Here is a 57,671-nt window from a genome sequence, read left to right on the forward strand (position 1 = left end):
GGCCCGACCCCGGGCCGAATGATGTTGAGCACGCCTGATCACGCCGGCTCGGTGCGCGCGCCAGCCCATTCGCCGCGGGGCGCGGCTCCCACGAGAGCGGCGTCCTGCGTCACCTCTGTGGGAGGCCCGACCTCGGGCCGAATGATGTTGAGCACGCCTGATCAGATCACCCCAGGCCTCGAATTCGCGCCAAATGAATTCGCCGCGGGGGCGCGGCTCCCACAAGAGCGACGTCCTGCGTCACCTCTGTGGGAGGCCCGACCTCGGGCCGAATGATGTTGAGCACGCCTGACCGGATCACGCCAGACCCCGTGTTCGCGCCGAACCCATTCGCCGCGGGGGCGCGGCTCCCACAAGAGCGACGTCCTGCGTCACCTCGGTGGGAGGCCCGACCTCGGGCCGAATGAGGGGGTCGACGACGTCGCGCTAGACGACGCGAGCCTCTACTTCCAGGCGTTCGATGGCGCTGTCGAGCTCATCCAGCGCCTGCGCAGCGCTCGGATGGTTCTGCTTCAGCAGGGTTTCACTGCGCTCGCAGGCCGCCCGCAACTGCGGAACGCCGCAATAACGGGTGGCGCCGTGCAAACGGTGCACCCGATCGATCATCGCCTGCCGATCATTAGAAAGACGCGCCTCGCGAATCACCTGCCGATCGTCCTCCAACGATGCCAGCAGCATGCTCAGCATATCTGCCGCCAGATCGGCCTTGCCCGCCGCCAGGCGCAGCCCCTCTTCCGCGTCCAGCACCTTCAGGTTGTTTTCCGGTAGTAGCACTTCCACCGGCACGGCCAGGAAGCTGCGCGACAGCGGCAAGCCGGTCCACTTCAACACCACCTGGGCCAGTTGCCGCTCGCTGATCGGCTTGGTCAGGTAATCGTCCAACCCACTCTGCAACAGCGAGCGCTTTTCATTGGATAGCGCATGCGCGGTGAGCGCGATGATCGGCATCGGCGGTTGACCGCTATCCCCCTCCCAACGGCGAATCGCCTCGGTGGTTTGGCGTCCGTCCATGCCGGGCATCTGTACATCCATGAACACCATATCGAAGGACTTGTGCTTGACCGCCTCCAGTGCCTCCGGCCCACTGCTCACCGCTTCGACTTCGCCACCCATATCAATCAGCAGGGTTTCCAGCAGCAACAGGTTGGCCGGGTTGTCATCGACGCACAGGACGCGAGGCGGACGCGTATCGGGCAGCGCCAGGCTCTCGGGCAGCGTCTGTGGCGGGCGCAGCAGATCGAGCAGCACCCGCTGCAGCTTGCGGGAGCACGCCGGCTTGCTCTGTAGCTGGGTATGTGTGTGCGACTCGGGCAGGGCTTCGTGATACTGCGCCTGCTCGCTGGTCGGGCAAAGCACGATGCACTTGCAGCCTAGCGCTCCGAATTCCCACAGCCGCTGACAGAGCTGCTGCGGTGCGATTTCACGATGCGCCACGCCGAGCACGGCAATTTCGATCGGCGTCTCACTCGCCTGCGCCGCGGCCACCGCCTCCTGCAATTGGTCAAGCGTATCGAACGGCAACACTTCCAAGCCGCAGCTTTCCAGCTGATGTTGCAAGGCCTGACGCGCCAGCGGATGTCCCTCCAGCAAGCCGACCGTGCGCCCCAACAGCGCCGCCCGAGGCAGATCCTCGATATCATCGCGGGCTTTGGGCAGGCTCAGGCTGAGCCAGAATTCAGAGCCCTCATCCGGAATGCTGTCGACCCCGATCTCGCCGCCCATCTGTTCGATCAGGCGCTTGGAAATCACCAGCCCGAGCCCGGTACCGCCGGGCTGGCGTGACAACGAGTTATCCGCCTGACTGAAGGCCTGGAACAAGGCGCGCAGGTCCCGGTCGGTCAGGCCGATACCGGTGTCCTGCACGCTGATACGCAGTTGCGCGCGATCCGAGCGCTCGTCCTCGACCATGGCGCGGACCACCACGGTGCCTTCGTTGGTGAACTTGATGGCGTTGCTGACCAGGTTGGTCAGCACCTGCTTGAGCCGCAGCGGGTCGCCGACGAGCGACAGCGGCGTGTCGCGATAGACCAGGCTGACCAACTCCAGATGCTTCGAGTGCGCCGCCGGACCGAGAATGGTCAGGGTGTCCTCGATGAGGTCGCGCAAGTTGAACGGGATGCTGTCGAGTACCAGCTTGCCGGCCTCTATCTTGGAGAAGTCGAGGATCTCGTTGATGATTCCCAGCAGGCTGTCGGCGGATTTCTCGATGGTCGATAGATAGTCCTGCTGACGCGGCGTGAGATCGCTCTTCTGCAGCAGATGGGTGAAGCCGAGGATGCCATTGAGCGGGGTGCGGATCTCGTGGCTCATGTTGGCGAGGAATTCGGATTTGATCCGACTGGCTTCCAGCGCCTCCTTGCGTGCCAGGTCCAGTTCGATGTTCTGAATCTCGATGGTTTCGAGGTTCTGCTGCACGTCCTCGGTGGCCTGATCGATGCTCTGTTGCAGCTCCTCACGCGCACTGAGCAACGCCTCGGCCATCCGATTGATGCCCGCCGCGACCTCATCCATTTCGTGGCTGCCGAGCGGTGGCAGCCGGGTTTCCAGATAGCCGTCCTTGAGCTGCGCCACCGCTACCTTGACCTTGTGCAGCGGTTTGCTGATCGCGGTACTCATGCGCAACGCCAGCAGCGCGGTGATGATCAGCCCGGCGCCGATCAATAGCAGGCTGGTGAACAGGCTGCGATAACCGCGCAGCAACGTGCCCTGGTGCGACAGTTCCAGTTCCAGCCAGCCGATCTGACGGAGGTCGTCGTTGGGATTGTCCGTGGCGAGGTTCAGATGCTTGCCGAGCACAGGCAGGAGGATGCGTGTGGTGTCGACGCTGCTGACCTGGGTCAGGGCCTCAGGATCGCTCGGCGGCGAGGGGGTGATCATGTTCGGCCCGGCGTGGGCCTGCAGGTTGCGGTCGAGATCCAGGACGGACACCGCCCGCACGTCGGGCTGATCCAGCACCTGTTGGAGGATCCGCTCCAGACGCTTGCCATAGCCCTGAGCCATGGCAGGCGCCGCCAGAGGCGCCAGTTGCTCGGCAATCAGCTCGCCGCGCTCGTCGAGCTGGTGACGCATCTCCGCCAACTGCATCCATGTGAAGTACACGCCAAGCGCCACGGCCAGCGCCGTGCTGGGCAGCAATATCAGCACCAGCACGCGACTCTTTATTCCTAGGTCTTTAAGCACGGATCCATTCCCCTGGTTGCCAGGCCGCTAGTGTAGCGGCTCGCAGAAAGGGAATCTGCCTAGCTGATCCTTCTAGCGACGGGGAGCGAGCAACCAATGGATCAGCGCCGGGCAGTTTGCCGCTGCTCAGTCCAAGCCGCGGATATCGCGCCCCTGGAAGCCGGGAAGCTGCCACTCAAAGGTCATCGCCAGCACTCGGAACAGAAAGCCGGCACAAAGCGTGGCGAGCGAGGCGATGGTGTTGTCGACGCCCAGCCACAACAGCGCGACGTAGAGCACACCGGTGAACAGCGCCACCGTGGCATACAGCTCGCGCCGCAGCACCATCGGCACCCTGTTGCAGAGGATGTCGCGCAGCAGCCCGCCAAACACGCCGGTGATCACGCCGGCCAGCACGACGATCGAAAGGTGCGCGCCCACCTCCATCGCCACACCGCAGCCGATTACCGTGAACGCCACCAGGCCCAATCCGTCAACCAGCAGAAACACCTGCCGCAGGTGATGCATGTGCCGAGCCACCATGGCGGTAACGATGGCCGCACCGACGGTGAAACCGAGGTACTCGGGATTGGCAATCCAACTGATTGGATAGTGTCCCAGCAGCACATCGCGCGCGGTCCCGCCACCCAGCGCGGTGACCGTTCCCAGCATGCAGATGCCGAACAGATCCATTCCGCGGCGCATGCCCATGATGGCGCCGGACATGGCTTCGGCGGTAATCGCGATGAGATAGATGATGTGCAACAAGGTCACGGCTCGACTCCAAAGGGTGCGGAACGCTGAAAGGCGCGCAATTATGGGGCACACTCCGGTTAGATCGGCGTAGCTAAGTAAATTTAGGCTATACGAATATTTTCTTAATCAGAGGGCCAGCGCGTGAATCTCGATCCCAAGCAGACCGAAGCCTTTCGCGCCGTCATCAAGACCGGCAGCTTCGAACAGGCAGCGCTGCGCCTGCACCTGACGCCGCCGGCGATTTCGCAACGTGTACGCGCCCTGGAAAGCGCGCTGGGTAACGCACTGGTGGTGCGCAGCCGGCCCTGCCGCCCTACCGAAATCGGTCAGAGGCTGATGCAGTACCTCAAGCGCGCCTCGCTGCTCGAAGCCGACCTGATGGCGGACCTGGCCGAACGCAGCGATGCCCCCTTGGTGGTGGTCGCCGCACTCAACGCCGATAGCCTTGGCACCTGGTTCTTCCCGGCGCTAGCCAAGGTACTGATTCGCGAGCGGGTGCTCTTGGACCTGACCATCGAAGACCAGGATCACACCTACAACCTGCTGGAAACCGGCCTGGCGATCGGCTGCATCAGCACCGAACCCAAACCGATGCGCGGCTGCACGGCAAGCCCGCTGGGCAGCATGCGCTATCGCCTGGTGGCGTCCGCTACATTCCGCCAGCAATACTTCGCCCATGGCCTGACCCGCCATGCCGCGCGCAAGGCGCCGGTGGTGGCGTACACGAGCAAGGACCGACTCACTTCCTCCTTCCTGCTGCGCCAGCTGGGGCTTCCCGAAGGCGCCTATCCCAGCCACTACGTACCCGGCGCCGAGCCACGCTTCCATGCGATCCGCTGCGGGCTGGGCTATGGCATGGTGCCGGAACTGCTGTTGCACGATGCACTGGCGCAAGGTGCGGTAGTCGACCTGGCTGCGGATACGCCGTTGGATATTTCGCTGTACTGGCACACCTGGAAGGTGCAATCGCCGCGGATGGAAAACCTCTCGCGGCAGATCATCGAGGCCGCGCCCAGGATCCTTGCGCGACCCACCGAATAGCCCGCCAAGCGCATCGGGCCTGCGTTCACAGCATCGGTTGAGGCACACTAGCGGCCATGAATCGACCTCCCCAACATCCCGCTTGCTGCTCGCCGTTGCAGGATCACTGGCCGCTGCCACGCGCCCTTCCCGGCGTGCGGTTGCTCAGTACCCGCTTCGATCCCGACCGGCTCGACCCCGAAGACTTCCAGCGCTGGGGCCTTCCCGCCATGCGCGCGGTGAGCAAGCGCCAGACCGAATTTCTCGCCGGTCGCATCTGTGCCCACGAGGCCTTGCGCAGAGTCACCGGCGTGGCGGCGATTCCCGAGATTGCACAGGACCGCTCGCCCATCTGGCCGACCGACGTGGTCGGTTCCATCACCCATGGCGCCGGCTGGGCCGCGGTGGTCGCGGCACGAAGCGATCAGTGGCGCGGCCTGGGCCTCGATGTGGAAAAATTGCTGCCAACAGCACGCGCTGACCGCCTGGCGGAAGAAATCCTCACCCCGCTGGAACTGGAAGCCTGCACCGGGCTCGACGATGCACAGCGAGCCTTGCGAGTGACCCTGACCTTCTCGATCAAGGAGAGCCTGTTCAAGGCGCTCTACCCACTGGTGAAGACGCGCTTCTACTTCCACGAAGCCGAACTGATCCATCAGGGCACCGATGGGCATGCTCGCTTGCGCCTGCTCAACGATCTGTCTGAAGAATGGAAGACCGGCACCGAGCTGGAGGGCCAGTTCGCGCAGTTCGAGAATTACCTGCTCAGTCTGGTCAGCATTCCGGTCTGACCGCTTTCGAGCAAGGCAATGATGGCGCTTGCGGCTCGATGAAATTGATCCACGTAGGATGGGTGCAATTCATCGCTGCAAACGCCAGATCTAAGCCTGGGTCTATGACCGCGCCGGGCGCCGTGAATCCGTCTGTTTCCGTGGCCACACCAGGCTGAAGCGCGCACCACCCAGCTCACTGTGGGCGATCTGCGAGCGGCCGCCGTGCCAGTAGGAAATCCGCCTTACGATGGACAACCCCAGGCCATGTCCGCCGGAGGCGCGCGTGCGGCTGTCGTCCAGGCGCAGGAACGGCGCGAACACCTTTTCCCACGCCTCTTCCGGCACGCCCGGTCCATCATCGTCGACCATCAGCTGCGCCCGCTCGGCATCGAGCACGAAACTCACCTGGACCCGTGTTTCGGCATGACGCATGGCGTTGGTGATCAGGTTGCTCAAGGCGCGGCGCAGGTAGTGCGGTTCGGCCTCGACGACGCTGCTGCCATCATCGGCCGGCACGCAGGGCCCACGCTCGACCCGAACATCCGCGCGCAACGGTGCCAGCTCACCGATCACTTGATCGACCAAGGCCTCGAGGTCGACCGCTTTGAAGGTGAGCTCCGGCGAACCGCGCTCCAGACGCGTATACACCAGCATTTCGTCCACCAGCCGGTCGAGGTCATCGATGTCGCCGTCCATGCCTTCCAGGTACTTGGTCCGCGCCTCTGGCGTCTGGGCCGAGCCGGCCATTTCCAGCCCGAAGCGCAGACGCGCGACCGGCGTGCGCAGCTCATGGGCCACTGCGCTGACCATCTCCCGCTGCACCGCCAGCAAGCGCTGCAGATGGCTGGCCATGCCGTTGAACGCCTTCGCCAGTCGTCCGACCGAATCGGTGCCGGCGTCCGGCACGCGGGCCTCCAGATGGCCACTGGCAATGCGCGTGGCGGCGCTTTCCACCTCGCGCAGACGCTGTTCCAGATGACGCACCAACAGATAGACCGTTAACCCGATCAATGACAGGCCAAGCACGCCGATCAATACCAGCAGCTCGGGCGGATAGGGATTCATCTGATGCAACGGCCCCAGCGCCATGATCCAGGACGTCCCGGCGATCGCTGCGAACACCTGGATGGCCTCGCCACCACCGACCAGCGCCATCACCGTGTCACCCTCATCGAGCCGGCGGCGCTGATCGTCATCGAGGCTGGCACTGTCGCGGGTGAGCAGTTCCAGATCATAACCAAAGCCGCGCGCCTGCTTGAGCTCGGCCAGACGCCGAGGTTGCTCGGCTTCGGGATAGCGAATCAGCTCGTCGATCAGCAGGTAGATGGTGGCGCGCGCCAACTGCTCGCTGAGCTGCTCCACCTCACCGGTCAGGGCCAGATGATCCTCGGCGCTGACCAGGGAAAAGATCGTCACGCTGTTCGGCCGCATCTGCTCGACCAGCACCTGCCCGTTCAGCAGCCGCGCTTCCAGGCGACTCTCCAGACGGATGTCTTCCAGCGTACGCACGCGCAGCGGAATTCCCAGCAAGCGCCCCCAGAGATTGGCCGCCTGGCGCCGCTCGATGGGCGTCATGTTGCTCATGTTGTGCGCCATCAGGCGAAAGGTGCCGCTGGCGAGCGCCTCGCGATGCTTATCGGCGCGCACCTCGTTGAGCAGATGCAGGCCGCCGGCGCCCAGCAGTCCGACCAGCACCAGGACGGCGAGCATGCCGCCGTAGATGCGCAGGAAGATGGAGTTCACTGCAGCGCTTCAGCCGCTTCGGAAACGAACAGGTAGCCCTTGCCGCGCACTGTCTTGATCAAGCGGGGATGATCGGGATCATCACCGATCTTGGGGCGGATTCGCGAAATGCGAACGTCGATCGAGCGATCCTGGCCGTCGTATTCGATGCCGCGCAGCTCGGCGAAGATCTGCTCGCGGGACATGATCCGCCCGGGGTTGGAACTGAGCAGCCACAACAGGTCGAACTCTGCCCCGGTCAGCTCGATCCCCTCGCCTCGCAGCCAGGCCTCGCGCAGCGCGCTGTCGACCACCAGCGGGCCGTACTGGATACGCTTGGTACCGCTGGCAGGCGTGGCATCGGTACCCTCGCGCCGGCGCAGCAATGCTCGGATACGCGCCAGCAACAGCCGCGGGCGCACCGGTTTGCAAACGTAATCATCAGCGCCGATCTCGAGTCCCAGCACCTGATCGAGGTCGTCGGCACGGGCCGTCAGCATCAGAATCGGGCCGTCGTAGCGATCACGCACCTTACGGCAGATCGACAGCCCGTCTTCACCTGGCAACATCAGGTCGAGCACCACCAGATCGGGCCGCTCGGCGATGATGCGTTCGGCCGCCAGAGCGCCGTTCGCTTCGATCGACACCTGCATGCCATTACTTTCCAGATACTCACGGGTCAGCTCTGCCAACCGCTGGTCATCTTCGACGATGAGAATTCGCCAAGCTTCCTGATCCATTCGCGCCTCCGCACAGCATCGCCACGCCCAACGAGGGGGCGCGCCATTGTACTCAAGCCCGGCCATCAGACGAGCCTCATGAAAGGGCTTGCAATAAACACAACATATAGTGTTAGCCGCTTTGTCGAGAGCAGCCCGCAAGGCCTTGAAAACTCTTGGTAGTTCGTCGGATGCGGCGCAAGCCTTTGCCCGTGCGGGCTGGCCGCGTGCCAGCGCTTTTCACCCACAAACCACCCACATGTTATCCACAGGTTGTTCCTCTTGAACGCCTTGCGTTGCCCCAAAACCGGCACTATCGTGTCGTCGTTGGACTCCAGAACCCTACATATGGGGTTAAAAGCGCCGCACAGACACAAACGCCGAAAAAAGCAAGCAAAATAATTCGCTCTGATTTTTGACCGGTTCGCGCCCGCGCCGAGCGCAATGGATCGATGCCGCAGGCCGCGCGCCTGCGGAGCCCAACGTTGATTTCGCTCAAGACCAGCAGTAGCGCACGCGCCAAGTGCATCACACTACATGTTGTGTTTTGAGGTTGTGAACTTCACAACGCCTGACTATGCTTCGGGACATTCGATTCGCCACCTCCAGTGCTGGATCGTTACCCCTTATCGAGACACCCATGCGCCGGTTCGCCGGGGCATGGTTCATGCAAGAAACAAGCAGTACCCGACAGGGCCGCCCATGAAGCCGGCCTGCCACCAAACGTGCACCGAGACAGAGAGAATCCGGAGACCCCATGCAGAACGAGTCCATTCGCGAGAACCCGCAGGCAGCCGACAGCACGCTGGACCTGGCCGCTACTGCGCCGGGCCAGCTGCGCGTGATCAAGCGCAACGGTACAGTCGTCCCCTACACCGATGACAAGATCACCGTCGCCATCACCAAGGCGTTTCTCGCAGTGGAAGGCAACAATGCCTCCGCCTCGTCGCGCATCCACGACACCGTCGCGCGCCTGACCGAACAGGTCACCGCCACCTTCAAGCGCCGCATGCCTTCGGGCGGCACCATCCACATCGAAGAAATCCAAGACCAGGTCGAACTGGCCCTGATGCGTTCCGGTGAGCAGAAAGTCGCGCGCGACTACGTCATCTACCGCGAGTCCCGCACCCAGGAGCGCAAGCGTGGCGCGGTCGACGCGCCGGTTGACGCCCACCCGAGCATCCGCATCAAGCGCGCCGACGGCAGCCTGTCGCCGTTGGACCTGGGCCGCCTGAACACCATCATCACCGAAGCCTGCGAAGGCCTCGCAGAAGTCGATGGCGCGCTGATCCAGAAAGAAACCCTGAAAAACCTGTACGACGGCGTCGAGCAGACCGACGTCAACACCGCCCTGGTGATGACCGCCCGCACCCTGGTCGAGCGTGAGCCGAACTACTCCTACGTCACTGCCCGCCTGTTGATGGACACCCTGCGCGCCGAAGCCCTGAGCTTCCTGGAAGTCGCCGAGGCCGCCACCCATCACGAAATGGCCGACCTCTACGCCAAGGCGCTGCCGGCTTACGTGGAAAAGGGTGTGGAATTCGAGCTGCTCGACCCGCGCCTGAAGGAATACGACCTGGCCAAGCTGGGCGCCGCGATCAACCACGAGCAGGACCAGCAGTTCACCTACCTCGGCCTGCAGACCCTCTACGACCGCTACTTCATCCATAAGGATGGCGTGCGTTTCGAGCTGCCGCAGATCTTCTTCATGCGCGTCGCCATGGGCCTGGCCATCGAGGAAGAACAGCGCGAAGCCCGCGCCATCGAGTTCTACAACTTGCTGTCGTCCTTCGACTACATGGCCTCCACGCCGACCCTGTTCAACGCCGGCACCCTGCGTCCGCAGCTGTCTTCGTGCTACCTGACCACCGTGCCGGACGACCTGGGCGGTATCTACGACGCCATCCGCGATAACGCCCTGCTCTCCAAGTTCGCAGGCGGCCTGGGCAACGACTGGACCCCGGTGCGTGCACTGGGCGCCTACATCAAGGGCACCAACGGCAAATCCCAGGGCGTCGTGCCCTTCCTCAAAGTGGTCAACGACACCGCCGTCGCGGTCAACCAGGGCGGCAAGCGCAAGGGCGCGGTCTGCGCCTACCTGGAAACCTGGCACCTCGACATCGAGGAATTCCTCGAGCTGCGCAAGAACACCGGTGACGACCGTCGCCGTACCCACGACATGAACACCGCCAACTGGATTCCGGACCTGTTCATGAAGCGCGTCTTCGACGACGGCAAGTGGACCCTGTTCTCGCCGAGCGAAGTGCCCGACCTGCACGACCTCACCGGCAAGGCCTTCGAGGAGCGCTACGAGTACTACGAAGCCCTGATCGAATACGGCAAGATCAAGAACTACAAGACCCTGCAGGCCAAAGACCTGTGGCGCAAGATGCTTTCCATGCTGTTCGAAACCGGCCACCCATGGCTGACCTTCAAGGACCCGTGCAACCTGCGCAGCCCGCAGCAGCACGTCGGCGTGGTGCACAGCTCCAACCTCTGCACCGAGATTACGCTCAACACCAACAAGGACGAAATCGCCGTCTGCAACCTGGGCTCGGTCAACCTGCCGAACCACATCGTCGACGGCAAGCTGGACACCGCCAAGCTGGAGCGCACCGTGCGCACCGCCGTGCGGATGCTCGATAACGTCATCGACATCAACTACTACTCGGTGCCGCAGGCGCGTAACTCCAACTTCAAGCACCGCCCGGTGGGCCTGGGCATCATGGGCTTCCAGGACGCGCTGTACCTGCAGCACATCCCCTACGGCTCCGATGCCGCCATCGACTTCGCCGACAAGTCCATGGAAGCGGTCAGCTACTACGCCATCCAGGCCTCCTGTGACCTGGCCGACGAGCGTGGCGCCTACGAAACCTTCCAGGGTTCGCTGTGGAGCCAGGGCATCCTGCCGCTGGACTCGCAGCAGATCCTCATCGAAGCGCGTGGCCAGAAGTACATCGACGTCGACCTGACCGAGTCCCTGGACTGGGCTCCGGTGCGTGCCCGCGTCAAGAACGGCATCCGTAACTCGAACATCATGGCCATCGCACCGACCGCGACCATCGCCAACATAACCGGCGTGTCGCAGTCCATCGAGCCGACCTACCAGAACCTCTACGTGAAATCGAACCTCTCGGGCGAATTCACCGTGATCAACCCCTACCTGGTTCGCGACCTCAAGGCGCGCGGTCTGTGGGACGCGGTCATGATCAACGACCTCAAGTACTACGACGGTTCCGTGCAACAGATCGAGCGCATCCCGCAGGAGTTGAAAGACCTCTACGCGACAGCCTTCGAAGTGGAAACCAAGTGGATCGTCGACGCCGCCAGCCGCCGCCAGAAGTGGATCGACCAGGCTCAGTCGCTGAACCTCTACATCGCCGGCGCCAGCGGCAAGAAGCTGGACGTGACCTACCGCATGGCCTGGTACCGTGGCCTGAAAACCACCTACTACCTCCGTGCCCTGGCCGCGACCAGCACCGAGAAGTCCACCGTCAACACCGGCAAGCTCAACGCCGTGTCCAGCGGTGGCAACGGCAGCGCCAGCACTGCTCCGGTGAAAGCTGCGCCAGCTCCAGAAATGGCCGCAGGCCCAGCACCGGTGCCGAAGGCCTGTGCCATTGATGAGCCAGACTGCGAAGCCTGCCAATAAGGAGCCTGGCTGACGCACGAATCTGAGCGGACCGCGCGTTGTTGTCCGCCAAGCCGGCCCTCATCACGTACAGCTGTAAGCTCAGGGGCTCCGACTTGGCAGACGCCTAGCGCTGCCTCGCTCAGCTTCGCGCTCACACAGAGCTGCGCTGATAAGCGCTACTCCGGGGCAACGTAACTCGTAGGGTGGATGCCGCCTTTTGCATCCACCGATGGGCACCACTCCGCTGCCCACAGACACAACACATTCCGCGCTTTTGCGTGCACAACCAAAAGCCACCCAATATTTTCGACCGGCCATGACCGGTCCCCAATCAGGAGAAACCGCCATGCTGAGCTGGGACGAATTCGACGAAGAAGAAACCACCACCGCCACCGCGCAGGCCGCCCCGCAAGCCGCTGCCGCAAAGACTGAATCTCCCGCCAAGCTCGACCAGGACGCTGCCGGCTCCGTCGAAGAAGCCCGTGCCGTCGCCTCTGACGACTCCGCTGCCGTCGCCCGCGCCAAGAAAGCCCTGGACGACCTCGACATCCAGGAAGGCCTCGACGAACTGGAAGGCGAATCCGCACGCGTTCACGTCGGCGACAAGCAGATGATCAACGCCCGCGCCGACCTCAACCAGCTCGTCCCCTTCAAGTACGACTGGGCCTGGCAGAAGTATCTGGATGGTTGCGCCAACCACTGGATGCCGCAGGAAGTGAACATGAACGCCGACATCGCCCTGTGGAAGAGCCCGGACGGCCTCTCCGAGGACGAGCGCCGCATCGTCAAGCGCAACCTCGGCTTCTTCTCCACCGCCGACAGCCTGGTCGCCAACAACCTCGTGCTGGCCGTGTACCGCCTGATCACCAACCCCGAGTGCCGCCAGTACATCCTGCGCCAGGCCTTCGAAGAGGCGATCCACACCCACGCCTATCAGTACTGCATCGAATCGCTGGGCATGGATGAAGGCGAGATCTTCAACATGTACCACGAGATCCCGAGCGTCGCGAAGAAAGCCTCCTGGGGTCTCAAGTACACCCGCTCCATCTCCGACCCGACCTTCCAGACCGGCACCGTCGAGACGGATAAAGAATTCCTGCGCAACCTCATCGCCTATTACTGCGTACTGGAAGGCATCTTCTTCTACTGCGGCTTCACCCAGATCCTCTCTATGGGCCGCCGCAACAAGATGACCGGCACCGCCGAGCAGTTCCAGTACATCCTGCGCGACGAGTCCATGCACCTGAACTTCGGCATCGATGTGATCAATCAGATCAAGATCGAAAACCCACACCTGTGGGACGCCGCCATGAAGGACGAAGCGACCCAGATGATCCTCCAGGGCACCCAACTGGAAATCGAATACGCACGCGACACCATGCCCCGCGGCGTCCTCGGCATGAACGCCTCGATGATGGAGGACTACCTCAAATTCATCGCCAACCGCCGCCTGACGCAGATTGGCCTGAAGGAAGAGTACCCAGGCACCACCAACCCGTTCCCGTGGATGAGCGAGATCATGGACTTGAAGAAGGAGAAGAACTTCTTCGAGACGCGGGTTATTGAGTATCAGACCGGTGGGGCTTTGAGCTGGGATTGATAGCTAGCCGCGCTCAAAATCATTAAACCGTGAAACTTTTTCATTTACGGCGAAATGAAAGCACCAAAACAGCGCAAAAAATTGAAAGCCCAAGCGAAAGCAAGGGCTTTTTATTTTGACCGGCGGTGGCTAACTCAATGAAGCCTCTGTGCTAGCTCACGACGACCGAGTCATTTTCCAGCGTCCACAACCGCATACTACAAGGCGGACCAGCGGTAGACCTTCGCACATATAGTTCCTTAACCAAAAAAAGACGCTACATGTAGTAATTTAGCTTTACCGCAATATACTGGCCAGGTGCCACTCGAATGACCATTCATCCTAAGGGAAATAGTATGCATATTGTTCGGTTTTTCCCCATCGGCAACGCCGATACTTGCTTGATCGAGCTTGCCAATGGCCGTCGAATCCTTTTCGACTTTGCCGACATGCACAACCCGGATGATCCTGACGACAAGCGCTGCAATTTGGAGAAAGAGCTGCGTGAAATCCTTGGGGACGACAAGGTCATCGATGTAGTGGCATTCACCCACCTAGATAAAGACCACTGTAATCGGGCGAAAGAGGTCTTTTATCTGGAGCACGCTGAAACGTACCAAGACGACGACCGCATCAAGATCAAAACATTATGGGTGCCCGCCCACGCAGTTCTTGAGAAAGGATTGACGGGCCAGGCACGTACCCTTCGTGCAGAGGCGCGCCATCGTTTCCTCAACGGGGAGGGAGTTCGCGTGTTCTCGCGACCGGAGGAACTGGACGATTTTTTGACTGAGCGTAATATCGAGCCGGCCAAGCGTCGCAACCTGATCAGCGATGCAGGCACCTTGTGCCCAGAGTTCAACCGTGAGCACGATGGCGTGGAGTTCTTCGTTCATTCTCCCTTCGGTAAGCGCGACGAAGAAGACATCGTACGGGTACGCAACAACGATGCCCTATTCATGCAAGCGACCTTTGAAATCGAGGGCCAGCAGACCAAGATGATCTTGTCAGCTGATGTCACGCACGGCGTCATTGACGATATCGTGGAAGTCACTCGATATCACGGTCGAGAATCTCGGCTGGAGTGGGACATCAACAACATCCCTCACCACTGTAGCTACACCGCTTTGTCTGACGAAAAGGGTGATGAAAAGACTGAACCGACTGACGCATCAAAGTGGCTGTATGAAGAGGCCGGACAGCCTAGCGGACTATTGGTATCCACCAGCAAGCCCATCCCCAGTGATGATGAGGATAAGCAACCGCCTCATCGTCAGGCTGCTGCATATTATAAAGGCGTGGCTCGCAAGCTCGGGGGGGAATGGGTAGTCTCGATGGAGCACCCCACGAAAACCAAGCCAGAACCCCTAGTCATCGAGATCAAGAGTACCGGCTATAAAATCCGGAAAAAAACTCCGAACATCATCATCTCGACCCCCGCACCGCGCGCAGGGGTTTGACCATGAGCCGGAGGTACGAAGCGCCTCGTTCCCGGCTTGCACGTTCGGTTGTGCAATACCTGAGTGAAACTCCAACTCACCCTTATGCGGTTCTGAATAGCGTCAGCCAGAACGGCACATACGATGTGCTGGACATCGAGCTTGAGCTTGAGCTGGATCAGCGCCGGCAAGTGCCTATCTGCTTCAAGGAGCCTATCCAGATTGTCTTCATGGCCAACGATGATTCGTGGGCGCCCCGAGTGCTTTCAACCCGTGAAGATTTTCCCGTAGGGATGGTACATACCAATCTGGATCGAGATGTGGACGGTGGTTTGTGCCTGTGTATTTGGGAAGAGGGATGGTCTGACCTCGCGCCGACTCTTACAGGCCAGACCCTCATTGAACGCATCAGAGCATGGTTCGCTTCGATGGCTGCGGGAACCATTCACGATGCGGATCAGTTCCTGGAGCCGCTGATACACACCGGCTCGAACACGCTCGTCATTCCGTCTGGAGAGATGCGGGGACCTTGGTATATCAACATGGCCTTCAAGCATGGAGGGTTTACGACGCTGAGCGTGTCCAGAGACAAGCCTGCTGAAACTGTTGAAGGTAACGATTTCGCAATTTTTACACCGTGCTTACCTGGACAGATTCACCGAGGACTTGCCAGGACTCCATACGATTTGGGCGCGTTGCAGCGCTTATGTCTAGATATGGGTTTCGACCTTGCTGATGCCCTTGCTAAGTGGCTCCTTGAGGGCGATCAGTTAGAAAAGGCAGCCAGCCGCCTCCCTATTATCATCCTTACCGTCCCGAAACGAAGGACCGTCGACGGTGCGGACGAGCAGTCGGAAGTCTGGTGCTATACCCTTGGCGAGACAGTCGCTGAGCTCGGTGAACATCTGGGAGTCACGATCACGGAAGCAGGCCTGACGACATCTAGGCTCTTTGGTGATATCAGCAAAGCCGACCTCTCGCCTATTAGGATGGATCCTTGGCGGGTCGTCCAACGGTTGGATCGGTCAACTGCCCGGCGCTTTTCCGGCACACCTCGTGCGCAGGACACACCGCTACTAGCAATCGGCGCAGGTGCTATCGGATCGAATGTTGCCATGATTGCAACACGCTCTGGACTCGGTCCTTGGGTTGTGGTGGACGGGGATCTGACACTGCCGCACAACACTGTCCGCCAGGTGCAGAGAAACTCCGCTGTAGGGTTGCCTAAGGCACCAGTTTTACAGCACGAACTGGACAGCGTTTTAGCGGAAGGCGGAAATGCTTCGATCTCGTTGAATGTTTTCACGCCTGGCGATTTTGCCCCTGCGCTGGATTCCGCGCTGCGCACCTCTGAAGTAGCCGTCGATTTCAGTGCATCTCCTGCGGTGTTGGGGTGGCTGTCAGATCAACCAGTAAATCGTGCTGTTAGCGCTTTTTTCGGCCCCGATGGCTCCGACCTGGTTGTTCTCTCAGAAGGCTCAACTAGAGAAACTAAAATCGATGAGATCGAAGCTCAGTATTTTTGGGCTGTAGCGACTGAAGAACGGCTGAAGAATCACCTGGCAGCGGCGCGCATGGATCGGATTCGTTATGCAAACGCCTGCCAAGACCTTTCGCGACCACTGCCTCCGTGGCAAATCCAGACGCTCTGCGGCCTAGCTTGTGGACGCTTGGCACAGTTAATTGACGAATCGGATGCAAGCTTCCGGGTCTGGAGACTGGAAAAAAACTCAGGCGCTGTCGACTCAATTTGCGTACCTGTGCACCCCGTCTGCCGATTCCAAACCGGCGAAATGCGTGTGACAACTTCCGGCGAGGTGGTGCAGACGATGCGGGAACATCGGCGCCAATCAGGCGGAAATGAAACTGGCGGGGTTCTTCTGGGTACTTATGATCTCGTGCGCAATGTGGTGCACATCGTAGCGGCGTTGCCTGCCCCACCTGACAGTAAGCAGGCACCAACATTCTTCATCCGTGGAATCAAAGATCTCAAACCACGCATTGAACGGTTGGCTGAAGCCTCAGCTGGACGGTTGCACTACATAGGTGAGTGGCACAGCCACCCTGGCGGCGTGCCGGCACGGCCGAGTGCTGATGACGAGCAGGTTTACGCTCATTTGAAAACTCATATGGAGCCCGCCGGATCACCATTTGTGATGGCCATCTGTGGGGAACGGGATACCTGGCTTCGAGCTGGATGGCAGGAGCGTGGGATATTGGAAGGAGTGATTGCCCATGGACATGAATGAGACTTTGCTGGTCACGACTAACGACAGCTGCGACAGCATTGCGCTGGCTCTGTCCGGTGGAGGGGCTAGGGCAATGGCGTTCCATTTGGGCTGTCTGCGAGCATTGCATGATTTGGAAATCCTTCAGCAAGTTTCCACGATCACCGCAGTGTCAGGTGGTAGCGTCCTAGCTGGGCTTTATTGCAGCCATCCTGGAAGTTTCGAGTCATTTGAAGCGAAGGTGCGAGATGTCTTGAGGCAAGGGTTTGTCATGCCTGCGCTGAAGAGGGCCGTGACATCCGCCGATGGCCTAAAGGCGGTGGGCTATGCCACAGCGCTTATAATCGAGAGAACGGTTGCGATATTTGCCCGTCTTGGTTTGAAGCTGCTACGAAGGGCCAAGCCGGGTGAGCAATGGCCAAACTCCGCGCCGTTCCTGCGTAAAGCCAGCCGAACCACAATCTTGAGAAATACCTTCAGCAAGATGCTTAATGGCTGCATGCTGAAAGACCTTCGGGAAGATCGTCCGGTTCTGATTGTCATCGCATGCGAGTTACGAGCAAAGGCGGCGTTTTACTTCACGAAGGAGCATCTCCACTGCTGGCGCTACGGCTCAGCGAGCGTAGATGGAGTAGAGCTGGCAGATGCTATTGTTGCCTCGGCGGCATATCCGGCAGCTTTGCCGGCCCTTGATCAGCGCTTGATCTTCAACAAAAACGGCATAGAAGCGGTTCACCGCATTACGCTGACCGATGGTGGCGTATACGATAACCTTGGACTAGCTCCGTTATGGCCTGACCGAGATTTTTCCGAAAGCATGCCCGTAGGTCGTCATGACTGGATCATTGCATGTAGGGCTGGATACGGGCTGGATGTGACCGAGCCAGCTTCCGTTTGGATGTCGAGAATGCAAGCTGCGTTTGAAAGCGTTTTTGCAAGGGCTCAGAATCTTGCTACGAAACGCCTTTTTGATCTCAAGGAGGCAGGTAAGCTGAAAGGTTTTCTGTTGCCGTATCTGGGGCAGAAAGACAGCAGTCTGAAATTCACCACCCCTGATATGGTAAGTGCCGAGATTACAGCTGGATACCCTACCGATTTCGGTGCTATGGATGAGGCGTGGATTGAGCGGCTAGTGAAGCGCGGCGAACAAATTGTCCATGCTCAGGTAAAAGAACACGGGCTGCCGAAGTTTCCGCAACAAAACCCAGAGACTGAAAAGACCTAGCCTCCGCTCTTGAGATTGCTTGGGGCGCCCCCCTGCCAACTCAATGGGGTGCCCTACCGTGTCACAGAAATAAATCTCCCAACCAATCTCAGCCGCATAGAACGCTTGGAATACGCTCATAACACCGCATGTACACCAAAGCCGCTAGTCGGGCATTCACTGACCTGATGCCACCCCTGCATACCCAAATAATCCATCACGTGCTTATAGACCCCGTAGTGCGGATGCCCATATTGGTTACGTCCGGCCGCCACGATGCATGCGCTCAAGTTCGAGAAGCCATGTAGCAACCACGGATGGAAACTCAATTCTGAACCGTGATGAGGCAACACCAGAACGCTCACACGCTCTCGCAAGTGATGGTAATAATCCAATAACGCGTCCAGCCTCCCATCAGATGCAAGGTCAGCGTCACCAGTCATAAGCCAGCCGATCTCTGCGCTCTGGAGTGGCAATGCACCCTTTCGCCAGTGACTGAACGGCAGCCGGATGCTAGTAATAACGGGCGATGCTTGCGGCCCAGCGTAAAGTGACATGGAAACCTTGTTGTGATCGCACCACAACGCTCGGTAGCACGCTTTCAGCTGGGCACGTCCTGACTCGTTACGGGCGTGACGCACGACGGCTAAACGAGTGAGTCCTTTTCCAAAACAGTGCTCCAGTGCCTTACGGAAAGCCTGCATTCTCTCCTTCGAAGGCTTATGCGCGTATGGCGCAAGCAACCAGTCCACCCTTTGACCATTTGTAGCGACACTCGCCGCTGCGCCCGCCGCGATATCTTGCACGGTCCCCTTTTTCACCGCTCTCATCTTTACCGCCGTCGCCGGCCATTGCATCTTGAGACGACGATTGTCGTCCGCGCGCGGAAACTCCCCATTTGGCTCTGGAATCAGCCACTCACCCAGCGGTTGGTCTTCGTCGACCGTCTGGACAAAACTCACGGTACTAACGCCACGGCCAATCAGCCATTTTGCAGGATCGGTTACGAATTCCAGAAAAGTGCCGGACAACGCACCGGTTGTGAGATCCAGAGCCACTGCTAGCGCAAACTCAGCCGTACTCAGATAAGGTAGAACTACCTCAGTAACCGTTGTTGCCGCGAGCAAGCGGTCAACGCCGTTGACATGATCACTGTCCAAGTGGGAGAGAAACAGTAGGTCAATCGAACCTTGAGCCGCGACAGAAATAATCTCCTCGCTGAGCCGATCCTGCTGATTGGAGCCGCAGTCATAGACCCAGCGCAAGGTCGCGTTTCCCGCATCAAGCTGACCGCTGAACATCCCGCCTTGTCCGACGGGATGCTGAATCATCGTGACATCCATGCTTAGCTCTTCCTTACCTTGAATAACCATAAAACTGTCGCTGCCTACTTGCAAATCGGGCCTAATGCAGGAGGCATCTACATATCTTGCTCTCGCAGTTCAGAACCTTCCTCTGCAAACAACCGTGAGTGCACAAGTTCAACACCTTGCATCGACTCTTGCGTAATCGCTAACCCTTCCCGAAGCATGAAGTCGACGAACTGAATTGACCGTTTTGCCTCAAGCCAGCGCCTAGCGTCATGTTGCCGGGCAAAACTGGATGGTTTATCTCGCTGGCACGCCTTCGCAGCTTGAGCAGCATTAACACTTGGATGAATGATCCCGACACACCGCTTGAGTGTCAGCGAATTGAGCAGCCCCTGAGGATCAAAATCAGGAAACGCTACGATCTCTGCAACACCTGAAAGCGCCTGTGTAACTGCGGCAGGGTTGTCCTGCGGCCCACCACGAAATAGCAGCACCGCCTCCGCCGAAATGATATCTGGCCATAGATACTCCTCTGGAATCAGCATTACGGCGAGATTCTCGACCAGAACCACACTTACGGCCTGGTGAATTTCACTGAAAGGCACCTGAATGCATCCACCTTTAGGATGCCTATAGTCACCACTAGCAAGCCGCACAGTTCCGGATCTAGACGAGATTGTGACAAGGTCTTCACGGACCTTTTTCTTCGCTAATTTCTCATTCCGAAAGGTCAGTGCAACGTTTGCTCGTCCTTGATTCAATAACGCTAAGTCGTCCTTCCAAGCATCGAACCCTGTCTGATCGATCAGAAACTGGTACAAATTACGTCTGTCTTGCTGACTGAACGTTAGTCGAGTACCCCTACGGATTCCGACTCGCCCAAACTCATGAATTCGCAACCAGGTTTTGTTGAGGTGAATACTGTCCTTCCCTTCCCGGATCACCTTGGCTGCCATTTCAATCATTTGGCTTGTGAACTCAAGCATGTGTTTTGCTCCTTTTTAGCCAAAGATCAGTCACCTGTCGGTTGGCGCTTATCCGATCAAAAGGAGCCTCCTCGGACACCAGCACATAGCTCAGTGAGCGGCCTTCTTCATTTTGAGCATATGCTTGCAGCGCTACGAAAAATCCGTCGAGTGCATAGAGCCATATGCCCGTTTCGACGCCCGGTTGCCCTTGATCCAGCCAATAGGCTTTTGCAGATTGCGGCCGGTTCGTGGCAACCAAGTCCCTGAGCATTGCTTTAAAGTGGTGAGCAGCGAACGGCTCCACGGCCTCCTCGGACGTTCCCTCAGCTCTGGTTACAGGCTGAGCGGCACGAGACTCTGCTTCCGCAGGGGCGGCAACCTTAGTTTTGGCTTTAGGCAGATTGGAAACGAGTTGTTCAATTGCCTCCAGCCCCTCTGAAGGTGAGTTACCGGTGAAAAGGTACCCCCCAATCGCTTGCTTACTGGCCGCAACCCAAGCCGCAGCATTGGGCTGGTCGAGGAGCGGCTCTAGATCAAAGGAGCCACCACTCTGTAGGTAAAGAGCAACCTTATGAAGCTTCTTGAGCCTTGTATCTTGCTTACGAATCTGAATTGTCAGAGTGTCCAAGCGCGCGAGCAGTGCGAGAAGCTCTGCACGGTTATTGCTGACTGCGCCAAGTAAGTCATTGATGAGGACACGATTAAGCGCACGATCCCCCTGCGTCAGCGTGTACAAAGAGTCGTAACTAAAGAGGCCAAGTTTTTCGTGAAGCCGCTGAACCCGACCAACGACCGATTCGATATCCCGAATTCTGTCCGCGATACGGATTGAGTATCCATACCCTGATTCAATAAAGTTTCGCAGCCCAAGGCTCTCTCGCCGAAGATGGACGACAATTTGTCGAGCTGAATGCCTGACACGAATATGCTGCTCAGCGGCAGCATCCATTCGCCCGTCCCGTTTGGCGTCAAGGTATCCCTCACAGCCCTCCCTAATCTGGATGTAGTTCTCCTCCATGTCAGGTGCAAAGCGCTCAGCACCAGGTTTGGTGAGCTGTATACCCAGATTGAGGAGTTCACCTGACAGGTGGAGAACGCCATCCTCTTCGGTGATGAGTTGTTGCCCTAGAATCCAGGTAAGCCATTTTTTAGGTTTTCCTGGGGCCGGAACGCCGGAGTCGGCGAGCATCAGATGCTCAAGCAACTCCGCGTTATCTATCAGAGCCTTCCCTAGGCACTCCCATAGCTCGGCTTTCACAGCACCATTCCTTGCTGCGCTTGCCCATCAACCAGGCTTTCTTGCTCATCTTGGCTACCCTCGATGTAGTAGTCAGCAATCCAGCCTATAACCTGATGTAGGTAAGCCATCTTTCCAGTTGCAATATAATTAGCCGACTCTCCATCGCGCTTAACCACGTAGCCAGCGTCAGCCATAGCCTTGAGAATGATCGACAATCTGTCTTTATTGTCCTTTGCACTTTTGGCGCGGTTGAACATGTCAAAACTGGCCAAATCCCGCAATCGATCTTTGTAGACCGACTGTTCTTCAATAGCCTCAAGCAAAGCTGAAAAGGAGATTTCATCACCCGGTTCCAAGTGCGAGTCCGAGCGCCCCGCATGAATGCTGAGCTGGATGAATTCGACACACGGCCTAACCTGGTCCCGGATGCTCACCAGCATTGCTCTAGCCGATTCCACATCAGCACTGCTATCCAGTTTGGTATAGCGAGCAAAGAAGACGTCCGGGGAGCTTTCATCGCCTAAGGCACCCAAGTTCCTGCCCAAAGGCTGAAGGGCGGCTTCAACTTCCGCCCTAAATACCGTCTCCCGAAGACAGCGAAACAACTCCCGCGAGCGGTGAACGCAGATGAACTCACCATTTAGTAAAGCCTCAAGGCAGGTTCTGAGCTGATTCATACAATCTCCATGTCCGCTTCCAGCGCAGCTTCAAGTGCCGCCAACTCTTTGTCTACGGAAGCGCTGAATGACTTGACCAAAATAGTTTCGCCCTTGCTTCCATAGCCTTTAGCTTTCTGAAACATGTAGCGATTCGGAAATTGCCGGAGCAGCTCAGGAGCGCCGCCTGGGAAGGCAGCCATCATATGAACCTTGCGGCTATTCAGATATTTGACAATGGCGATGTAGACCGGAGCATCGAACTTCAGAGCCTCGTCCATTGGCGCAATGATCTGCACATCCGCGTCCCCACGAAGCAGCTCAAACAGTGAGATGTAAATCATCGTGACAATGACGGTTGTGAGACCGTTGCTGCTGATGTCGGCCAACTCCTTGTCGGTCCGTGCCACCTTCTGATGCCCCTGATCGTTCACCGAAACCGCTACGTCAAAACACTCCTCAAGATTGGCCGCAAACACACCCTCAGCAATGTGTTTGGCGATTCGAGCTATGGCATTGATGAGGTCCTCGGTTGGGAGCGTGCCGGACTCCATCATGCTCCAAACTTTCGCCTGCTTATCGAAGTCGGTCAGGTCGTGCCAGAAGCCCAGCTTTTGAACCCGTGAAGTGACCAGAAACTCAAAGTTCTGAATCTGTGGAAATCCACTCAGCACCTGCTTGGCTTTCTGTGTGGCGTTGGTGCCTAATTTTTTGATTGCGGCATCGAGAGTGCTCAACCTGGCCCTGCCATCTGCTAACTCACTGGCAATGCCTTGAGCCTCCATTATGAGACGTCCCTTGCTCGCACTATGCCCCCGACCCAGGTAGTCCATGAACAGATCTGCGGCGAACAGCCAAGCCTCGTCGATGTCGTCTCCGGCCAGGGACGTAGCTTCCCGCCAGATCTCATCGATGAACACACTGTGGGTACCTTGACGTGCTCCCTCACCCACGAAAATGCGGCGAATCTCACGACACGTATCAGATCCAACTCGCTGAAGATCCGTACGACGGCGGAGCTGCTTCTGGATCTCGTCTTGGACATCACTCACTTTGAGGCCTGGTATAGATTGGCCGTCATCAATGGCCGAGAGCCGGGCAAGCAACTTGATAGCGCTCTCCATGGACTGCTTGGCATCTGAGTTCTCGCTCATTTCCCCGATGAGCCTCGACCGCAACTTGTTGATGTCGCCCTGTCTAGCTTTTAGCTGTGCATCTGCCTCTGACCATTCGCGCACTAAACTCTCGCGCTCGATTTCAAGACGTTGCAATCGCGCTTGCCATTCACCGAGCTTCGGCCACTCATAGCTCAGCCAAGCCTGGTACTCGCGAACGTAGCCCTCCACATCGTTAGCTTTTCGGATCTGGCGGCTCAATTCTCCGATCTCACGCTGAAGACGCTCAATTTCAGCGGTATTCAGGCCCTCTTTTTCATAAGCCCGGAGCCGATCCCGCTCGACCACCTCACGATTAACCTGCAACGCACCTTCTATCTCTTTAATGATCGCCTCAATTTGAGCAATTTCCTGCTGATGTAAATCCTTCAAATCAGCCAGTTCGTTGTCGGCAGAGGTATTCAAAGCGAACACATCTCGACCATGCGCCGCCTTTAGTTCGACTTCACTTTGGACAAGCCTTTGCACAGCCCCCAACGCTTCATCTACTGCTACTTTCAGAGTTTCTAAATGTGCACGGCAATCTGCGACGGCACGGTCACGAAGCCCCCCGAAAGCCGATACTCTGGCTTCAAGCTCCGATTTTGCTTCAGTGAGTTTCCTTGCAGCTTCACCATGTGAGAACACAGCAGACCGGTGCCTACTATCCAGCTCCCGTGCTTCGGCTGACAAAGCCTCCATTTCCAAAGCAATATCTTGAATGGCTTTCTCCGCCTCCATGATTGCTGCAAGAATCCGCTCTTCATCAGCAACCAGTGGGGGGTCGATTCCGTCCAGCTCTAGCCTTACTCCATATAAATCAGAGGCGGCCTGCACCATCACTGGAGCGAGATCGGTACGCATCAAAATATCGGCTGGAACCAACTTGGCGATATGGGTAGTCCATTCCGGCTGCTGCATTCTTAGAAAGGTAAGAAGGCTGTCAGGGTGCGCCTTGCTGAGGGAAACCAGCTCACGCTTGCGAGTCTCCATCTGATTTTTTTGATCTTGTTGTGCCTGGTAGCGTTTGGCAGCCACCTCGCGATCATGTGATCTTGCCTCAAGAAATATGCGGGCCTTATCCATTACTTCACTGGCCGCAGCACACGCTTCACGCTGTTCATCAACACGAGCCTGTGCCAAGTTCAGATCAGCCTGTGCCGCAGGGAGAACGCTTAAGCTTCTCAGCGATGCATAGATACCCTGCTGCTTACCCGCACGCTCCTTCGCATCATTGACTCGCTCAGCCAGAGCATCTCGCTCCAACGCTTGTTTTTTAGTCAGCTCTTGCTTGTCATTGCCTTGCCGATGCCGAAGCTCGCCGGTTCGCTGGTGATACAGCTCGTTAGCGGCATCCTTGCGCTTGTTCTGCTGAGTGGTAGCTTGGGTGGCATCTCGCTCAAGCTGAGCAATGCGATCCGAATAAATCCCGTCAATGCTTTTCACTTTGCTAGTGAGATTTTCGAGGTGCTGCGCTCGCTCGCTTACCTGAGCTTGCAGCATGGGAGCCTTGTTTACCAGGTCGCAGAGTTCACTCGCCCCACGCCTAGAGTGCTCGGCCTGCTGACGTTCAAGACGCTCGACGTCCTCATTTGCCTGGAGCAGCTGCCCTTCTACTTCCGCAGACACCATGGAGTGTTTTTGACGCGCAGCGCTGTAGGCTTGCTCGTGAGCACTCAAATCATCGTTGACCTGGACCATTTGGTCATCAAGCAACTTGTATTGCCCATTGAGTTCGTGAATCAGGCTGCTCGCCCGATGCTTCTGAATGCCCAGCTGGCGAGTAGCGGCCGCGTATCGATATCCCTGCTCTGCCAATAGCTCAAATTTTGGACGCAACTCTTCGACTTTGAGATAGCTCTTATAGCCCTCAATCAGGTCATCGAGAGTTCGTTTGGTCAGCGCTGTGAGCCCCTCGCTGCGCAGCTCGTTTTCTTGGGACAAGATGCCTGCCATGGTTCCGCGCATGGAGTTGAAGTCCCCCTTACTTTCCAACATGGCAAAGATGACGTGGTCGATCGCGTGGAGGTTGGTGTGCGGCTGGGCAAGTGAGAACGTTGGTCGCAGGCTACGTATCAGCTTCACGACCATGCTGTCGTGAACATCCTCAAGTCCCGCGTTAGTGTTGTTCTGAATAATTTTCTTGTAGTGCAGGCTCGAAAGCTCAGGCGTGCACTCAATCGAGCAGCGGCGCAGATGGTCCTGGATCCCAGCCCCTGGTACCACATCCCCTGATTCCGCGTTTCGGAGAATCAGCTCCTGATTCCAGGCCGCACGCACAAAACGGTAGGCGTAGCCGGTGGAGCTACGATGAAGAATGGCGCAGCGAAAATCGCTGGCCCCAACCTGATACTCGAAAATTACATAGCTTGAACGCCTGGGAAGATACCAATCGGCGAATGACACCCGGTTGCCACCTGCCCTCACCACCGAACCTGGCGATGCCCCGAAAAAGATCGGAATAAGCTTGAGGAATGAAGTTTTACCAATTGCGTTGGTGCCATTAAGACTTGTGTTGCCATCCATTCGCAACTCAGCAATCAGCCCATCGCAGAGCGAGTCAACAAGCACAATCTTTGTCAGCTGGCGCATATCTAATCCTTGAGTTTCGACTCACTTGATCATACTGGCGAGTTTCCGGCCTGCGTTCGAGGACTTATCGATCGTCTGGTCGACAGCGCTACAAACCGCTTCTCGCCCCCAGATGCTGGTTAGGTAAATAACTACCTGAGGACGGGCAGTCCGAGGAAATAAGCTGTTATCACCCATACAGGAGCGGATGATATGTAGCTTGAAACGACACATCCATGCTGATTGCACATACATGTAGCGTTTTCGCACAGAAGGAACGGATATCAATCTATCCAGTTCCTGGATCAGACATGCGCTCTCACGAGCTACAGTGGACGCGCAAACTAAGGGTTCCCACCGTTTCGCAGAAATGTCCGACGTATTTAGGCTCGTCCAAGTCCTGACCAGCTGCCGGCGCGAGCGCACCGGCAACCCGGACCGGCCTTGCCGGGCTTTGAGGCTCCAGCGCTCGCCGGCCCGCACGGCGCACGAAATCTCCTGCTTAGAGATCAGGCTAGTGGGCAATAGAGGTGTCAACCAGCTGGCCGACTTCCGGTCGACCAGCGACCGGGCTCGTGGTCACCAGTCCTGGTTGAGACCGACGCCAGACACGGCACAAATGAGGGAGGCAATTGACCATAACGTCAAATTACGCGCAGCCGTACACCGCTCGCGATTGGCAGGAATGCCAAGTCAGGTCTTCACGCGCACCTCTTGCTGAGAAAGAAATGCCCGCTCGGTGCTGGTCGTGAAACCGACAACAACGGGCTTTAGAAAAACCGCAAGCCGCCACTGAACACGCCATGCTCCCGCACATGGTCGTAGTAAGCATTTATCGAGTCGCGGCTCTGCGCCAACCATTCATCGCCCGATTTCCCCCTGTGCCCGCTCAAGGTCCGCTGCTCGTCGCGAACGCTACGCTTGGCAGCCCAATCAGGGACAGAGTTATTGTCGGCTGTCATGAAACCTCCATATGGGCGTAATTTTGCGCAGGCTGTCAGGGGTGAGTTTAACAACGTACCGCCCCTTTCACATCGAAACAGCAGTCGGCAACCATTGACGGCCGGCTGACCCGGACTACTAGCATTTGAGACGTTAATGGTTGTCCGGGATCAGTAGACCACTACACTTGGCGAGACATTGATCCTGCGGCGCGACAATCGCGTTGTGCAAATCCCTTCCAGGTTCGTTCGGGCAATAATCAAACCAGCTGAGTAACGCATGGGCTGGCAGCGTAGCCCGCAGCAACGCGTGGAAAAGGCTTCGCCGTTTTCCACCCTACCTGGCTAAGCCGGTGGGATAGCCGCATTGATAATGGCAGCCGCTAGGTTCTCTGTGCTTGCAAGAAGCGTGAACACAGACCAGCTCACTTTTTCGAAAGCATCACGTATGTAGAATTTGCCGCGCTAAAGAGGCGCCTTTGCTAATGAGGGACTGCCGCCGCGCCAACACTAGGAGCGTCATCAATATGGATATCAAACGTTTCGAAAAAACGCGTCTGTCATATGAAGCCGTACCCATTTACCGAAAGCGCTGGTTCGTCTTACTTACACTGCTGCTCTGCCTACCAGTCACGATTCTTATCGCGCTGACTGGAGATGTTTACGCCAAAAAGGACGGTACGGTTTATAAATTCAAAGACGGCGCCCTACTCCATCTGGCCTTTATGGCAATGATCTTTCTGATCGTTGGACTTTTTCTGGCGGCGAGGTAGCCGGAAACGACGGGGAACTTCCTAGGAAAAGGGAACAGCGAGGTAGCCTGGAAGAAACGCGTGGAAAAGGCTTCGCCGTTTTCCACGCTACGCTCGGGCAACGTCGATGCGTCGGCGGTGTGGGCGGGTGAGATGGCGTAGGGTGGATAACGCTTTGCTTATCCACCGATATGGACTTACCGCCAACACACGCTCAAGGATGAGCCGCATGTCTCGATACCGCCGCCCCTAGTGCCGGGCGCAACCTATTTCTTCACGGTCAATTTGCGCAACCGCCGAAGCGACTTCTTGTCCGTCACATTGACCTTCACCGCGAGACGGTACGAGCCACCAGAGGAACGCCACCCCCGGGGGCGTTCTTTTTTGCTTACTTTGCACGGCGAGCCGCCAACCTCCGCGGACCGCCTCATAAGCGAATCTCTTAAACCGAAAATTTCCGAACTGAACTTGAATAAAATTTTACCGTACGTTAAAGATTAACGTAATCACTCGTAACTAACTAAGACATCTAAGATAAGGCGCGAAATGAACAAATTAGTAACCATAGCAACGGTTAGCATTTCCGTTTTCGCACTTGCAGTTTCGGTATGGCAAGGTTATGCGTCACGGGAGCATAATCGTCTCTCCGTAAGACCATACGTTCAAAGCACGCCTTACCTTGAAGGACCTAACAAGCGAAATGGGATATATATTTCAAATTACGGACTTGGGCCTGCAATACTAAATAAAGCAACGATAAACATAGACGGCACTTCCCATCTACTATCCAAGGATATATGGGAACAGGCATTTAAACCTATAGGCATCGATGACTTGTGCTTTTCCAAGTCATGGATTCCGCGAGGCTCAGTCATACCCATAAACAAAGAAATCCATCTAATAAAACTAACATCAGCCGAATCATCACGCTGCCTATTAGAAGTAGCCAAATTTCTGAGCGAGCACGATCTGTCGCTTACGCTGGAATACACCTCAATGTACAACGAGAAGATTACTACAAAGAACAGCTTCAATATGAAAAGCTTTGGAAGAGATCTTTCTCGAGCGATACGCAGCACCGGAAATAATTAAATTTGGCCAGATTTATTTTCTAGCCCTTCGCTGGGTCGCCTCCACACTTTCGTCAGCCTTGACGACAGGCTTCGCCTTGCACGGTATGCGAAGTGGCCAGAAAGAAGCGACAGTGATGCCGGCCAGTAGTGACTCCGAACGGAAAACCACTGGCCGCACCAGACGCAACTTTCGTGAACAGGAGCTGGTTAGCAAAGGACTTCAAACAGATAGACTGCCCCCGATTCAACAGCACAGGGAAGATATCCATGGGGACGGACAACCTCAAAGACGCGGCCTACCCGTTCGATCAGGGCTGGGACCTGGACACCGGCTGGAAGGCAGACAGCACCGGCAACCGCGACTCCAGCTGGACGCCAGACCGCGGTTGGAGCCGTCAGGCGGAACTGCCAAAGACCAAGCCAGGTAACGGTGGCGCCTCCTTTGCTGCCTGGGAGCAGAAGGTCGAAACTACTCCAGAGCTTTCGGACTGGCCCCCGCCCGATATGCTCAAGCTTCCCGAGGCCTTGCCGCCGGGCTTTTACAGAGTGCCGCGCAGCATGTCTGGCGAGCAGGTGCTCGCCAGGCTGTTCGCCGATGCGCCCCACAAACATCTGGTCAATCGCATCAAGGCGCTAAATCCAACCTTCGCGAAGGGCTTCAAAGCCGGCGAAATGTTCGTTCTCGGCAACCTGATCAATCCAGCCGCTTGCTCACGCGAAGAAGCTGACCTGATGACTGCTGCCGCGAAGGTGCGCACAGCCCTGGAGCCATTGAGCGAGAGCGAAGCTAATTTCATGGCCGAGCATCAAGCTGAAATCGCTTTGATGGTGGGCGGCGCAAGCGGGTCGCTGGGGCTTGGCACCGACATGCTCGGGAACGGTTTGAAGCAAATCGAGAGCACGCTGCGCGATATCGAATACCTCCATCAGCGCGAGTTCGCAGCGCATGGTCATCTGCGCAGCCAGCAGTTCTTCACGTCCCGCCAACAGTTGTACCGCCAGCTCGACAACCAGCTGAAGGCAACCTTTCTTGGCAAGCAGCTGGGATTGGGTAACTACCCAACTCTGCGCCAAGACCTTGGCATTTCCACCCGTAGCTTGGTGCACCATTGGAGTAAAGGCGGCGCGCCAGGCCAAATCCCTGGCTACGCCACCCATATGGATGAAATTGCCAAGGCGGCAAAGTACCTAAGAAATGGAAGCCATATCGGAATCGCCTTGGGCGGTACGGCCTCTGCATTGAAGGTCCAAGAGGTTTGTCAGGCAGGCGAAACTCAGGCGTGTCAGAAGATTCGGTTTACCGAGACGGGTAACTTTGCTGGGGCGTTGGGTGGTGGATCCGTCGGCGCTTGGATCGGGGGCGGCACTGCACCGGCTATTTGCGCAGCCATCGGACTCGGCTCTGGCGGTATCGGCGGTGTTGCCTGTGCCTTGGTTGTGGTTGGCGGAGCTTCGGCTGCAGGAGGAGCAATTGGCGGCGGTTCTGGAGAGAAAGGTGGAGAACTACTTTACAAGTGGACGCGACCATGAGTTTTGATATCGATACATGGCATCCTGGACTAGCATTTCTGTTTTTGCTGGCCCCTTTCGTGATTGGACTGTCTGGTGTGGCCATTGGTATTTACATCGCCTGTTCACGGCATTTCGACACGATGCTCTCAGCGCTTCCAAACAGCGCCTGGGCCAGACAGCAGCAGATCGTGGGCACAACAAGTCTGGCTTCGAGATGCTACTTGGTCAGTTCGCTCAGCGGGGCCTTGCTCCTCTCAGAATTCAATGTCCGAAAAGGTGTGCTCGATGCCAACGATGTAAGCAACTTTCCCGGCTCGCTGCGCCGCCTTATGACCCTATCGACCAAGCTTGCATGTGTCGGCATGGCGTGGCTGTGTCTGGCGGTTGGCCTGCTAAAACTCACTGGAAGCTGATCGAAAAATAGGGGGCAGACCACATTTTTCAAGGTTGGATAGCGCGACAAAACTCCACTCTGCTCCAATGCACCCATAGCCCATCAGCACTCGATTGTAGATCTCAAGGGACAACCGCGCATGGACACTCGCTTTCTAACCCTCATGGAGTTCCAGAGCGTCTATTTCTACAAATTCATCACCCTTGCCATCCTCACGACGGTCGGCGTTCTGTTGCTGTTCGCATTGCCCGAAATGAAGCGCTCCGAGATATGGTTGGTTGTACCGGTACTTTTCATAATGTGGGGCCGCTTTGCCGTTGAATATGTCCGAGTCAAGAAATGTGGCCCAGCGTTTATCCATAACGATGAGCTGGTGATTACCCGCGACGCGGCTCACCGACAAATACCCTTAACCCGCATTCGCTCGGTCACCTCCAAACACAGCCTGTTCATGGTGCGCCGTTATCGCTCGTGGACGGATCACCTGGCATTTCTGGAGGTCACGCTGAACAACGGCGAGCGCGTTTACACCCTGGCTGAGAGCAAAGTGCTCGAATACCCGGCGGGCAAGAAAACGTTGAGCGCGATTCAGGCTGCTGTTCTTGCGGCCAAGACAAAGAGCCTCACATCACAGCCAAACCATGATGCGGGACGTTCGGTTTAGCGAGGTAGCCTGAGAGTAACGCGTGGAAAAGGCTTCGCCGTTTTCCACCCTACGTGCTCGGCGCCCCTGGAGCAACGACGGAACCCGCCGAAGCCGGCGGGACCCAGGGGCAAGATCTCTCCAACCATTCTCAGGGAAAGTCGGCCGGCTCAGCCTCGTAGGCCTTGTGCAGCAGCTTGATGAAAGGTCTTGCCTCGTCAAGGGTATGGGAGGCGATCGCGGTAACTGGAATCCCCGGCGTCCATGAGTTCATCACTGCCGCACCGGAGAGTTCGTTCAGGCATTCAAGCGTGATGAACTCGTGGCGCTGCGGCACATCCAGGCGTGCGAGTTGACGCTGAACCATGCCCATCATGGTGCCTTTCAGCATTTCGGCCCGGGGCCAGATCACCGTATCTCCATCCCAGAACACCAGGTTCCAGATGGTGGCCTCACTCAGATGCCCGCGAGCATCGAGAAACGCCGCATCGTCAAAGCCCTGCCGTATGGCCTGGTGCAGGTAGTAGGTCTTGCCTATTTCGCCGACATGCTTGATCGCGGCCAGAGGCCGCTGGTGCGCGATGGCACTCAAGCGTAACGGGCCTTTCGGTCCATCAGACGGAGCGGCGGTACGCACGAGCACGCCAGGCTCAACATCCATACTATCGGCGGTGAATTCGCCATGCGGAGAGAAGACGGTGACCGTCAGCGACTGGTCTCTCGCCCCCTCTTGAATCGCCATCCGAATGTATGAGCGCAGAAGCTCATCGGACGGCGCCCGGCCAAAAAACTCCAGGGAGGCATTGCGCAGACGATCGAGGTGAAGATCCAGAGCCTTGACCTTGGCGTTTCTCACCTGCATCGCCGTGAAGTGTGCAAACCCAGCAAAAGCCAGCGGGTTGAGTTGCAACGCGGTGACAGGTTGACCATTGATGAATGAAGGGTAAGGGTTCGGTTGGGTCGCCATGAGAACAGCTCCTGATGGTGCTCAGTTGATCGAGCCCCTATCATCGACTCTGACAGCGCTGTCAGAGTCAAGGCGAAAAAACGATGAAAATAGGCGAGCTATCCAAGCGTTCTGGCGTCAGTGTCAGAATGCTCCGTTACTACGAAGGCGAAGGACTGCTGAAACCCAAACGCACAGCCAGCGGGTATCGCGATTATGCTCCGGAAGAATTACGCACCGTCGAGCGCATAAGGTTACTGGGCGCGGCCGGCATGACCCTAGCGACCATATTGAAGTTCTTGCCATGCGTGAGAGGCGAAGGCCTGGCGTTCGAGCCCTGTGACGAGCTGCGTAACGTCCTGTATGAGCAAATCCGCGTTGCCGATCAGAAGGCCGCAGAGCTGGCTCAAAGCCGAAAGGTTCTGGAGAGTTTTCTGCACGAAGTTGAGCGAGGCTAAGAAACCCTGGGCCATCGTGTCGGATGAGCACCATACCTCTTTACTGACCTCAGGCAATCAGGTCGTTAACCGCAGTGCTCAGGACGTTTCTGAGCAGGTTCGAGGTGAGGACCGCAGCCATCATCGTTGCAATATGTGGATGCGCCGTCGTTCAAGGGCTCGCCCAGGCGAGGAACAAGAAACCGTCAGCGGTACCCCGAGGACTCACGATTGAAAGATTCAGCACGCGGTTTGTTGCTCGTGACGAGCGGTATCGTCTTACTCAGCTTCGATGGCCTATTGGTGCGGCTGGCGCAGGCAGACGGCTGGAACATCGTGTTCTGGCGCGGGCTGTTGATGTTCGTGGCCCTGGGCGTGTTCTCGCTGTCCGCCAAAAGCCGGGCAAGTATCAAGGCGCAACCGCTGATCAGCGCGGGCTCCGCACTGCTGCTGGCGTTTACTTCGATCTTTTTCGTGCTGGCTGTTATTCACACCACGGTTGCCAATGTGGTGGTCGTGCTCAGCACGGCACCGTTGTTCGCTGCGCTGTTCACACGCTTTTTCTTGCGCGAGCACGTGGGGTTGCACACCTGGCTGGCGATCGGCGTGGCTGCGCTGGGGATCATGATTGTATTCGCCGGTGCCTTTACTCCGACGGATCTGGCCGGTAACGGCTATGCGCTGTTGTCCTCGGCGGCGGTGGGCGCCAACCTCACGCTGCTACGCCGCCATCCGGCTATTGATCGGATGCCGCTGATCGCGCTCGGCGGGTTGGCGGCCGCGCTAATTGCCCTACCCAACGCCCAGCCGTTTAGCCTGGGCGCCACCAGCTACTGGGTATTGACTGTCATGGGTCTGGTCCAGATGCCGCTGGCCACGCTGCTGATCAATAACGCGACCCGCTATCTGCCCTCGGCCGAAGTGGCGCTCTTCTATCTATTGGAGAGCGTGCTGGGATCGCTGTGGGCCTGGTATTTCCTGCAGGAGATGCCCGCCAGTGCGACGCTCTACGGCGGAGCGCTGGTTATCGCAACGCTGGTGGTACACGCCGGTTTGACCTTGCGCCCACGCCCGGCGCTGCCGGCCTAAACGGACCGGCTAGTCGTCCGGATAATCGCCTCGATCGGTGCATGGCTAGCTCGGCTGCCTCGCGCGAGCCAGCCCGAAGAAAGCACCGGAAAGGCTTGCACCGACAGACCGCCCTCTTCACGCATCGATGGGCAGTCAGGAGCATATCCACGCCGCAACCGGCCAAACGCCGTGCGTTCGAACAAAGGCCGGTCAGTTCCCTGAACGCTCGAAATAAACGCCACTGCTGACGGTGACAAAGACGCCGCTGTCGCAAGGGGAGCGGTTTCGGCTATGAATCCTGTGTAAGGATGGCTGAACAAGCAGGCAGGAACCACTGGTGCCGGAACCGTGGTTATTCTTGTTGGCCTCACGGCCAGCAAACTCGTCAATACCGATACCAAGGGTGGAAAGCAAGCGCGGGGCAGTACGCGCGCACGGACAGGTTTCATTATCACTGGAGAGCAAGCAATGGCCGATACCAGCGAAATCCCGGCGCCAGGCGGGAATCTGATCGACACCGATTATCAGATCGGCCAGGACAATCTAGTCACGAACATCGGCCCCTTCGATGTCGACATCCACAACCCTGTGTTTGCTATCTCCGGTCTGATGACGATCGTATTTGTCATCTTCACGCTCGCGTTTCCGGACTTCGCCACCGGCATATTCAACGCTGCAATGAATTGGGTGACGGTCCGCTTCGACTGGCTTTTCATCCTTGCCTCCAACATCTTCCTGGTGTTCGCCATCGCGGTTGCTCTCTCGCCCTATGGCAAGGTCCGGCTCGGCGGAGTGAATGCGAAACCCGATTTCTCCCTCCTCGCATGGCTTTCCATGCTGTTCGCAGCGGGCATGGGTATCGGGCTCCTGTTCTGGAGCGTAGGTGAGCCGATGACGCACTTCGTGAGCTCCGTAGCGGAGGACGCCGGAAGCCCTGACAGTTGGGCTCCGCTGGGTGGATTGCCCGGAGACGTAGAAGGCTCTACTAGGCTCGGGCTTGCCGCCACGCTCTATCATTGGGGGCTTCAAGCGTGGGCCATCTATGCCGTCGTGGGGCTTGCTCTGGCGCTATTCGCCTTCAATAAAGGCCTTCCGCTGGCGATAAGATCCACCTTCTATCCGATCTTCAAAGAGCGGGTCTGGGGCTGGGTCGGCCATACCATCGACATTCTGGCCGTGCTTGCGACGCTATTCGGCCTTGCGACCTCGCTTGGGCTTGGCGCCGAACAGATCAACGCGGGCCTGTTCTTCCTTTATGGTGTTCCGGTTAGCGACACGACGAAAATCGTGCTGATTACGGTGATCACCGGTATCGCGACTTATTCCGTCCTGCGTGGACTCGAAGGCGGCGTCAAGCGTGCCTCGGAAATCAACATGATCCTTGCGTTCGTGCTGCTGGTCGCCGTGTTCGTGTTTGGTCCGACAGGCGCCATCGTGGAGCGGGTCGCGGACTCGGTCGTGAGCTATTTCGCCTATCTGCCGGCACTGTCGCAGCCCTTTGGTCGCGAGGACGCGAACTATGCACAGGGCTGGTCGTCGTTCTACTGGGCGTGGTGGGTTTCGTGGTCGCCGTTTGTTGGGATGTTCATCGCACGGGTGAGCCGCGGCCGCACGGTGCGCGAATTCATGATCTGCGTGCTTATCGTGCCTTCTGCCGTCTGCATCCTCTGGATGTCGATCTTTTCCGGCGTCGCCTTCGACCAATACATCAATGACGGTTACCGCGCGGTGGCGGATGCAGCGCTGGAGGTAAAACTCTTCGCAATGTTCGACCTCTTGCCGTTTACTCAAGCGATGTCCCTGTTGGGCATCGTGCTTGTCGCCGTTTTCTTCATCACCTCATCGGACAGCGGCTCGCTGGTCATCGACACCATTACCTCAGGCGGCAAAGACGACGGTCCAATTCCCCAGCGCGTATTCTGGTGCGTGTTCGAAGGCCTCGTTGCCATCGCTCTGCTCTTGGGTGGTGGCCTCAAAGCCTTGCAGTCCATGGTGGTAACGACTGGCTTCCCGTTCACCTTTGTCCTGCTGCTGATGTGCGTCAGCATCATCATCGGCCTGAAAAGCGAGCTCATCGCACCGCGCCGAACCTGATGCAAGGGCGGCGCGATTACACCGCGCCACGTCTTCCTCCGCCTCGTTGTGCATTTAGCGCGCTGGAGAGCTAGCAAGTAGCCTGGAAGATACGCGTGGAAAAGGCTTCGCCGTTTTCCCCCCTACGGCCGGACCTCGCGTAGCGCGGCCCGGCGTTGTCGGTATCATCCCGTCAACTCACACAACCCGCCCGGCACCGCCATCACCCAATCCCGCACTGCCTGAATCGTCGGATCGTCCCGACGGCTTTCCGGATACACGAGGTGAAACGGCTTGCCCGGCATCTCCGGCCCAAACGGCTGCACCAGCCGCCCTTCCTTCAGTTCATCTTCGATCAGTTGACGGCTCATCAAAGACACGCCTTGGGCGCCGATGGCGGCTGAGATGGCGTGGGTCTCGTCGGAGAAAACCAGCCCCGCGCTGACGTCCAATCCTGGCACGTTGGCTAGCTTCTGCCATGACGCCCAATGAATCGGGGCGGAGGCTGCGGCTTGAGCATGAAAGTGAATCAACGGGTGCTTGGGCAGCTCGGATACATCACGCAACCCGAGGTGTGGGCTGCAGACCGGGACGAAGGTATTGTCGAACAACTTCTCCGCGACCAGCCCTGGCCAGCGGCCATCGCCGTAACGGATGGCGACATCCGCCGTAACGCCATCCAGCGCGACCGGCTCGTGGGAGGTGTGAAAGCGCAGATCGATATCGGGATGGGAATCGCGCAGCATGCAGACCCAAGGCACCAACCAGCGGACCGCTATTGCGGGTGTGGTGCTCAGGGTGATCGCTTGCCGACAGGGCTTCGCACGGAGGCGTTCGACCGCCCCGCTGATGCTGTCGAACGCTGTTTCCAGCACCTGGTGCAGCTCTCGTCCCTGAGTGGTCAGCTCCAACTTTCTTGGCTTTCGCAGGAACAGCGAGACGCCGAGCGATTCTTCCAGCAAGCGAATCTGGTGGCTGATCGCCGTGGCGGTAACGTTCAGCTCCTCTGCGGCCTGCTTGGCACTCTCGTGGCGGGCCGCCGCTTCGAAAGCACGCAAAGCGGAAAGCGAAGGTAACCGGCGGTGTGCCATGGCTGAGTTTTCCTCATCTGTATTGGAAAGAAATGGTCGTTTGTCGCCCATCGAGCCTAACTCTAGGCTGGGTCTACCGCGAATGACAGATGAATTCATTCACAGAGGAGACTCACCATGACGCACCTTCTGCACCTTGATGTCAGCGCCCGCCCCGGCCTTGCCGGCAAGGACGAGCACGGCTCCCACAGCCGCAACCTCACCCATCGCTTTGTAAGCCAGTGGCGGGCCCAACGCGCCCAAGACAGCGTCATCTACCGAGACATCGGGCAATACCCGCCCTCTTTCATCAACCATGACTGGATCGCCTCCTCCTTCACGCCGGCGGAACGTCGTGAGCCGTGGATGAAGGAAACGCTGGCGGAAAGCGACAGGTTGGTCGATGAGCTGATTGCAGCTGATGTGCTGATCATCGGGACACCGCTTTACAACTTCGGCATGCCCGCCGCGCTCAAGGCGTGGATCGACCAGATCGTGCGCCCGGGCCGGACGGTCGAGGTCGACGAAACCAAACTGCCCGATCCTTACGTCCCCTTGCTGGCCGATCGGCCACGGCACGCAGTCATTCTCACCGCCCGGGGCGGCATCGGTTTTGGCCCCGGCGGCGAGATGGCGCATATGAATCACCTGGAGCCGAACCTGGTGACGGCGCTTAACTTCATCGGCATCACCCGCATTCATCAGATCGCCATCGAAGGGCAGGAAACAGGTGGCGACGTGTTGGCGGCCTCGGTGGCCGAGGCGCTGCGTCAGGTGGACGTGTTGGTGGCGGATCTTCAGATGGCGCTTGAGCCTAGTCCTTCCATCCAGGCCTCCCAATGGCAGGTCGAGGCAGTCTAGGACTGCGATTTTGGCGGGGCTTGATCGTTCCCGCGTTTGAGTGGGAACGCAGCCTCCAACGCCCCAGCATTCACCAGCCAGCCAGCTAGCCAGTTAGCCAGTTAGCCAGCTAGCGCCTGGGGCAAATGCCCCGTCGCATTCCCGCTCGGAAGAACCCCGGCTCGACGCCCCCTGCCGCGCATCCGAATCGGGGCGCCCGACTCAAGCCGTGACGGCTACCTGCCGATAACTTAGTTACCCGCTACCGCTTACCAACGCATCGACTGGATGCGCTGCCAAGGCGCGGGGCCGCTCATCGCATTGGATTAGCGTAAAGAGCTCTCTAAAAGACGAAAGCGCAGGCCGGCGTGTGCGTCTTAACAATCGGCTAGAGGCTTCTACTGCAATGAAAATAAAGCACAAGCTGCTGCTGAGCTTTCTGGTCGCGACGCTTGTTCCCGTCCTTGTCGTGGCGCTGTTCACCATCCGCAACGTAACCGAGGAGGCCAAGGTCCAGTTCGAGGAAAGCAGCAGCCTGGACGTCAAACTGGTGAACAACACCTTCGTGACCCTATTCGATTCGGTTGGCCACACCGTGTCGGCCATGGCCGACTACCCCGCCGTCCGTGACACCGAGGGTGGCGAGCTGACCACTTACTTCGGGCCGGCCCGTAAGCCCGGTGCGACCGCCACAGCTAACGGTGGCCGCGAAAAAGCTATCTTCGACTACTTCTCCGGTATCGGTAACAACAACCCGACCTTTGGCTACGTCTATATGAGCGATACCAAAGGCGGCTATGTGGAGTGGCCGGGCACTGGAGATTACGGCGATTGGGATCCGCGGCAGCGCCCCTGGTACGGCCTGGGTAAAGATGCCAACTTCCAGCTGGCACGCCGCGACGGCTACTACTGGGAACCGGACGACGCGGTTTATGTGTCGGTGCTCAAAGCCTTCAAGGATCAGTCCGGCAACTTCGCCGGGGTGGTCGCGGCGGATGTATCGCTCAAGGCCCTGACCGACATGGTCCAGAAAACCCGCTTCGGCGAAACCGGTTTCTTCATGCTGGTGGAGAGCAGCGGAACCTTGCTGGTCGACGGCCACCAGCCGACCAACAACTTCAAGAAGCTCAGCGAGCTGCCGGGCGACTACGTCACGGAAATCGCCAAAACAGAGAACGGCGTGATCGAGGTGAGCATCGATGGCGTTGAGTACCTGGCCAATGTGTTCACTTCGCCGACCCTGGGCTGGAAGTTCATCGGCTTCATGCAGACCGATGAAATCCTGGCCGGCGCACACAGGCTGGCCTGGCTGACGCTGATTGCCTGCGCCGTACTGGTCGTGCTGTTCGGTGTCGCCGGGGTCGTATTCGCCAATCGCATCGTCACCCCCATCAATCTCGTCAAGGAGGGACTGCGCACCATCGCCCAGGGTGAGGGTGACCTGACCCATCGGCTCCCGGTGCTGGCCCGCGACGAAACCGGCGAATTAGCCAAGTGGTTCAACCAGTTCATCGAATCCACACAGTCGATGATTACTGTCATCAAGGAAAACGCCATCAGCATGCACGGTGTTTCCACCCAGACCAACGATCGCACCACCGCCATGTCGGACAGCTTGCACCGGCAGTCGAGCGCGGTGGAGCAGATTGTCACCGCCGTGACCGAAATGTCTTCGGCCGCCAACGAGGTCGCCCATACCTGTGTGAGAACGGCTGAAATTTCCGAGCAAGGTCTGAGCGCGACGCACAACGGCAAACAAGTCATTGCCCGAAGTACCGCAGGCGTTAACGATCTGGGCGCGAGTATTCAGGCCTCGAGCAAGGTGATCCGCGATCTCGAACGCGAGACCGTGAGCATCAACAACATCCTGTCGACTATTCAGCAAATTGCCGAACAGACGAACCTTCTGGCGCTCAATGCTGCGATAGAAGCGGCGCGGGCGGGCGAACAGGGACGCGGGTTCGCAGTGGTGGCCGATGAGGTCCGCAACCTGGCCAAGCGCACCCAGGACTCCACTGGCGAGATCAACACCATCATCACCCTGCTGGTCAGCCGCATCACCGAAGTGACGGTGAGCATGGATCGCAGTCTGTCGGAATCGACCAAGGCCATCGAGCGGTCCGGTGAGGTCATGGGTGCTTTCGAGAACATCGAGAGTGCGGTGCAGATGATTCGCGACATGACCACGCAGATCGCCACCGCCACCGAAGAACAGCACCTGGTGACGGAAGAGATCAACCGAAACGTAGTCGCCATCAACGACGCGGTCGGACAGGTGACCGATCAGGCGACGGAAGTAGAGCGCTACTCACATGAGCAGCGCGAACTCAGCAGTGCACTCAAACAATTGGTGGGACGTTTCCGTACCGAGTAGCGGTTCAGGCGGCGCCTTGAGGGCGCCGCCGCGAGCCTTACGCTGAGAGCTTCTGGCTGAAATTATCGGCTGGCTTGCCAATATCGAGCCGATCCGCGTTCATCACCTTGTCCCAGGCTTTGACGAAGTCGTGGACGAACTTCTCGTTGCCGTCGGCCATGCCATACACCTCGGCCTGAGCGCGCAGCTCCGATTGCGCACCGAAGATCAGGTCCACGCGGGTGGCGGTCCAGGTGGGCTGGCGGGTTTTACGGTCGAGGCCCTGGAAGCGGTTCTTGTGCTCGGTGGCGACCCACTCGTTCTGCATGCTCAGCAGGTTGACGAAGAAGTCGTTGGACAGCGTGCCCACTCGGTTGGTGAAGACACCTTCAGGACCACTGTCCGCGTTGGTGCCCAACACGCGCATGCCACCGACCAGCACGGTCATTTCCGGCGCACTGAGGCGAAGCAGGTGCGCCTTGTCGACCAGCGCTTCCTCGGGTGCCATGAAGTGCGACTCGTGATAGTAGTTGCGGAAGCCATCGGCCACCGGGCGAAGCGCTTCGAAGGACTGTGCATCGGTCCACTCTTCCGAGGCATCCATGCGACCCGGTGTGAACGGCACGGTGACGATCACACCACCCTCCTGTGCCGCTTTCTCGATCGCGGCGCAGCCGGCCAGCACGATCAGGTCGGCCATCGAAACCTTCTTGCCGCCGGTGGCCGAGCCGTTGAACTCGGTCTGGATATCGGTGAGCTTGGCCAGCACGCGGGCCAGCAAGGCCGGGTTGTTGATCTCCCAATCCTTCTGCGGCGCAAAGCGGATTCGAGCGCCGTTGGCGCCACCACGCTTGTCCGAGCCGCGATAAGTCGATGCGGACGACCAGGCCACTGACACAAGCTCTGGCACGGTAAAGCCCATGTTCAACGTCTTCTGCTTCAACGAAGCGATGTCGGCTTCATCGATCAGCGGGTGGTCGCACTCTGGGATCGGGTCCTGCCAGATCAGTGTTTCCTGCGGCACCAGCGGGCCGAGGTAGCGTCCGATGGGCCCCATGTCGCGGTGGGTCAGTTTGAACCAGGCCTTGGCGAACGCGTCGGCGAACTCGTCCGGGTTTTCCAGAAAGTGCCGTGAGATCGGTTCGTAGATCGGATCGAAGCGCAGTGCCAGGTCGGAGGTGAGCATGGTCGGCTTGCGCTTCTTGTTCGGGTCGAACGGGTCGGGAATGATTTCCCCCACGTCCTTGGCTTGCCACTGGTGCGCGCCGGCCGGACTCTTGGTCAGCTCCCATTCGAAGTTGAACAGGTTTTCGAAGAAGTAGTTGGACCACTGGGTCGGCGTCTGGCTCCAGATGACTTCCAGGCCGGAGGTGATGGCGTCCGCGCCCGCCCCGGTCTGGAAGCGGCTGCGCCAGCCCAAACCTTGGTCTTCGATCACCGCGCCTTCCGGGTCCGGCCCCAGCAGCGAGGGATCGCCCGCACCGTGAGTCTTACCGAAGGTGTGACCGCCGGCGATCAGTGCGACGGTTTCGTAATCGTTCATCGCCATGCGGGCGAAGGTTTCACGAATGTCGATGGCGGAGGCTTTCGGGTCCGGGTTGCCGTTCGGGCCTTCCGGATTCACATAGATCAAGCCCATTTGTACGGCGCCTAGGCCCGGGTGCAGCTGGCGCTCGCCACTGTAGCGCTCGTCGCCCAACCATGTGCCCTCGGGGCCCCAGAAGAGCTCTTCAGGCTCCCAGGTGTCGGCACGGCCGCCGGCGAAGCCGAAGGTTTTGAAGCCCATGGATTCCAGCGCCACGTTGCCGGTAAGCACATAGAGGTCGGCCCACGAGAGGTTGCGCCCGTATTTTTGCTTGATCGGCCACAGCAGGCGGCGGGCCTTGTCCAGCGAAGCGTTGTCCGGCCAACTATTGAGCGGGGCGAAGCGCTGCTGACCGCCGCCCGCGCCGCCACGGCCATCGGTAATGCGGTAGGTGCCGGCGCTGTGCCAGGCAAGCCGGATGAACAGGCCACCGTAATGACCAAAGTCCGCCGGCCACCAGTCCTGAGAATCGGTCATCAGAGCGTGCAGATCGGCGATCACCGCGTCGAGATCGAGGGAATTGAACGCGGCGGCGTAGTCGAAATCGCCCCCGTATGGATTGGAGCGCGGTGAATGCTGGTTGAGCGATGTGAGGCTCAGTGCCTCAGGCCACCAGTCTCGATTAGTTGGGCGTTTGCGGGGCGCACCTGCGCCATGCCCGAACGGGCATCCACCACCAGTGTTTTCTCCAGACTCAGCGTTCATGTTTTGCTCCTTATGGCTGTCGTTGACGCACTCACGCGTCGCTGAATAGAAACTTAGCAAACGTGCCAAGCCCGACCGAGCCATATGGATAGCAGCTTGTTACCGCTAAAATCCTTAAACGGTTCTGAAAATAACGCGATCATGCGGCGTAAATCAGCACATGAATTTGAAAATGGCCTGAGCATCATATTTGCCTATGCTTACGATAGGCGATGCTTGTTACGAGCAACGCAGCCCCTGCCATAGCTCGCTAGGCACCAATCGCCCGGTACAATGCCGCGTTTACCTCACCATCCCGGAGCCGTTGTCGATGTTCACCCTCGCCCACTTGAACACCCCGCCGCCGGAATCGATCAAGAGCCAGGTGCTGCAGATGGTGGTGGACTATCTCGGCGATATCAGCCCTGTGTCCCTTACCCCCAACAACCCGCTGTATCAGCTGTATCAATACGTCGTGGGTTACGAAGTGCACCGCTACCTGGACAGCATGAATGGGGCGCAAGCAGGCAAGCCCGAACTGATCATGGCGCTGGATGCCAATGACCCGGCAAGCCTGCTCGGCTTCGCGCTGTATTTACCTTATGTGAATGATCCCGAAGCCTGTGCCCTGATCTACCTGGCGGTGCACGCCGAACATCGACGACAGGGCGTCGGCCGAGCCATGGTCGACGCGATGGTGGCGCGCTATCCCCATGCGGAAGTAGCCTGCGTGGCCAGCAAGGTGCCGTACTTTCAAGCGCTGGGCTTTCAGCCCTTGGCCGCTCGCGGCCCGCAAGTGGTGATGAACACCCGGAGCCAAGCGTCCAGCGGCATGGTGGCCGTGCAAGACCTGGAGCCGATTTTCCAGTCACAGGAAGTTCGCCAGATTCACACTTACCTGGTTCAGCAACACGGCACCAAAGCCATGAGCGACGCGGAAAAAAGCCGCGATCAGTTACTTGATGAGCTGGCGCAACAGGCCATTCATCTGACTCAGACGTCCTCGACGGCCAATCGTTTGCATTGACCGGGTGATGAAGCACATACACCGAACCGCCCATCCGACCCTTCCGCGTAAAGCGTGACCCACACCACCAAACCGCTCACCAAGCCTTGCCTGGCTGGACCTTGGCGCTAATGTGCGCATGCTGGCAAATTAATATCACCAGCTATCTGCCTACACTCAGGAACGAGTATCTATGTTTAAGCATTTTATGATGAGCGCCGCGGCGCTGAGCTTCGCCGTGTTGTCCGGTTGCGCGTCGGTACCAATGGAATCTCCAGAAAAGGATCAGGCGTTCAAGTCCTTCTCTGCCCCTCCGCAAGACCAGGCTGGCCTGTACATCTTCCGTGACTCAATGCTCGGAGCCGCACTTAAGAAGTCGGTGAAGATAGACGGCGAAGTTATCGGCGAGACCGCCGCGAACACCTACTTCTACCGTCTCATCACGCCGGGCCCACACACTCTGGCCACCGAGTCGGAGTTCAGCGATAACCTCCTGGAGCTGAACGCCCAGGGTGGCAAGAACCACTACGTACGTCAGTCCATCAAAATGGGTCTGTTCGTTGGCGGTGCCAAGCTGACCGAAGTTTCGGAAGCCGAGGGCCAGAAAGCCGTGGCAGAGACCAAACTCGCACGCTAGTGCAAAGTGACGTTCGAACGGAAAGGCCCAGCAGATTGCCGCTGATCCCGGCACGCTAGCGGCCAGGACCGAATCCGTCGCCACAGCATAGAAGCCCCGCAATTGCGGGGCTTCGTTCATTGTTCGGTCGCAAAACGTCCGGATGGCTCGTAGTCTCACATGAAACAAGCCCTGACGCGCCGGCGGTTCCGGCCTCAACATTCAAGCTGTCAAAGCTTCACACAGACAAATATCGCGTTCCCCGAAGTCCCATTCCAAGGGACAATCTTCTCGTAATCGTGCTCAAGCACATGAACTTCGAAGGTCGGCTGCAATAGTTCGATCAGCTCACCGAAGCTCACCGCCACCATGCGGTGTTCGTCATGCCATACCTGGCTTTCATCGGCGACCGTCTTTTCAATGCGGAGCTTCAACAGCTGCTGCTCGCCTGCGCCGGGGTAGTGCCAACCGGAGCTGAAGCTGAACAGGCCGTCGGCATGCTGGGCGCTATGCGAAACGAACGAGCGGTTGTCGATGCTGTGCTTGTCCACTGCGTTGAAGCAGAACAGCCCGCCCGCCTCCAAGCCGCAGTGCACGCTCGCGATACAGGCTTTCAGCCGTTCGACGCCGGCGCTGTAGTGGATGGAGTACAGAAAGCAGGTGATCAGATCGACCGACCCATCCAGAGCGAAACCACACATGTCCTGCACGGAGAAGCATGCTTCCGGGCAGCGCAGCGCCGCGCGGTCGAGCATCGGCTGGTTGATATCGAGCCCGCCGCTCGTGTATCCGGCATCGATGAAATGCCGCACATGCGGCCCGGTACCGCAGGCGAGATCCATATGCCGCCTGCCGCCGTTGCCGAACAGTTGCTGCAGCCGCTGAATACAGTGGCTCTGCGCGCGGTAATCGATATCGGCGCACATGAGATCGTAGTAGCCCGACAGGTCGGTATACAGAGCATTGCCGGGCATGATGGCCTGCTGGTCGAGCGGAGCATTGAGGGGCGCGCATCATAATCTCAACCCAACCACGGTGGAATGGCCACGTGGCTAAGGCGTCATCCACGAGGAAGCGGCAGATCATCTGCGCCATACAGGCGCCCCGAAGCTCCGCCGTCCTCGTCGCGCCAACCAATTACTCGTCCGGAATATCCGCCTCGACCAGCTTGGCCAGTAGCGTCAGCGATTCCTGCCAACCGAGGTAGCACGCCTCGGCTGGAATGACGTCGGGAACGCCTGCCTGGGTGATGTTCAGCTCGGTACCACAGGAAACCGGTGTGAACGTCACCGTCACTTCCATGGCGCCCGGCAGGCCCGGATCGTCGAACCTGTCTTCGTATCGGATCCGCTGGTTTTCCAGCAGCTCAAGATACTGGCCACCGAAGCTGTGGGTCGCCCCTGTGGAGAAGTTGGTGAAGGACATCCGATAACTGCCGCCAACACGGGCATCGAGCTCATGCACCTTGCCGGTGAAGCCATTCGGTGGCATCCATTTGGCCTTGGCGTCAGGGTCGAGAAACGCGCGGTAGAGTCGATCAGGTGAAGTTCGCAAGACGCGATGAAGGCGGATGGTGCTGGGCATGGCTGTCTCCTTTGATTGCGGGTTTGCCTTGATGGCCTTGATAGTCGAACGAAGGAGAAGGATTTCGACGCCAGGCTTGAATTTTTCAGCGCACTCGCACTCGCCGCGACCCAGCGTGAAGCCACGAACGATATGCCCGCATCGGCCTGAGCCGTCCGAACGTGCAATCCGACGTCGAGGCGATAGTGCGCACGATGGGCTGCGATGGCAGCACTTCGATGTTCTTCACCGCCACCAATATGGCCATCAGCGTAGTCCACGGAGCGACGTTGGTGATTGGCGGCTAGCGCCCCCTCAAAGCGTCACCTAGCCTCGCCGTCTCGACGTCCGCCTCGGCTGCAGCTGGTCCAGAGCAGCGGCGTTCTGCCTGGCCCAGTCGTAGATCATCTCGATCGGCTGCACCATGAGCTCGCCCAGCGGCGACAGCGCATAGCTCACCGCCGGCGGCACCGAATCAATCGTGTGGCGCTCGATCAGCCCGCTGTCCTCCAGCTCACGCAGCGTCTGGATCAGCATCTTCTTGGATATACCCGGCAGGCTTCGATGCAATGCACCGCTGCGCGCGGTGCCGTCGTGCCGCGCATGCAGCGTGTGCAAAATCATGCTGGTCCACTTGGTCGAGAAGATCTCGAGCACGCGTCTTGGGGCGCAGTCTTCGCGCCATTGTTCTTCGTCAGAGCCGGGTTGCATGAGGGATGGTTACCATTTGGTGCCGACTTGGATCGGCATTTTCGAGTGGGTAAGGTGCAGGCCTGTTTCGTTTTGTGGGGTCTGAAGATGACAAATCAAGCACTGGTGGTCGGCGCGAGTGGAATCGTGGGCAGCGCGGTATCTCGACTGCTGGCCAAAGAAGGTTGGGCAGTCGCTGGGCTGGCCCGTCGGCCGAACGCCGAAGCGGGTATCACGTCGATCAGCGCGGACCTGCTGGACCCATCTGCCCTGGTCGAAGCGTTGAAAAGCCTTTCGCCCACGCACCTCTTTCTGACCACCTGGGCTCGCCAGGACAGCGAAGCGGAAAATATCCGCGTCAACGCGCAGATGGTTCGCAATGTGCTCGAAGCGGTCCGGCCGTCTGGCTCGGTTCGCCACGTGGCACTGGTCACCGGCCTCAAGCATTACCTCGGTCCGTTCGAAGCCTATGGCAAGGGTTCGCTGCCGCAGACGCCGTTTCGTGAGGAACAGGGGCGGCTGGAGGTGGAGAACTTCTACTACGCCCAGGAAGACGAGGTGTTTGCGGCGGCAGACCGAGACGGCTTCAACTGGAGCGTGCACCGGCCTCACACCATCACCGGCGTCGCCGTGGGCAACGCGATGAACATGGCGACTACGCTGGCCGTGTACGCCTCGATCTGCCGGTCCACTGGCCGGCCATTCCGCTTTCCAGGCTCGGAAGTTCAATGGAACAGCTTGACCGACATGAGCGACGCCGACCAGTTAGCCAGGCATCTGCGCTGGGCCTCGACCACGCCAGCGGCGGCCAATCAGGCCTTCAATATCGTCAATGGTGATGTGTTCCGCTGGAAATGGATGTGGTCGCGCATTGCCGAGTGGTTCGGCATCGAGGCGGTGCCGTTCGATGGCCAGCCCGCCCCGCTGGAGCAGCAGATGGCAGGCGACGCGACGGCCTGGAGCGAGATGTCGAAGCAGTTCGGCCTGACCGAGCCGGACATCGCCAAACTCATCTCACCGTGGCACACCGATGCGGATCTGGGCCGGCCCATCGAGGTGGTGACAGACATGAGCAAGAGCCGAAAGCTCGGCTTCCTGGATTACCAGGCGAGTGACGAAGCATTCTTCGCAGTGTTCGACAAGCTGCGTGCCAACCGGCTCATTCCCTGAGCGACGCCAGACGGGCTTTAGCGACCGCACCCGCGCCCGCCCCGTATACTTGCGCGTTCCCGCGCGAGTACGCCTTTCTGTGAGCCGCACACCTTGAGCAACAAACGATATGCCTGCATCGGCCTGAGCAATCCCAAGTCGCCGTCCAATGTCGGCGCAATCATGCGTGCGGCAGGCTGCTATGGCGCCGCCTCGGTGTTCTACACCGGCACCCGCTACGACCGCGCCAAGGATTTCATCACCGACACCAAGAAGGTCCATCAGGATATTCCGTTGATCAATATCGACGACCTGCGCAAGATCCTGCCGCTCGGTTGCGTGCCCGTCGCCGTGGAGCTGGTCGAGGGTGCTCGCGCCCTTCCCGAGTACACGCATCCGGATCGTGCGCTGTACATCTTCGGCGCGGAGGATGGCTCGCTGAGCAAGGAAATCCGCGACTGGTGCGAAGACGTGGTCTACATCCCCACCAACGGCTGCATGAATCTCGCGGCGACAGTGAACGTGGTGCTCTACGACCGCCTGGCCAAAGGCAACAACACCCGTTCCGGCCCGCAATTTGGCGCCGCGGCGAAAGGCACCTGATTCGCCGCCGCCACGCCTCGGCCACCCTGGCCGTCGACGTCAGCGATCGACTGACGGGCCACGATTGGCGCACGATTTACATGAACGGCGTGACGATCAGGCTGTAGAGCCAGGATCGACGAATGGTTGATCTCAAGAACGCCCCATGAGCCGGCCGCCTCAAGGAAAAGGTCGCGAATCGTCGATTCAGCCTAGTCGTTGGTGAATGCCAATCCATATCAGCGCTTGGCCAAGCCGAACAGCGCGCCTGATTCGGTTGGCAGTGTGATGACGCGCGGATGACGACGACGCCTGGCCCCGCCTTTTCTCCGACGCATGACATCCAAGCCCTTGCAACGAGCCGGGACAAACCAGACGAAGCCGTACCGGTACGGGCCCTGCGCGGTCGCAGGCAACCGATCATGAGGCAGGCGCCGAGCGTCTATCGTTATGGGCGAAGAACCTGAACCAACCCTGCCGACCAAGCCGGTCAACCCGGCCTGACAACCTTAACGCCAGACGGCACGAGGCGATCAATATGACTCCGGAGATCAACATACGCCGGCTCACCGCGAACGATGTCTTGCACATGCGGAACATGCTCGCCATGTTCGGGCAGGCTTTCGAAGACATTCCCACCTATACCAAGGATCAGCCCTCGACGCCGTATCTCGCCGAGCTTCTGTCTGGCAACAGCTTCGTCGCGCTCGCTGCGTTCGAGGACGATCGCGTCATTGGCGGGCTGGCTGCCTACGTGCTGCCGAAATTCGAGCAGCCGAGGCGCGAAATCTACGTCTACGACCTGGCAGTCGCACAATCGCACAGACGCCTCGGCGTCGCCACGGCACTGATACGAACGCTACAACGCGTGGCCAAGGAGCTGGGCGCCTATGTCATCTTCATCCAGGCCGACTACGGCGACGAACCGGCAGTGGCGCTTTACACCAAGTTGGGCACTCGCGAAGAGGTTCTGCACTTCGATATCAACACCGAATCCCAGGATAACCCCGCCTGACGCGCTCATTCCTTGTGGGCACATCAGTGCGCGACCCGGTACGTTTTAGCTCCCACAGCCCCGCTTGCCGGTCTGCCACCAGTGCAATGGAGCCGGCAGGCAGACCGAATCACGCCGGTGAAGGCGTCGCCTGCGTCAGCGGCTGCCACGCCGCCAGTGCGCTACGAGCGATGCTTTCGAGCGCCTCGCGATCCGCACCGTCGCGCGCCTGGATCGACATGCCCTGTTGCACGGTGATGTAGTAGCGGGCCACGGCTTCGAGATCCACGGTGGGTGAGAGTTCTCCACGCTCGATGCCCTGGGCCAGATGTTCGGCGAGCAGGCGGGTGTTATGCGCGCGCCTGGCGGCTAGCTCGGCGCGGACGTTCGCACTGGCTTCCGTCGCGTGCAGTGCGGAAAGGATCACCAGGCAGCCACGCGGCTTGTCGCTGCGGCTGAACTCGCGCGCGGTGGTCATGAGCAATGCCTCGACCGTGCCATAGGCGGTCGACGCAGCCAGCGCCGACGCCCAGATCGGTGCGCCGTCCGTGGCGCTGTAAAGCGCTACTGCCTCGCGGAACAAGCCTTCCTTCGAGCCGAAGGCGGCGTACAGGCTCGGTGAGCCGATGCCCATCGTCGAGGTGAGTTCCGCCATCGAGGCGCCTTCGTAACCTTTTTCCCAGAACAGCTCCATCGCCTTCGCAAGCGCCTGTGTCCGGTCGAAACCCCTGGGTCTGCCGCGCTCTGCCATCGCTCTCACCAATTATGTATTGATCGACACAGAAAATGATTGACAACCTTTCCGAGGCCACCGCATTCTGTATCGGTCATTATATATTGAGGAACAGCTCATGTATCCACTCGAAGGAAAACGCGCTTTCATCACCGGTGCAAGCCGGGGCATTGGCGCAGCCATCGCACGTCGTCTGGCAGCAGACGGTGCTGACGTCGCCATCGGTTATGAACGTTCTGCAGGCCCAGCACAGGCGCTCGCCGACGAGATCGTCGCCCAGGGCCGACACGCCGTGGCGGTCCAGATGCAGGCCTCCTCGCCGGATTCGATCCGCGAAGCGGTGGACCAGGCGGCTGAGCAGTTGGGCGGATTGGACATTCTGGTCAACAACGCGGGCATCATTCGCGGCGGCCCGATCGAGACGATGAGCCTGCAGGACATAGACGACACGCTGTCCATCAACGTGCGTGCGGTAATCCTTGCGTCGCAGGCCGCGCTGACACACATGCCGGAAGGCGGCCGGATCATTTCCACCGGCAGCAACCTGGCCGAGCGCGTACCCGAGGACGGCCTGAGCCTCTATTCGGCAAGCAAGGCGGCGCTCGTCGGCTGGACCAAAGGGCTGGCACGTGATCTCGGCCCGCGAGGCATTACGGTGAACGTGGTGCATCCCGGTTCGACCGATACCGACATGAACCCGGCCGAAGGCCCCCGTGCCGAAGCCCAACGCAACCGCATGGCGATCAAGCGCTATGGCCAAGCTGCAGACGTAGCGGCCCTGGTCGCGTTTGTCGCCCGCGACGAAGCCCGCTCGATTAACGGCACCGGACTGACCATCGATGGCGGCGCCAATGCCTGAGCCGGGGCAAACCGGGCGCGATGCGGTCTTGCGGCACGCACTCTGGCTACTTGCACCGGCCATCACACTGGTGGTCGCCAGTGAGTTCGTGGTGGTGGGGCTGCTGCCGCTGGTGGCAGGCGAACTGGGCGTCTCGCTCGCCGAAGCGGGACGCCTGACCGGCCTGTTCGCGGTGTCCGCAGCGGTGGCCGGCCCGGGGCTGACCTTGCTGGCGAGCCGCTGTCCGCCTCGCCACGTCATGGCGGCGACGTTGCTGCTGTTCGCGCTGGGCAATGCGGTGATGGCCTGGGCATCGGATTTCAGCCTGTTGCTGATGGCGCGTATCGCACAAGGCGCGGTGCTCCCTGCGTTCATCAGCGTTGGTGCGGCAGTGGTGACAGCGCTGGCGCCACCAGAGCGCAGAGGCAGGGCGCTGGCCAACGCCAACCTCGGTTTCGTGCTGGGCGTGCTGTTGGCATTACCGGCGGGTGCAGCACTCGCCCAATGGGGCAGCTGGCGTTTGCCGTTCATGCTGCTGACGGTCGGGTCGTTGGTAGCGGCGGTGGCGATAGGGCGAAGCTTTCCCGTGGGGCGTCCCGCCGACGCTCCTTGTGTAGCCGAACAGCTCGCTCTATTGCGTCGGCCGACGTTCCTCGGCCATCTGCTGGTGACCATTCTGTTGTTCGCCTCGATGTTCGCCGCCTACACCTTCGTTGGCGCCTGGCTGGAGGCGTCGTTGGCCCTTTCCGGAAGCCAGCTCGCCATCGCCCTGCTGCTCTTCAGCGCGGTGGGCGTGCTCGGCAATGGTCTAGCCGCTCGTGTGGCCGATAGCGCGCCGGTCGCAGCAACGGTAACGGCCGTGCTAGCGCTGGTCGCCGCCATCAATCTGGCCCAGGCATTTGTCGGCGTACTACCGGCGGTGGTCGTGCTGCTTGGCATCTGGAGCGTCGCACACACGGCCGGCGTCACACTGAGCCAGGTGCGGGTGACGATGGCTGGCGATCACGCACCGGCGTTCGCCATGACCCTGAATATTTCGTGCGCCAACCTGGGCATCGCCGCTGGTGCGTTCGCCGGTGGCTGGGGCATCGATCGATGGGGCCTGGACGCTATCGGCTGGGTACCGATCACCTTTGCGGCGCTGGTCGTGGTGCTGAGCGCCCTGCTCGTCCTCCCGCCCTCACGTCGTCCCCGCCCCCTTGGGCAACGCTGCGAATCCGCCGGATAAGCGCGCGGTAGAGCAGGCCCTGGGTGGCGCTTAGGTACAGTGCGCCTGTCGATCACCTCTCCGGGCGACCGGCGCGCTTGGTCCGCCCGCGCTTAAGCGTTCCCGGCACCGCCGCTTTCAGCAATCGCTGGAACGTAGGGCATTCGGCATGGCTGGGCGCCGGGCAGACGGCGGCGTGGCGCAGACCTTTGCTCATGGCACGAAGACGCCTGATGGTCGCGTCCAGTTCATCGGCCTTGGCCGCCAGCATGGACCGGTCGATGTTGGGTGTGCCGTTGGGCGCGAACATCGCGCGAATTTCCTCGAGCGTGAAACCGGCCGACTGGCCGAGCGCGATCAACGCCAGTTGATCGAGGACCTGCGGCGCGAAACGACGCCGTTCGCCGGGGCGGCCGAGCGAGGTAATCAACCCCTTTTCTTCGTAGAAACGCAGCGCTGACGCCGGTACGCCAGAACGTCTGGCCACGTCTGAAATATCCATGAGCGAGCCTCTTGACCTCAAGTTCACTTGAACTTGTAGAGTCGCGCCGAAACACCATTCGGTCAATCAGCGGGAGGCTCCCATGACATCACTGACGCACTTATTCATTCTGGCCTGTGGCCTGGGTATCGGCGCAACCGCGGTCATGGACCTGTGGTTGATGGTTCTCAACCGCCTCGGGGTCGCAACACTCAACTTCGCCTTCATCGGACGCTGGGGCGGTCATCTGCTGCGCGGCCAGCTTAGGCACGAAGCGATCGCCAAGTCACAGCCGATCAAAGGCGAACTGGCCCTCGGCTGGCTGTTGCACTACGCAACCGGCATCGCCTTCGCCGCGCTGCTGCTCGCCCTTCAAGGCAGCGCATGGGCCTTCGAACCGACCCCTCTGCCGGCACTGACAATGGGGCTCGCCACCGTCGTCGTCCCCTTGTTCGTCATCCAGCCAGCCATGGGCTCCGGCTTCGCCGCGCGCCGGACGCCCACGCCCCTGAAGAACTGCCTGCGCAGCCTGGCCAATCACGGCGTGTTCGGACTCGGTCTGTACCTGTCCGCGGTAGCGCTCGCCAGCTGGCTGAAATGAACGCGCCACTTTCTTACCCACGAAACTCCGTTGGAGAGCACGCCATGACACACATCGCCATCATCTACCACAGCGCCAAGGGCCGCACCGCGCACATCGCCCGAATGATCGCCGAAGGGATCGGCCAGGTGTCCGGCACCGAAGCGCAGCTGCTCGAGGCCGGGGCGCTTGCCTCAGCGCCCGACACCATGCTGCCGTTCGACGGTTATATCCTCGGCTCGCCGACCTATCTGGGTGGCGTGTCGGCGCCGGTCAAGGCGTTCATGGACGCCACCGGGCCGCTGTGGCGCACGCAGCGATTGCGCGGCAAGCTGGCCGCCGGCTTCACCGTGTCGTCGTTACCGGCCGGCGACAAACAGTCCACGTTGCTGTCGATGTTCACCTTCTGCATGCAGCACGGGATGCTCTGGGTGGGCAACCCGATCCTGCCGGAGCAGCACCAGGGCGTGCCTTATGAGGAGGCTGCCAATCGCCTGGGTTCCTGGTCCGGGCTGATGGCTCAGGCGGACAAACAATCGGCTGCCGATGCCTTCGCGCCGGGCGATATCAGGACGGCGCGGATGTTCGGCCAGCACTTCGCCGAAACGCTGCTGCGCCTGCACGGCCAAGTGCCAGTCGCACCGACGCTGGAGGCCTGCTGATGATCGCCCGTCGATACGCCCCGCTGCTGTTCGCACTGCTGCTTTCCGGGTTCATGTCGCTGATGGTATCCGGCATCTCGACGCTGCGCGCGACAGGCCCCGTGCCCGGCTTTTTCGAGCTCTGGATCAGTGCCTGGCTCGCCGCCTGGCTGTTCGCCTTTCCCGCGGTGCTGCTGGTCACACCACTGGCTCGTCGCGTGGTCGAGCGACTGGTCAAGGCCGAGTGATTGGCAGGTCCGTCCCGACGTGGCGAGCTGTCCCGCCACATCGTCGCCGGATCTGCCGGCTCGCGGCCAGCGTTATCGCGATGGTATGGACTGGAAATGACGCGTGGAAAAGGCTTCGCCGTTTTCCACCCTACGCCCCCAATCAAATGCCGCGGCTCTGCTAGGCTCAGTCGTTCGCACTTCACTGAGAACCAGCAGTGACACCTGGAGGGCAACCATGACCGGCGCCGAGCTCACCGATTGCTACCGCGGCTATATTGCCTGCCTGAATAGCCAGAACTGGCCGGAGCTGGGCCGTTTCGTCGATGACGAGGTGCAGTACAACGGTGAACGAGTCGGGCTGGACGGTTATCGCAGAATGCTCGAGGACGATTTCCAGGCGATTCCGGATCTGCATTTCAACGTGGATCTGCTGGTAGCCGAGCCGCCTCGCGTGGCGTGCAGGCTGCTGTTCGACTGCACGCCAGCAGGCACGCTGTTCGGTTTTCCGGTCAATGGAAAGAGGGTCGCCTTCAGCGAGAACGTGTTCTACGAATTCCAGAATGGGAAGATTCGGCACGTTTGGTCAGTGATCGATAAAGCGGCGGTTGGCGCCCAGGTCTAGCACCCAAGGCACGCGATCACGGTTACAGGTCGATTGCATGCCAACGCGATGAAACGCCGCTGGGCAATCCACGCAGCCCGTTAGCCCGACTTTCGTTTGCGCTCGCCTCAGGAAATGTCGATCTGATAGCGAAAGCCATCGGCCGTCGCGCGGGACATGCGGTATTCCAGTGGGGATCGATCGTAGCCCAGAGCCGTTCGCTCGATAACAACTACCGGCGCGCCCTCGTCGATCGACAGGGTCTTCGCCATGGCGCTGTCGGCTGCGCCGACGGTGAGCGTTTCCTTGGCCGAGGCGATGCACTGGCCGCACTGCTGCTCGTAGAACGGATAGAGCAGTTCGCCAAAATCCTCGGAGTCGATCTCCAGTAGCGCCCCGAAACGTGTGGCGGGCAGCCAGATCTCTTCATGGAACAGGGTCCGGCCTTCGATCATGCGCAGCCGTTCCATGTGCACAACCTTCTCGCCGTGCTCCAGTTTCAGTGCCATTGCTACCTTCGGCGACGGCTTTTGCAGCGTCTTGGACAGGATTCGGCTGGTGGGAATTTCGCGCCCACCGCTGGCGTTCACCTGCCGGAAGAAGCGCGCCAGCGACGCATCGAAGTTGGGTCGGCGGACGAAGGTACCGCGACCCTGGCTACGCAGCAGCAAACCTTCATTGACCAGCGTATCCACGGCCTTGCGCACCGTGCCGATGGCCACGCCGTAAAACTTGGTCAGTTCCGCTTCGGTCGGAATGGGCGCACCGGGCGTCCATTCGCCGGCCGCAATCTTGGCCAGCATTTCTTCCCGCAAACGCTGATAGAGCGGCAAGCGTTGGTCGTATCCAAGTGTCGGGGCATTCATCTTTTATCGGTCCTGTTCCGCAGCGCAATCACTCTACCACTGACCCGTCGATTGACAGATATCCACTGCTGCATATATGGTCATCCATTCATATATATGACTAGATGTCAGCGTAATGATATGACCACACCTGTCGGCTTGCGTTTCGCGGCCTGACGTTAGCGGACGAAAGGACGTTCGTCACAACAATCGACCAGGGTTATTTCGCTTATGACCGGCCTTCAACCGCCCGCGCTCACCGGCGTGGACACCCACGCTCATATTTTCCGCCAGGATCTGTCGATGGCTCCGGACCGTCGTTACAGCCCCCATTACGATGCGCAGGTGGAGCAGTTCCTCAAGCATCTCGATCGCAACGGTTTATCGCATGGCGTGCTGATCCAGCCGAGCTTTCTGGGGACGGACAACCGGTTCATGCTCGATGCGCTCCGCCGTTACCCACAGCGGCTGCGTGCCGTGGCGGTGGTCGAGGTGGATATCAGCGAGACGCAGCTGGACGAGCTGGCGGCAGCCGGCGTGGTGGGTATCCGCCTGAACCTCATCGGCAAGACGTTGGCCGACTACTGCGGGCCCGCCTGGAGCGCCCTGTTCGAGCGCCTGGCCCGACGCGGCTGGCAGGTCGAGATCCAACGCGGCATCGATGACGTGGCGTTGATCATCCCGGCCATCGTGGCTTGCGGCGTCGACGTGGTGATCGATCACTTCGGCCTGCCCACCGGCGGCATCGACAGCGAGAAGCCCAGCCACAAGGCCTTTCTCGCGTTGCTCGGCGACCCGCGCGTATGGCTCAAGTTGTCGGCGCCTTATCGCAGCCAGTCGGACCTGGCTCGGGCACGGCAGATTCTGGCGCAGGTTCGCGAGGCCAGCGGTGGCCTTTCGCGCTTCCTCTGGGGCAGCGACTGGCCCAACACCCAGTTCGAAGACCAGACCGACTACGACCGACAGGTCGCATTCATCACAGCGCTGCTACCGGACGCGGACGAACGCGCCCAAGTGCTAACGAAAAACGCGGCGAAGCTGTTCGGCTTCGACGTTTCTCGCTAAACGATCCATAACAACAATAGGACTTCCTCTCATGATGAGCCTGCTCGTCGTCGCGGCAATCGTGGTTGCCGTCGCCCTTGGCTACAAGACCAAGATCAATATCGGTCTGTTCGCGATCGCCTTTGCCTACCTGATCGGCTGTTTCGGGATGGGACTCAGCCCCTCTGAAGTGATCAGCATGTGGCCGCTGAAGATCTTCTTCATCATCTTCGCGGTGTGCCTGTTCTACAGTTTCGCCACCGTCAACGGCACGTTGGAAAAGCTCGCCGAGCACCTGATCTACCGCTGCCGGACGATGCCACAGCTGCTGCCGTTCGCCGTCTTCTTCACCGCCACGGTGATCTCGGCGATGGGCGCTGGCTACTACACGGTGCTGGCCTTCATGGCGCCGATCACCCTGCTGCTCTGCGAGCGGACCGGCATGAGCCTGATAGCCGGCGGCATGGCAGTGAACTATGGCGCCCTGAGCGGGGCGAATTTCGTTTCCAGCCAGAGCGGTATCATCTTCCGTGGCCTGATGGTCAACGCCGGCATCCCGGAAAACGACGCCTTCATCAACGCGGCAGCGATTTTCACCAGCACCCTGGTGATCCCGCTACTGGTGATCTCCGTGCTGGTATTCCTGACCGGGCATGGCAAGGCCATGAAGACCTCGGCCTACGTGGCGGCGGAACCGACGCCGCTGAACCGCGAACAGAAGATCACGCTATGGCTGACCCTGACGATGATGGCCATCGTGCTGGTGGCGCCCATCATGCGGATCGCTTTTCCGGATAACGCCACGGTCGGCTTCATCAACTCGAAAATGGACATCGGCCTGATCGCCAGCCTGTTTTCCGTGATCGCCCTGCTGCTCAAGCTGGGCGACGAGCGCAAGGCCATGGCCTCGGTGCCCTGGGCGACGCTGATCATGATCTGCGGCGTGGGTATGCTCATCTCGGTCGCGATCAAGGCCGGCACCATCGACCTGCTCGCCTCGTGGATGGGCAGCAGCATCCCGCCGATCATGGTGCCGATCGTCTTTGGCATCGTCGCGGCGTTCATGTCGCTGTTCTCCAGCACCCTGGGCGTGGTCACGCCGGCGCTGTTTCCGATGGTGCCGCCGATTGCCGCAGCGCTCGGGATCGACCCGATGATCCTGTTCGTTGCCATCGTGGTCGGCGCGCAAGCCACCTCGATCTCGCCGTTCTCCTCCGGTGGCAGCCTGATCCTCGGCTCCTGCCCGACGGAGCAAAGCCGCTCATCGCTGTTCCCGCAGTTGCTGTTCCGCGCTGCGCCCCTGGGCTTCGTCGCGGCACTGATCTTCAACGCGCTGCTGACCTTCGTCTACTGAAACCACGCAGC

General features: G+C 59.4%; 48 protein-coding genes and 1 pseudogene. 30 read left to right on the forward strand and 19 right to left on the reverse strand.

Features of this window, described 5'->3' with window-relative positions; all coding sequences use genetic code 11:
* Window positions 1–426: 426 nt before the first annotated feature.
* Together UF78_RS14685 and UF78_RS14690 are read right to left on the reverse strand one after the other, a co-directional pair.
* A complete protein-coding gene (locus UF78_RS14685) occupies window positions 427–3,180 on the reverse strand; it encodes a response regulator (RefSeq protein ID WP_196298679.1) in 2,754 nt (917 codons plus the stop codon).
* 126 nt (window positions 3,181–3,306) lie between these two features.
* Window positions 3,307–3,933 carry a trimeric intracellular cation channel family protein gene (locus UF78_RS14690; RefSeq protein WP_045162963.1) on the reverse strand — a complete coding sequence of 209 codons (627 nt, stop codon included), beginning with the start codon at window positions 3,931–3,933 and terminating at the stop codon, window positions 3,307–3,309.
* A 123-nt stretch (window positions 3,934–4,056) separates the two neighbouring features.
* Here UF78_RS14690 and UF78_RS14695 point away from each other — a divergent pair, with 123 nt between their 5' ends.
* Window positions 4,057–4,956, forward strand: coding sequence for an HTH-type transcriptional regulator ArgP (locus tag UF78_RS14695; protein ID WP_045162964.1), 900 nt, complete (start codon window positions 4,057–4,059; stop codon window positions 4,954–4,956).
* A gap of 56 nt (window positions 4,957–5,012) precedes the next feature.
* On the forward strand, window positions 5,013–5,726 hold the full coding sequence (locus UF78_RS14700; RefSeq protein ID WP_045162965.1) for a 4'-phosphopantetheinyl transferase family protein: 714 nt from the start codon (window positions 5,013–5,015) through the stop codon (window positions 5,724–5,726).
* 102 nt (window positions 5,727–5,828) lie between these two features.
* Here UF78_RS14700 and UF78_RS14705 read toward each other — a convergent pair whose 3' ends face one another.
* Window positions 5,829–7,451, reverse strand: a complete 1,623-nt coding sequence (locus UF78_RS14705) for an ATP-binding protein (RefSeq protein WP_045162966.1) — start codon at window positions 7,449–7,451, stop codon at window positions 5,829–5,831.
* Window positions 7,448–8,170: a winged helix-turn-helix domain-containing protein gene (locus UF78_RS14710; RefSeq protein ID WP_045162967.1), complete on the reverse strand. Its 723-nt coding sequence runs from the start codon at window positions 8,168–8,170 to the stop codon at window positions 7,448–7,450. The genes UF78_RS14705 and UF78_RS14710 overlap by 4 nt, the downstream gene beginning before the upstream one ends.
* A 736-nt stretch (window positions 8,171–8,906) precedes the next feature.
* Between UF78_RS14710 and UF78_RS14715 the strand changes: the two genes are divergently transcribed.
* The 5 genes from UF78_RS14715 (at window position 8,907) to UF78_RS14735 (ending at window position 18,254) form a co-directional block, all read left to right on the forward strand.
* Complete coding sequence (locus UF78_RS14715) at window positions 8,907–11,801, forward strand: ribonucleoside-diphosphate reductase subunit alpha (protein ID WP_045162968.1); 2,895 nt, start codon at window positions 8,907–8,909, stop codon at window positions 11,799–11,801.
* A gap of 328 nt (window positions 11,802–12,129) precedes the next feature.
* On the forward strand, window positions 12,130–13,383 hold the full coding sequence (locus tag UF78_RS14720; RefSeq protein WP_045162969.1) for a ribonucleotide-diphosphate reductase subunit beta: 1,254 nt from the start codon (window positions 12,130–12,132) through the stop codon (window positions 13,381–13,383).
* Window positions 13,384–13,691: 308 nt separating this feature from the next.
* Window positions 13,692–14,822 carry a hypothetical protein gene (locus UF78_RS14725; RefSeq protein ID WP_230623657.1) on the forward strand — a complete coding sequence of 377 codons (1,131 nt, stop codon included), beginning with the start codon at window positions 13,692–13,694 and terminating at the stop codon, window positions 14,820–14,822.
* 2 nt (window positions 14,823–14,824) lie between these two features.
* Window positions 14,825–17,050: a Mov34/MPN/PAD-1 family protein gene (locus UF78_RS14730; RefSeq protein ID WP_045162971.1), complete on the forward strand. Its 2,226-nt coding sequence runs from the start codon at window positions 14,825–14,827 to the stop codon at window positions 17,048–17,050.
* Window positions 17,037–18,254 carry a patatin-like phospholipase family protein gene (locus UF78_RS14735; RefSeq protein ID WP_052679330.1) on the forward strand — a complete coding sequence of 406 codons (1,218 nt, stop codon included), beginning with the start codon at window positions 17,037–17,039 and terminating at the stop codon, window positions 18,252–18,254. The genes UF78_RS14730 and UF78_RS14735 overlap by 14 nt, the downstream gene beginning before the upstream one ends.
* Before the next feature lie 116 nt (window positions 18,255–18,370).
* Here the strand turns inward: UF78_RS14735 and UF78_RS14740 are convergent, their stop codons facing one another.
* The 6 genes from UF78_RS14740 to UF78_RS14765 form a co-directional block, all read right to left on the reverse strand.
* Entirely contained in the window at window positions 18,371–19,576 is a 1,206-nt protein-coding gene (locus UF78_RS14740) for a hypothetical protein (protein ID WP_045162972.1), read from the reverse strand.
* Between the two features lie 77 nt (window positions 19,577–19,653).
* Window positions 19,654–20,529, reverse strand: a complete 876-nt coding sequence (locus UF78_RS14745; RefSeq protein WP_045162973.1) for a DUF7281 domain-containing protein — start codon at window positions 20,527–20,529, stop codon at window positions 19,654–19,656.
* A complete protein-coding gene (locus tag UF78_RS14750) occupies window positions 20,522–21,769 on the reverse strand; it encodes a hypothetical protein (RefSeq protein ID WP_045162974.1) in 1,248 nt (415 codons plus the stop codon). The genes UF78_RS14745 and UF78_RS14750 overlap by 8 nt, the downstream gene beginning before the upstream one ends.
* Complete coding sequence (locus UF78_RS14755) at window positions 21,766–22,428, reverse strand: hypothetical protein (protein WP_052679331.1); 663 nt, start codon at window positions 22,426–22,428, stop codon at window positions 21,766–21,768. Before UF78_RS14755 ends, UF78_RS14750 begins: the two co-directional genes overlap by 4 nt.
* Window positions 22,425–26,153, reverse strand: coding sequence for an ATP-binding protein (locus tag UF78_RS14760; RefSeq protein ID WP_045162975.1), 3,729 nt, complete (start codon window positions 26,151–26,153; stop codon window positions 22,425–22,427). Before UF78_RS14760 ends, UF78_RS14755 begins: the two co-directional genes overlap by 4 nt.
* 749 nt (window positions 26,154–26,902) lie before the next feature.
* The gene (locus UF78_RS14765; protein ID WP_045162976.1) at window positions 26,903–27,094 is read right to left on the reverse strand and encodes a hypothetical protein; all 192 of its coding nucleotides are present in this window, start codon (window positions 27,092–27,094) and stop codon (window positions 26,903–26,905) included.
* A gap of 506 nt (window positions 27,095–27,600) precedes the next feature.
* On the opposite strand from UF78_RS14765, the gene UF78_RS14770 reads away from it, so the two are divergent.
* The 5 genes and pseudogenes from UF78_RS14770 (at window position 27,601) to UF78_RS14785 (ending at window position 31,468) form a co-directional block, all read left to right on the forward strand.
* Window positions 27,601–27,846 carry a hypothetical protein gene (locus tag UF78_RS14770; protein WP_155397656.1) on the forward strand — a complete coding sequence of 82 codons (246 nt, stop codon included), beginning with the start codon at window positions 27,601–27,603 and terminating at the stop codon, window positions 27,844–27,846.
* 208 nt (window positions 27,847–28,054) lie between these two features.
* A pseudogene (locus UF78_RS23240) lies at window positions 28,055–28,193 on the forward strand (REP-associated tyrosine transposase); the annotation flags it as partial.
* Between the two features lie 897 nt (window positions 28,194–29,090).
* On the forward strand, window positions 29,091–30,428 hold the full coding sequence (locus tag UF78_RS14775) for a hypothetical protein (RefSeq protein ID WP_230623658.1): 1,338 nt from the start codon (window positions 29,091–29,093) through the stop codon (window positions 30,426–30,428).
* Complete coding sequence (locus UF78_RS14780) at window positions 30,425–30,823, forward strand: hypothetical protein (protein WP_045163270.1); 399 nt, start codon at window positions 30,425–30,427, stop codon at window positions 30,821–30,823. The genes UF78_RS14775 and UF78_RS14780 overlap by 4 nt, the downstream gene beginning before the upstream one ends.
* Window positions 30,824–30,943: 120 nt before the next feature.
* Window positions 30,944–31,468 (forward strand): hypothetical protein, encoded by a 525-nt coding sequence (locus tag UF78_RS14785; RefSeq protein ID WP_045162978.1) that lies wholly within the window; start codon window positions 30,944–30,946, stop codon window positions 31,466–31,468.
* Between the two features lie 130 nt (window positions 31,469–31,598).
* Here UF78_RS14785 and UF78_RS14790 read toward each other — a convergent pair whose 3' ends face one another.
* Complete coding sequence (locus tag UF78_RS14790; RefSeq protein WP_045162979.1) at window positions 31,599–32,414, reverse strand: aminotransferase class IV family protein; 816 nt, start codon at window positions 32,412–32,414, stop codon at window positions 31,599–31,601.
* A gap of 83 nt (window positions 32,415–32,497) precedes the next feature.
* On the opposite strand from UF78_RS14790, the gene UF78_RS14795 reads away from it, so the two are divergent.
* From UF78_RS14795 to UF78_RS14805, 3 genes are all read left to right on the forward strand, one after another.
* Window positions 32,498–32,851 (forward strand): MerR family transcriptional regulator, encoded by a 354-nt coding sequence (locus UF78_RS14795; RefSeq protein ID WP_045162980.1) that lies wholly within the window; start codon window positions 32,498–32,500, stop codon window positions 32,849–32,851.
* A gap of 210 nt (window positions 32,852–33,061) precedes the next feature.
* Window positions 33,062–33,919 (forward strand): DMT family transporter, encoded by an 858-nt coding sequence (locus tag UF78_RS14800; protein WP_045162982.1) that lies wholly within the window; start codon window positions 33,062–33,064, stop codon window positions 33,917–33,919.
* Between the two features lie 450 nt (window positions 33,920–34,369).
* Window positions 34,370–35,995 carry a BCCT family transporter gene (locus UF78_RS14805; RefSeq protein ID WP_045162983.1) on the forward strand — a complete coding sequence of 542 codons (1,626 nt, stop codon included), beginning with the start codon at window positions 34,370–34,372 and terminating at the stop codon, window positions 35,993–35,995.
* A 164-nt stretch (window positions 35,996–36,159) separates the two neighbouring features.
* Here UF78_RS14805 and gcvA read toward each other — a convergent pair whose 3' ends face one another.
* Window positions 36,160–37,065, reverse strand: a complete 906-nt coding sequence (gcvA, locus tag UF78_RS14810) for a transcriptional regulator GcvA (protein ID WP_045162984.1) — start codon at window positions 37,063–37,065, stop codon at window positions 36,160–36,162.
* A gap of 117 nt (window positions 37,066–37,182) precedes the next feature.
* On the opposite strand from gcvA, the gene UF78_RS14815 reads away from it, so the two are divergent.
* Together UF78_RS14815 and UF78_RS14820 are read left to right on the forward strand one after the other, a co-directional pair.
* A complete protein-coding gene (locus UF78_RS14815) occupies window positions 37,183–37,905 on the forward strand; it encodes an FMN-dependent NADH-azoreductase (RefSeq protein ID WP_045162985.1) in 723 nt (240 codons plus the stop codon).
* Between the two features lie 385 nt (window positions 37,906–38,290).
* A complete protein-coding gene (locus UF78_RS14820; RefSeq protein ID WP_045162986.1) occupies window positions 38,291–40,258 on the forward strand; it encodes a methyl-accepting chemotaxis protein in 1,968 nt (655 codons plus the stop codon).
* A 37-nt stretch (window positions 40,259–40,295) separates the two neighbouring features.
* Here the strand turns inward: UF78_RS14820 and katG are convergent, their stop codons facing one another.
* On the reverse strand, window positions 40,296–42,527 hold the full coding sequence (gene katG / locus UF78_RS14825) for a catalase/peroxidase HPI (protein ID WP_045162987.1): 2,232 nt from the start codon (window positions 42,525–42,527) through the stop codon (window positions 40,296–40,298).
* 310 nt (window positions 42,528–42,837) lie between these two features.
* Here katG and UF78_RS14830 point away from each other — a divergent pair, with 310 nt between their 5' ends.
* Together UF78_RS14830 and UF78_RS14835 are read left to right on the forward strand one after the other, a co-directional pair.
* Window positions 42,838–43,533, forward strand: coding sequence for a GNAT family N-acetyltransferase (locus UF78_RS14830; RefSeq protein ID WP_045162988.1), 696 nt, complete (start codon window positions 42,838–42,840; stop codon window positions 43,531–43,533).
* 172 nt (window positions 43,534–43,705) lie between these two features.
* A complete protein-coding gene (locus UF78_RS14835; RefSeq protein ID WP_045162989.1) occupies window positions 43,706–44,149 on the forward strand; it encodes a DUF2846 domain-containing protein in 444 nt (147 codons plus the stop codon).
* Window positions 44,150–44,358: 209 nt separating this feature from the next.
* On the opposite strand, the gene UF78_RS14840 is transcribed toward UF78_RS14835, so the two are convergent.
* The 3 genes from UF78_RS14840 to UF78_RS14850 form a co-directional block, all read right to left on the reverse strand.
* Complete coding sequence (locus UF78_RS14840; RefSeq protein WP_045162990.1) at window positions 44,359–45,102, reverse strand: class I SAM-dependent DNA methyltransferase; 744 nt, start codon at window positions 45,100–45,102, stop codon at window positions 44,359–44,361.
* A gap of 163 nt (window positions 45,103–45,265) precedes the next feature.
* Window positions 45,266–45,712 (reverse strand): SRPBCC family protein, encoded by a 447-nt coding sequence (locus UF78_RS14845; protein ID WP_045162991.1) that lies wholly within the window; start codon window positions 45,710–45,712, stop codon window positions 45,266–45,268.
* A 306-nt stretch (window positions 45,713–46,018) separates the two neighbouring features.
* Window positions 46,019–46,348, reverse strand: a complete 330-nt coding sequence (locus UF78_RS14850) for a winged helix-turn-helix transcriptional regulator (RefSeq protein ID WP_230623659.1) — start codon at window positions 46,346–46,348, stop codon at window positions 46,019–46,021.
* 141 nt (window positions 46,349–46,489) lie between these two features.
* Between UF78_RS14850 and UF78_RS14855 the strand changes: the two genes are divergently transcribed.
* The 3 genes from UF78_RS14855 (at window position 46,490) to UF78_RS14865 (ending at window position 49,127) form a co-directional block, all read left to right on the forward strand.
* Entirely contained in the window at window positions 46,490–47,551 is a 1,062-nt protein-coding gene (locus UF78_RS14855) for an SDR family oxidoreductase (RefSeq protein WP_045163271.1), read from the forward strand.
* A 93-nt stretch (window positions 47,552–47,644) separates the two neighbouring features.
* Window positions 47,645–48,133, forward strand: a complete 489-nt coding sequence (locus UF78_RS14860; RefSeq protein WP_045162993.1) for an RNA methyltransferase — start codon at window positions 47,645–47,647, stop codon at window positions 48,131–48,133.
* Window positions 48,134–48,650: 517 nt separating this feature from the next.
* Complete coding sequence (locus tag UF78_RS14865; protein ID WP_052679334.1) at window positions 48,651–49,127, forward strand: AAC(3)-I family aminoglycoside N-acetyltransferase; 477 nt, start codon at window positions 48,651–48,653, stop codon at window positions 49,125–49,127.
* 109 nt (window positions 49,128–49,236) lie between these two features.
* Here UF78_RS14865 and UF78_RS14870 read toward each other — a convergent pair whose 3' ends face one another.
* Window positions 49,237–49,857 carry a TetR/AcrR family transcriptional regulator gene (locus UF78_RS14870; protein WP_045162995.1) on the reverse strand — a complete coding sequence of 207 codons (621 nt, stop codon included), beginning with the start codon at window positions 49,855–49,857 and terminating at the stop codon, window positions 49,237–49,239.
* A 100-nt stretch (window positions 49,858–49,957) separates the two neighbouring features.
* On the opposite strand from UF78_RS14870, the gene UF78_RS14875 reads away from it, so the two are divergent.
* Together UF78_RS14875 and UF78_RS14880 are read left to right on the forward strand one after the other, a co-directional pair.
* Entirely contained in the window at window positions 49,958–50,698 is a 741-nt protein-coding gene (locus tag UF78_RS14875; RefSeq protein ID WP_045162996.1) for an SDR family NAD(P)-dependent oxidoreductase, read from the forward strand.
* Window positions 50,691–51,905, forward strand: coding sequence for an MFS transporter (locus tag UF78_RS14880; RefSeq protein ID WP_045162997.1), 1,215 nt, complete (start codon window positions 50,691–50,693; stop codon window positions 51,903–51,905). The genes UF78_RS14875 and UF78_RS14880 overlap by 8 nt, the downstream gene beginning before the upstream one ends.
* 52 nt (window positions 51,906–51,957) lie before the next feature.
* Here UF78_RS14880 and UF78_RS14885 read toward each other — a convergent pair whose 3' ends face one another.
* Window positions 51,958–52,386 carry a helix-turn-helix domain-containing protein gene (locus UF78_RS14885; protein ID WP_045162998.1) on the reverse strand — a complete coding sequence of 143 codons (429 nt, stop codon included), beginning with the start codon at window positions 52,384–52,386 and terminating at the stop codon, window positions 51,958–51,960.
* 82 nt (window positions 52,387–52,468) lie between these two features.
* Between UF78_RS14885 and UF78_RS14890 the strand changes: the two genes are divergently transcribed.
* The 4 genes from UF78_RS14890 to UF78_RS14905 all read left to right on the forward strand — a co-directional run bounded on the left by UF78_RS14890 (window position 52,469) and on the right by UF78_RS14905 (window position 54,438).
* A complete protein-coding gene (locus tag UF78_RS14890) occupies window positions 52,469–52,966 on the forward strand; it encodes a DUF2938 domain-containing protein (RefSeq protein WP_045162999.1) in 498 nt (165 codons plus the stop codon).
* Window positions 52,967–53,010: 44 nt separating this feature from the next.
* Complete coding sequence (locus UF78_RS14895) at window positions 53,011–53,607, forward strand: flavodoxin family protein (protein ID WP_045163000.1); 597 nt, start codon at window positions 53,011–53,013, stop codon at window positions 53,605–53,607.
* Entirely contained in the window at window positions 53,607–53,834 is a 228-nt protein-coding gene (locus tag UF78_RS14900) for a DUF2798 domain-containing protein (RefSeq protein ID WP_045163001.1), read from the forward strand. Before UF78_RS14895 ends, UF78_RS14900 begins: the two co-directional genes overlap by 1 nt.
* 217 nt (window positions 53,835–54,051) lie before the next feature.
* Window positions 54,052–54,438, forward strand: coding sequence for an ester cyclase (locus UF78_RS14905; RefSeq protein ID WP_045163002.1), 387 nt, complete (start codon window positions 54,052–54,054; stop codon window positions 54,436–54,438).
* Between the two features lie 107 nt (window positions 54,439–54,545).
* Here the strand turns inward: UF78_RS14905 and UF78_RS14910 are convergent, their stop codons facing one another.
* The gene (locus UF78_RS14910) at window positions 54,546–55,283 is read right to left on the reverse strand and encodes a GntR family transcriptional regulator (protein ID WP_045163003.1); all 738 of its coding nucleotides are present in this window, start codon (window positions 55,281–55,283) and stop codon (window positions 54,546–54,548) included.
* A gap of 210 nt (window positions 55,284–55,493) precedes the next feature.
* Here UF78_RS14910 and UF78_RS14915 point away from each other — a divergent pair, with 210 nt between their 5' ends.
* Together UF78_RS14915 and UF78_RS14920 are read left to right on the forward strand one after the other, a co-directional pair.
* Window positions 55,494–56,327, forward strand: a complete 834-nt coding sequence (locus UF78_RS14915) for an amidohydrolase family protein (protein WP_045163004.1) — start codon at window positions 55,494–55,496, stop codon at window positions 56,325–56,327.
* Between the two features lie 31 nt (window positions 56,328–56,358).
* A complete protein-coding gene (locus UF78_RS14920) occupies window positions 56,359–57,660 on the forward strand; it encodes an SLC13 family permease (protein ID WP_045163005.1) in 1,302 nt (433 codons plus the stop codon).
* Window positions 57,661–57,671: the final 11 nt, after the last annotated feature.

Origin of the sequence: Stutzerimonas stutzeri, from assembly GCF_000952685.1 — a bacterium.
GTDB classification, from domain to species: domain Bacteria; phylum Pseudomonadota; class Gammaproteobacteria; order Pseudomonadales; family Pseudomonadaceae; genus Stutzerimonas; species Stutzerimonas stutzeri_E.

Excerpts from the sequence above, each read along its gene's own strand:
- UF78_RS14840 (WP_045162990.1), bottom strand. The coding sequence starts at position 45,102 with ATGCCCGGCAATGCTCTGTATACCGACCTGTCGGGCTACTACGATCTC.
- UF78_RS14830 (WP_045162988.1), top strand. The coding sequence starts at position 42,838 with ATGTTCACCCTCGCCCACTTGAACACCCCGCCGCCGGAATCGATCAAG.
- UF78_RS14765 (WP_045162976.1), bottom strand. The coding sequence starts at position 27,094 with ATGACAGCCGACAATAACTCTGTCCCTGATTGGGCTGCCAAGCGTAGC.
- UF78_RS14845 (WP_045162991.1), bottom strand. The coding sequence starts at position 45,712 with ATGCCCAGCACCATCCGCCTTCATCGCGTCTTGCGAACTTCACCTGAT.
- UF78_RS14835 (WP_045162989.1), top strand. The coding sequence starts at position 43,706 with ATGTTTAAGCATTTTATGATGAGCGCCGCGGCGCTGAGCTTCGCCGTG.
- UF78_RS14855 (WP_045163271.1), top strand. The coding sequence starts at position 46,490 with ATGACAAATCAAGCACTGGTGGTCGGCGCGAGTGGAATCGTGGGCAGC.
- UF78_RS14870 (WP_045162995.1), bottom strand. The coding sequence starts at position 49,857 with ATGGCAGAGCGCGGCAGACCCAGGGGTTTCGACCGGACACAGGCGCTT.
- UF78_RS14880 (WP_045162997.1), top strand. The coding sequence starts at position 50,691 with ATGCCTGAGCCGGGGCAAACCGGGCGCGATGCGGTCTTGCGGCACGCA.
- UF78_RS14915 (WP_045163004.1), top strand. The coding sequence starts at position 55,494 with ATGACCGGCCTTCAACCGCCCGCGCTCACCGGCGTGGACACCCACGCT.
- UF78_RS14715 (WP_045162968.1), top strand. The coding sequence starts at position 8,907 with ATGCAGAACGAGTCCATTCGCGAGAACCCGCAGGCAGCCGACAGCACG.
- UF78_RS14770 (WP_155397656.1), top strand. The coding sequence starts at position 27,601 with ATGGATATCAAACGTTTCGAAAAAACGCGTCTGTCATATGAAGCCGTA.
- UF78_RS14820 (WP_045162986.1), top strand. The coding sequence starts at position 38,291 with ATGAAAATAAAGCACAAGCTGCTGCTGAGCTTTCTGGTCGCGACGCTT.
- UF78_RS14805 (WP_045162983.1), top strand. The coding sequence starts at position 34,370 with ATGGCCGATACCAGCGAAATCCCGGCGCCAGGCGGGAATCTGATCGAC.
- gcvA (WP_045162984.1), bottom strand. The coding sequence starts at position 37,065 with ATGGCACACCGCCGGTTACCTTCGCTTTCCGCTTTGCGTGCTTTCGAA.
- UF78_RS14780 (WP_045163270.1), top strand. The coding sequence starts at position 30,425 with ATGAGTTTTGATATCGATACATGGCATCCTGGACTAGCATTTCTGTTT.
- UF78_RS14905 (WP_045163002.1), top strand. The coding sequence starts at position 54,052 with ATGACCGGCGCCGAGCTCACCGATTGCTACCGCGGCTATATTGCCTGC.
- UF78_RS14725 (WP_230623657.1), top strand. The coding sequence starts at position 13,692 with ATGACCATTCATCCTAAGGGAAATAGTATGCATATTGTTCGGTTTTTC.
- UF78_RS14815 (WP_045162985.1), top strand. The coding sequence starts at position 37,183 with ATGACGCACCTTCTGCACCTTGATGTCAGCGCCCGCCCCGGCCTTGCC.
- UF78_RS14740 (WP_045162972.1), bottom strand. The coding sequence starts at position 19,576 with ATGGATGTCACGATGATTCAGCATCCCGTCGGACAAGGCGGGATGTTC.
- UF78_RS14920 (WP_045163005.1), top strand. The coding sequence starts at position 56,359 with ATGATGAGCCTGCTCGTCGTCGCGGCAATCGTGGTTGCCGTCGCCCTT.
- UF78_RS14760 (WP_045162975.1), bottom strand. The coding sequence starts at position 26,153 with ATGCGCCAGCTGACAAAGATTGTGCTTGTTGACTCGCTCTGCGATGGG.
- UF78_RS14700 (WP_045162965.1), top strand. The coding sequence starts at position 5,013 with ATGAATCGACCTCCCCAACATCCCGCTTGCTGCTCGCCGTTGCAGGAT.
- UF78_RS14755 (WP_052679331.1), bottom strand. The coding sequence starts at position 22,428 with ATGAATCAGCTCAGAACCTGCCTTGAGGCTTTACTAAATGGTGAGTTC.
- UF78_RS14785 (WP_045162978.1), top strand. The coding sequence starts at position 30,944 with ATGGACACTCGCTTTCTAACCCTCATGGAGTTCCAGAGCGTCTATTTC.
- UF78_RS14885 (WP_045162998.1), bottom strand. The coding sequence starts at position 52,386 with ATGGATATTTCAGACGTGGCCAGACGTTCTGGCGTACCGGCGTCAGCG.
- UF78_RS14790 (WP_045162979.1), bottom strand. The coding sequence starts at position 32,414 with ATGGCGACCCAACCGAACCCTTACCCTTCATTCATCAATGGTCAACCT.
- UF78_RS14795 (WP_045162980.1), top strand. The coding sequence starts at position 32,498 with ATGAAAATAGGCGAGCTATCCAAGCGTTCTGGCGTCAGTGTCAGAATG.
- UF78_RS14745 (WP_045162973.1), bottom strand. The coding sequence starts at position 20,529 with ATGCTTGAGTTCACAAGCCAAATGATTGAAATGGCAGCCAAGGTGATC.
- UF78_RS14735 (WP_052679330.1), top strand. The coding sequence starts at position 17,037 with ATGGACATGAATGAGACTTTGCTGGTCACGACTAACGACAGCTGCGAC.
- katG (WP_045162987.1), bottom strand. The coding sequence starts at position 42,527 with ATGAACGCTGAGTCTGGAGAAAACACTGGTGGTGGATGCCCGTTCGGG.
- UF78_RS14910 (WP_045163003.1), bottom strand. The coding sequence starts at position 55,283 with ATGAATGCCCCGACACTTGGATACGACCAACGCTTGCCGCTCTATCAG.
- UF78_RS14900 (WP_045163001.1), top strand. The coding sequence starts at position 53,607 with ATGATCGCCCGTCGATACGCCCCGCTGCTGTTCGCACTGCTGCTTTCC.
- UF78_RS14710 (WP_045162967.1), bottom strand. The coding sequence starts at position 8,170 with ATGGATCAGGAAGCTTGGCGAATTCTCATCGTCGAAGATGACCAGCGG.
- UF78_RS14890 (WP_045162999.1), top strand. The coding sequence starts at position 52,469 with ATGACATCACTGACGCACTTATTCATTCTGGCCTGTGGCCTGGGTATC.
- UF78_RS14730 (WP_045162971.1), top strand. The coding sequence starts at position 14,825 with ATGAGCCGGAGGTACGAAGCGCCTCGTTCCCGGCTTGCACGTTCGGTT.
- UF78_RS14895 (WP_045163000.1), top strand. The coding sequence starts at position 53,011 with ATGACACACATCGCCATCATCTACCACAGCGCCAAGGGCCGCACCGCG.
- UF78_RS14865 (WP_052679334.1), top strand. The coding sequence starts at position 48,651 with ATGACTCCGGAGATCAACATACGCCGGCTCACCGCGAACGATGTCTTG.
- UF78_RS14720 (WP_045162969.1), top strand. The coding sequence starts at position 12,130 with ATGCTGAGCTGGGACGAATTCGACGAAGAAGAAACCACCACCGCCACC.
- UF78_RS14875 (WP_045162996.1), top strand. The coding sequence starts at position 49,958 with ATGTATCCACTCGAAGGAAAACGCGCTTTCATCACCGGTGCAAGCCGG.